This window comes from Kitasatospora purpeofusca (assembly GCF_036010405.1).
GTDB lineage: Bacteria > Actinomycetota > Actinomycetes > Streptomycetales > Streptomycetaceae > Kitasatospora > Kitasatospora purpeofusca.
Genome location: NZ_CP108561.1, coordinates 5485731 through 5542531, shown reverse-complemented (window position 1 = coordinate 5542531; position 56801 = coordinate 5485731). Strand labels below are relative to the sequence as shown.

At 74.9% G+C, this 56801-nt stretch carries 47 protein-coding genes (2 of these 47 cut by a window edge); 25 read left to right on the top strand and 22 right to left on the bottom strand.

Features of this window, described 5'->3' with window-relative positions:
• Positions 1-389: the 3' portion of a VOC family protein gene (locus OG715_RS24405; protein WP_266271812.1), read on the top strand. The gene continues 55 nt to the left of window position 1, outside the view; only the last 389 of its 444 coding nucleotides appear in the window; the start codon falls outside the window, past its left edge; it ends in the stop codon at positions 387-389.
• Positions 390-487: 98 nt separating this feature from the next.
• Here OG715_RS24405 and OG715_RS24400 read toward each other — a convergent pair whose 3' ends face one another.
• Entirely contained in the window at positions 488-1474 is a 987-nt protein-coding gene (locus tag OG715_RS24400; protein ID WP_266271023.1) for a LuxR C-terminal-related transcriptional regulator, read from the bottom strand.
• 162 nt (positions 1475-1636) lie between these two features.
• Here OG715_RS24400 and OG715_RS24395 point away from each other — a divergent pair, with 162 nt between their 5' ends.
• Positions 1637-2014, top strand: coding sequence for a hypothetical protein (locus OG715_RS24395; RefSeq protein WP_266271022.1), 378 nt, complete (start codon positions 1637-1639; stop codon positions 2012-2014).
• Between the two features lie 120 nt (positions 2015-2134).
• Positions 2135-2302 carry a hypothetical protein gene (locus OG715_RS24390; RefSeq protein ID WP_266271021.1) on the top strand — a complete coding sequence of 56 codons (168 nt, stop codon included), beginning with the start codon at positions 2135-2137 and terminating at the stop codon, positions 2300-2302.
• A gap of 261 nt (positions 2303-2563) precedes the next feature.
• Here the strand turns inward: OG715_RS24390 and OG715_RS24385 are convergent, their stop codons facing one another.
• A complete protein-coding gene (locus OG715_RS24385; RefSeq protein WP_266271019.1) occupies positions 2564-4027 on the bottom strand; it encodes an NCS2 family permease in 1464 nt (487 codons plus the stop codon).
• 243 nt (positions 4028-4270) lie between these two features.
• Between OG715_RS24385 and OG715_RS24380 the strand changes: the two genes are divergently transcribed.
• Genes OG715_RS24380 through OG715_RS24370 form a run of 3 tightly spaced genes read left to right on the top strand, consistent with a single transcriptional unit; the run spans position 4271 to position 7622 of the window.
• Positions 4271-4618 carry a DUF2530 domain-containing protein gene (locus tag OG715_RS24380; RefSeq protein ID WP_266271017.1) on the top strand — a complete coding sequence of 116 codons (348 nt, stop codon included), beginning with the start codon at positions 4271-4273 and terminating at the stop codon, positions 4616-4618.
• Positions 4619-4670: 52 nt separating this feature from the next.
• Positions 4671-7346, top strand: coding sequence for an HAD-IC family P-type ATPase (locus OG715_RS24375; RefSeq protein ID WP_266271016.1), 2676 nt, complete (start codon positions 4671-4673; stop codon positions 7344-7346).
• A 39-nt stretch (positions 7347-7385) separates the two neighbouring features.
• The gene (locus tag OG715_RS24370; protein WP_266271015.1) at positions 7386-7622 is read left to right on the top strand and encodes a hypothetical protein; all 237 of its coding nucleotides are present in this window, start codon (positions 7386-7388) and stop codon (positions 7620-7622) included.
• A gap of 98 nt (positions 7623-7720) precedes the next feature.
• On the opposite strand, the gene OG715_RS24365 is transcribed toward OG715_RS24370, so the two are convergent.
• Both OG715_RS24365 and OG715_RS24360 read right to left on the bottom strand, forming a co-directional pair.
• Entirely contained in the window at positions 7721-11065 is a 3345-nt protein-coding gene (locus tag OG715_RS24365) for a sacsin N-terminal ATP-binding-like domain-containing protein (protein ID WP_266271014.1), read from the bottom strand.
• Positions 11066-11242: 177 nt separating this feature from the next.
• Entirely contained in the window at positions 11243-12127 is an 885-nt protein-coding gene (locus OG715_RS24360) for a DUF3027 domain-containing protein (protein ID WP_266271811.1), read from the bottom strand.
• A 672-nt stretch (positions 12128-12799) separates the two neighbouring features.
• Here OG715_RS24360 and OG715_RS24355 point away from each other — a divergent pair.
• The 4 genes from OG715_RS24355 to OG715_RS24340 all read left to right on the top strand — a co-directional run bounded on the left by OG715_RS24355 (position 12800) and on the right by OG715_RS24340 (position 16581).
• A complete protein-coding gene (locus OG715_RS24355; RefSeq protein WP_407661127.1) occupies positions 12800-14194 on the top strand; it encodes an MFS transporter in 1395 nt (464 codons plus the stop codon).
• 114 nt (positions 14195-14308) lie between these two features.
• Positions 14309-14842 carry a hypothetical protein gene (locus OG715_RS24350; RefSeq protein ID WP_266271013.1) on the top strand — a complete coding sequence of 178 codons (534 nt, stop codon included), beginning with the start codon at positions 14309-14311 and terminating at the stop codon, positions 14840-14842.
• 10 nt (positions 14843-14852) lie between these two features.
• Positions 14853-15743, top strand: coding sequence for a futalosine hydrolase (locus OG715_RS24345; RefSeq protein WP_266271011.1), 891 nt, complete (start codon positions 14853-14855; stop codon positions 15741-15743).
• Positions 15736-16581: a 1,4-dihydroxy-6-naphthoate synthase gene (locus tag OG715_RS24340; protein ID WP_266271010.1), complete on the top strand. Its 846-nt coding sequence runs from the start codon at positions 15736-15738 to the stop codon at positions 16579-16581. The genes OG715_RS24345 and OG715_RS24340 overlap by 8 nt, the downstream gene beginning before the upstream one ends.
• A 39-nt stretch (positions 16582-16620) precedes the next feature.
• On the opposite strand, the gene OG715_RS24335 is transcribed toward OG715_RS24340, so the two are convergent.
• On the bottom strand, positions 16621-17004 hold the full coding sequence (locus OG715_RS24335; protein WP_030393600.1) for a cold-shock protein: 384 nt from the start codon (positions 17002-17004) through the stop codon (positions 16621-16623).
• Positions 17005-17507: 503 nt separating this feature from the next.
• On the opposite strand from OG715_RS24335, the gene OG715_RS24330 reads away from it, so the two are divergent.
• Positions 17508-17762 carry a hypothetical protein gene (locus tag OG715_RS24330; RefSeq protein WP_266271009.1) on the top strand — a complete coding sequence of 85 codons (255 nt, stop codon included), beginning with the start codon at positions 17508-17510 and terminating at the stop codon, positions 17760-17762.
• Between the two features lie 52 nt (positions 17763-17814).
• Here the strand turns inward: OG715_RS24330 and OG715_RS24325 are convergent, their stop codons facing one another.
• Positions 17815-18444, bottom strand: coding sequence for an HAD family hydrolase (locus OG715_RS24325; protein WP_266271007.1), 630 nt, complete (start codon positions 18442-18444; stop codon positions 17815-17817).
• 141 nt (positions 18445-18585) lie between these two features.
• Between OG715_RS24325 and OG715_RS24320 the strand changes: the two genes are divergently transcribed.
• The 4 genes from OG715_RS24320 to OG715_RS24305 all read left to right on the top strand — a co-directional run bounded on the left by OG715_RS24320 (position 18586) and on the right by OG715_RS24305 (position 22595).
• Positions 18586-19614, top strand: coding sequence for a FecCD family ABC transporter permease (locus OG715_RS24320; RefSeq protein WP_266271006.1), 1029 nt, complete (start codon positions 18586-18588; stop codon positions 19612-19614).
• Positions 19611-20657, top strand: coding sequence for a FecCD family ABC transporter permease (locus OG715_RS24315; RefSeq protein WP_266271005.1), 1047 nt, complete (start codon positions 19611-19613; stop codon positions 20655-20657). The genes OG715_RS24320 and OG715_RS24315 overlap by 4 nt, the downstream gene beginning before the upstream one ends.
• Positions 20658-20672: 15 nt before the next feature.
• On the top strand, positions 20673-21515 hold the full coding sequence (locus OG715_RS24310) for an ABC transporter ATP-binding protein (RefSeq protein WP_266271003.1): 843 nt from the start codon (positions 20673-20675) through the stop codon (positions 21513-21515).
• Between the two features lie 87 nt (positions 21516-21602).
• Positions 21603-22595 carry an ABC transporter substrate-binding protein gene (locus OG715_RS24305; protein WP_266271002.1) on the top strand — a complete coding sequence of 331 codons (993 nt, stop codon included), beginning with the start codon at positions 21603-21605 and terminating at the stop codon, positions 22593-22595.
• Positions 22596-22626: 31 nt separating this feature from the next.
• On the opposite strand, the gene OG715_RS24300 is transcribed toward OG715_RS24305, so the two are convergent.
• From OG715_RS24300 to OG715_RS24290, 3 genes are all read right to left on the bottom strand, one after another.
• Positions 22627-24156 carry a protein kinase domain-containing protein gene (locus tag OG715_RS24300; protein ID WP_266271000.1) on the bottom strand — a complete coding sequence of 510 codons (1530 nt, stop codon included), beginning with the start codon at positions 24154-24156 and terminating at the stop codon, positions 22627-22629.
• Positions 24157-24635: 479 nt separating this feature from the next.
• Positions 24636-25904, bottom strand: a complete 1269-nt coding sequence (locus tag OG715_RS24295) for a hypothetical protein (RefSeq protein WP_266270998.1) — start codon at positions 25902-25904, stop codon at positions 24636-24638.
• The gene (locus OG715_RS24290; protein ID WP_266271809.1) at positions 25901-26758 is read right to left on the bottom strand and encodes an RNA polymerase sigma factor; all 858 of its coding nucleotides are present in this window, start codon (positions 26756-26758) and stop codon (positions 25901-25903) included. The genes OG715_RS24295 and OG715_RS24290 overlap by 4 nt, the downstream gene beginning before the upstream one ends.
• 357 nt (positions 26759-27115) lie before the next feature.
• Here OG715_RS24290 and OG715_RS24285 point away from each other — a divergent pair, with 357 nt between their 5' ends.
• The 4 genes from OG715_RS24285 (at position 27116) to OG715_RS24270 (ending at position 30463) form a co-directional block, all read left to right on the top strand.
• On the top strand, positions 27116-27808 hold the full coding sequence (locus OG715_RS24285; RefSeq protein ID WP_266270996.1) for a hypothetical protein: 693 nt from the start codon (positions 27116-27118) through the stop codon (positions 27806-27808).
• A 210-nt stretch (positions 27809-28018) separates the two neighbouring features.
• Positions 28019-28762 (top strand): VC0807 family protein, encoded by a 744-nt coding sequence (locus tag OG715_RS24280; protein ID WP_266270994.1) that lies wholly within the window; start codon positions 28019-28021, stop codon positions 28760-28762.
• Between the two features lie 130 nt (positions 28763-28892).
• On the top strand, positions 28893-29633 hold the full coding sequence (locus OG715_RS24275; RefSeq protein ID WP_266270993.1) for a tyrosine-protein phosphatase: 741 nt from the start codon (positions 28893-28895) through the stop codon (positions 29631-29633).
• A gap of 68 nt (positions 29634-29701) precedes the next feature.
• On the top strand, positions 29702-30463 hold the full coding sequence (locus OG715_RS24270; protein ID WP_266270992.1) for a Clp protease N-terminal domain-containing protein: 762 nt from the start codon (positions 29702-29704) through the stop codon (positions 30461-30463).
• Positions 30464-30572: 109 nt separating this feature from the next.
• On the opposite strand, the gene OG715_RS24265 is transcribed toward OG715_RS24270, so the two are convergent.
• Together OG715_RS24265 and OG715_RS24260 are read right to left on the bottom strand one after the other, a co-directional pair.
• Positions 30573-31064, bottom strand: coding sequence for an NUDIX domain-containing protein (locus OG715_RS24265; RefSeq protein ID WP_266270991.1), 492 nt, complete (start codon positions 31062-31064; stop codon positions 30573-30575).
• A 64-nt stretch (positions 31065-31128) separates the two neighbouring features.
• On the bottom strand, positions 31129-31566 hold the full coding sequence (locus tag OG715_RS24260) for an SRPBCC family protein (RefSeq protein ID WP_266270990.1): 438 nt from the start codon (positions 31564-31566) through the stop codon (positions 31129-31131).
• 160 nt (positions 31567-31726) lie between these two features.
• On the opposite strand from OG715_RS24260, the gene OG715_RS24255 reads away from it, so the two are divergent.
• The gene (locus tag OG715_RS24255) at positions 31727-32062 is read left to right on the top strand and encodes an STAS domain-containing protein (RefSeq protein WP_266270989.1); all 336 of its coding nucleotides are present in this window, start codon (positions 31727-31729) and stop codon (positions 32060-32062) included.
• Here OG715_RS24255 and OG715_RS24250 read toward each other — a convergent pair.
• The 3 genes from OG715_RS24250 to OG715_RS24240 form a co-directional block, all read right to left on the bottom strand.
• Positions 31967-32947 (bottom strand): sigma-70 family RNA polymerase sigma factor, encoded by a 981-nt coding sequence (locus OG715_RS24250; protein WP_266270988.1) that lies wholly within the window; start codon positions 32945-32947, stop codon positions 31967-31969. The genes OG715_RS24255 and OG715_RS24250 overlap by 96 nt on opposite strands.
• Positions 32948-33160: 213 nt before the next feature.
• A complete protein-coding gene (locus OG715_RS24245) occupies positions 33161-33424 on the bottom strand; it encodes a hypothetical protein (RefSeq protein ID WP_266270986.1) in 264 nt (87 codons plus the stop codon).
• A 149-nt stretch (positions 33425-33573) separates the two neighbouring features.
• Positions 33574-33840, bottom strand: coding sequence for a UBP-type zinc finger domain-containing protein (locus OG715_RS24240; RefSeq protein ID WP_030393619.1), 267 nt, complete (start codon positions 33838-33840; stop codon positions 33574-33576).
• A 77-nt stretch (positions 33841-33917) separates the two neighbouring features.
• Between OG715_RS24240 and OG715_RS24235 the strand changes: the two genes are divergently transcribed.
• Entirely contained in the window at positions 33918-36551 is a 2634-nt protein-coding gene (locus tag OG715_RS24235; RefSeq protein ID WP_266270985.1) for a lysylphosphatidylglycerol synthase transmembrane domain-containing protein, read from the top strand.
• 37 nt (positions 36552-36588) lie between these two features.
• Here the strand turns inward: OG715_RS24235 and OG715_RS24230 are convergent, their stop codons facing one another.
• Positions 36589-36780 carry a hypothetical protein gene (locus OG715_RS24230; RefSeq protein ID WP_266270984.1) on the bottom strand — a complete coding sequence of 64 codons (192 nt, stop codon included), beginning with the start codon at positions 36778-36780 and terminating at the stop codon, positions 36589-36591.
• A 211-nt stretch (positions 36781-36991) separates the two neighbouring features.
• Here OG715_RS24230 and OG715_RS24225 point away from each other — a divergent pair, with 211 nt between their 5' ends.
• The 3 genes from OG715_RS24225 to OG715_RS24215 all read left to right on the top strand — a co-directional run bounded on the left by OG715_RS24225 (position 36992) and on the right by OG715_RS24215 (position 38806).
• On the top strand, positions 36992-37459 hold the full coding sequence (locus OG715_RS24225; RefSeq protein WP_266270983.1) for a carboxymuconolactone decarboxylase family protein: 468 nt from the start codon (positions 36992-36994) through the stop codon (positions 37457-37459).
• 118 nt (positions 37460-37577) lie between these two features.
• The gene (locus OG715_RS24220; RefSeq protein ID WP_266270981.1) at positions 37578-38222 is read left to right on the top strand and encodes a class I SAM-dependent methyltransferase; all 645 of its coding nucleotides are present in this window, start codon (positions 37578-37580) and stop codon (positions 38220-38222) included.
• Positions 38219-38806, top strand: coding sequence for a TrmH family RNA methyltransferase (locus OG715_RS24215; protein WP_266270980.1), 588 nt, complete (start codon positions 38219-38221; stop codon positions 38804-38806). The genes OG715_RS24220 and OG715_RS24215 overlap by 4 nt, the downstream gene beginning before the upstream one ends.
• Before the next feature lie 77 nt (positions 38807-38883).
• On the opposite strand, the gene OG715_RS24210 is transcribed toward OG715_RS24215, so the two are convergent.
• From OG715_RS24210 to OG715_RS24185, 6 genes are all read right to left on the bottom strand, one after another.
• Positions 38884-39942, bottom strand: coding sequence for an MDR family NADP-dependent oxidoreductase (locus OG715_RS24210; RefSeq protein ID WP_266270979.1), 1059 nt, complete (start codon positions 39940-39942; stop codon positions 38884-38886).
• A complete protein-coding gene (locus OG715_RS24205; protein ID WP_266270978.1) occupies positions 39939-41705 on the bottom strand; it encodes a phytoene desaturase family protein in 1767 nt (588 codons plus the stop codon). The genes OG715_RS24210 and OG715_RS24205 overlap by 4 nt, the downstream gene beginning before the upstream one ends.
• A 95-nt stretch (positions 41706-41800) precedes the next feature.
• Entirely contained in the window at positions 41801-42991 is a 1191-nt protein-coding gene (locus OG715_RS24200; protein WP_266270977.1) for a cytochrome P450, read from the bottom strand.
• A gap of 88 nt (positions 42992-43079) precedes the next feature.
• Positions 43080-52607, bottom strand: coding sequence for a non-ribosomal peptide synthetase/type I polyketide synthase (locus OG715_RS24195; protein WP_266270976.1), 9528 nt, complete (start codon positions 52605-52607; stop codon positions 43080-43082).
• A gap of 200 nt (positions 52608-52807) precedes the next feature.
• On the bottom strand, positions 52808-53686 hold the full coding sequence (locus tag OG715_RS24190) for a sterol desaturase family protein (protein WP_266270974.1): 879 nt from the start codon (positions 53684-53686) through the stop codon (positions 52808-52810).
• A 179-nt stretch (positions 53687-53865) separates the two neighbouring features.
• Positions 53866-54864: an Lrp/AsnC family transcriptional regulator gene (locus OG715_RS24185; protein ID WP_266270972.1), complete on the bottom strand. Its 999-nt coding sequence runs from the start codon at positions 54862-54864 to the stop codon at positions 53866-53868.
• Positions 54865-54992: 128 nt separating this feature from the next.
• Between OG715_RS24185 and OG715_RS24180 the strand changes: the two genes are divergently transcribed.
• Positions 54993-56531: an MFS transporter gene (locus tag OG715_RS24180; protein ID WP_266270971.1), complete on the top strand. Its 1539-nt coding sequence runs from the start codon at positions 54993-54995 to the stop codon at positions 56529-56531.
• Here OG715_RS24180 and OG715_RS24175 read toward each other — a convergent pair.
• Positions 56463-56801 carry the final stretch of a hypothetical protein gene (locus OG715_RS24175; RefSeq protein ID WP_266270970.1) on the bottom strand. The gene runs 456 nt beyond the window's last position, so 339 of the gene's 795 nt are visible here — the last part of the coding sequence; its start codon lies off the right edge, out of view; the stop codon is at positions 56463-56465. The two genes, OG715_RS24180 and OG715_RS24175, sit on opposite strands and share 69 nt — an antisense overlap.

The following is a 56801-nucleotide window of genomic DNA, read 5'->3' as shown; positions in this document are numbered from 1 at the left end:
GGGGCGCAGCCCTCGACTACACCGTCGAGGACCACAGCACCCTGATCGGCAACCTGCTGTCCGCCGGCGCGGTCACCACGGACCAGGTCACCGAGGTCGACGGCCGCCACGCCTGGCTCACCCTCGCCGCCGTCCGCCACCCGGAGGACCCGCACGACCCCGTCTCCGGCACCGGGCTCGGCCGCCGCATCCTCTTCCAGCGCGTCCCCGAGCCGAAGCAGGGCAAGAACCGCCTCCACCTCGACCTCCACCCCGGCCCCGACGCCCGCGCCACCACCGTCGCCCGCCTGGAGGCCCTCGGCGCCACCACCCAGCGCGAGGTCGCCGAACCGGGCGGCTCCTGGGTCGTCATGCAGGACCCGGAGGGCAACGAGTACTGCGTCCACTGACCCCCGGCCGGTCGTGGACCCGGCCGAACGACGGAGGGCGTGAACCCGACCGGTTCACGCCCTCCGCCCCGCACGCCGCAGCCGGCGCCCCGGCTCCGCTACGACAGCCAGCCCGCCTGGGCCGCGCGGGCGCCGGCCTGGAAGCGGCTGCGGGCCTCCAGCCGCTCCATCAGGTCGGTGGCGATCCGGCGGGCCGTGCGCGGGGAGACGCCCAGCCGCTTGGCGATGGCGTCGTCGGTGTGACCGTCCGCGAGCAGGGTGAGCGCGGTGCGCTCCTGGGCGGTGAGGCCGTCCTGGTCGAGCGGCGCGGTCGCTCCCAGCGGCTGCGCACCGGCCCAGACGCTCTCGAACAGCGCGCACAGCACGGTCAGCATCCCCTGACCGGTCAGCACGACGGCGCCGGCCGCCGTGTCGTCGCTGCGCACCGGGATGACGGCGGCCGCACGGTCGACAATGATCATGCGGGTCGGCAGCTCGGGCACGGTGCTCACCCGGCCGCCCAGGGCCGCCAGCCAGTTCACGTACTCGACGGTGTGCGGGCTGTTGCGGACGCTGTCCAGGTAGATGGTGCGCATTCGCACACCGCGCTCCAGCAGAGTGCGGTCGAGCGGCTTGGCGGCCTCGATGTGCTCGGGCTTCTGGCCGCCCTCCGGCGCGAAGGTCATGATCTCCTCGCGCGCCTCCCGGGAGAAGCGGGACAGCCGGTCCCGGATCCGGTCCAGGCCGACCAGCTGCTCGACATCGGGCGTGTTCACCTCCGGCCGCAGGTCCGCGTAGTCGGCGATGAGCTGCGCGGCCGCCGCACGGGACGCCTCGATCCTGGCCTGCGCGGCGGCCAGCTCGGCCTGCTGCCGCGCCATCAGGATCTCCATCCCGACGTCCGGGGAGACCGCGCGCAGGGAACCGGGCCGGTCCGCGGAGGGGCGCAGCAGGGCCAGCTCGCTCAGGTGGTCCAGGGCGTTCCTGACCTGCGGCTCGGCCAGGGACAGGCGAGCGGCCAGCGCGGCCACGCCGTCCCCCGGGTGGGCCAGCATGGCCCGGTAGACGGACTCCGCGACAGCGTCCAACCCCAGTGCGGTCAACATGTGTCCGTTCCCCCATGACGAAATCGTGTTCGCTGCGCACGCGATCCTTCCACACGCTCCGAGGCCCCGACCAGGGCACCTTGTGGACGCTTCCGGCCAGGGCCTGAAGTGTCCGTGTTGAACCACTCCACACCGATCGCCCGCTTCAGCACGCTTGACTCCATGTATCTCGTGCACGCTGTCCTGCGACACCCGGCACCGGGGGCCGCGCTCCCCCCGGACACTCGCGAGCTCCTGTCCGCCCTGGTGCGCCCGGGGGACCGGATCGAGCACCTCGTACTCCACCGCGACGCCGTACCGGACCCGGTGCTCGGCCTGTTCCTCCTCGCCGACTCGCTCGCCGAGGCCGAGAGTCGCGCGGCGGCGTTCTGCCGGACCGCGCTGGGATCGTTCCCGGAACTCCTGGGCTGGTGGGCCGACCGGGTCGGTGTCCCGCTCGTCACCCCGTTCTACGACCGGCTGCTGGCCGCTTCCGGCACTCCTGACCGGAACGGTCCAGGGCCGTTTCCGTCCACCGGCAGGCCCTTCCACCCGCGCTGAGCTGCGACGAAGCTGGTGTCAGCCGGAAGGGGCCAGGCCCCGGACGGCAACCGGAGGAGGCGCCACCGCGGGACGCGGCCTCCGGCAACCAGCCGCTTCGTACCCGAGAGGACCACCCTCATGTTCCACACCGTCGTCGCCAAGACCGCCGCGGTCGCCACCATCACCCTCCTCGCCGTGATCGGCCTGGGCGCCACCGTCTCGCAGACCCCCGCCGGGGCCGCCTCCGCCACCGTCAGCACGCCGACCCCCACCGCCACGCCGTCCGAGAACCTCATCTGGGGCTGACCCGCCCTGCGGTCGGGAGTGCGCCGAGCACATCCGCCGCCCCGTCGGGCGTGAGCCCCGACCCGATGCGGACCGGCCCCGCGCAGGCGCTGCGCGTGAACACCCCACCGGTCCGGGCCGTCGACATCCCCGACCTCGTCGAGCGCGCCGCCCGACCCCGCGGCATCCGCGTTCCCCGACCGCTCCACCGAGCGGGAGGACCACATGCCGAGGGCCCTCCCCGCAGTGCGGAGAGGGCCCGGGACCGACCGGCGTCCGGCCTCAGAGCAGGCCGAGGGCGGGCATCAGGTAGTAGAAGGCGAAGACCGCCGAGACCGCGTACATCGCGACCGGCACCTCGCGGCCCCGGCCGGCGGCGAGGCGCAGCACGCAGAAGGCGATGAAGCCGAAGCCGATGCCGTTGGTGATGCTGTAGGTGAACGGCATCATCACGATGGTCAGGAACGCCGGGATCGCGACCGTGTAGTCGGCCCAGTCGATCTCCTTGATCGAGTTGGCCAGGATCAGGAAGCCGACGGCGACCAGCGCGGGGGTCGCGGCCTGGGCCGGGACCATCTTGGCGAGCGGGGAGAAGAAGAGCGCCACCATGAAGAGGGCGCCGGTGACGATCGAGGCGAAGCCGGTCCGGGCGCCCTCGCCGACGCCCGCGGTGGACTCGACGAAGCAGGTGTTGGCGGAGGAGGAGGTCGCGCCGCCCGCGGCGGTGGCGATGCCGTCGATCATCAGCACCTTGTTGATGCCGGGCAGGTCGCCCTTCGCGTCCAGCAGGTGGGCCTCGTCGGCCACGCCGAGGATGGTGCCCATCGCGTCGAAGAAGCAGGACATCAGGACGGTGAAGACGAAGAGGACGCCGGTCAGGACGCCGACCTTCTCGAAGCCGCCGAACAGGCTGACCTCGCCGACCAGGCCGAAGTCGGGCTTGGCGACCGGGCTGCCGGGCCAGGCCGGGACGGTCAGGCCCCAGGCGCTGGCGGGCAGGTCGGCCAGCTTGTCGATGACGACGGCGACGACGGTCATCACGGCGATGGAGACCAGGATCGCGCCGGGCACCTTGCGCACGATCAGGACCAGGGTCAGCAGCAGCCCGAGCACGAAGACCAGGACCGGCCAGCCGAGCAGGTGGCCGCCGGTGCCGAGCTGGAGCGGCACGGTGGTGTGGGCGGCGTCGGGCATCCGGGTGACGAAGCCGGCGTCGACCAGGCCGACCAGGCTGATGAACAGACCGATGCCGATGGCGATGCCCTTGCGCAGGCCGAGCGGGACGGCGTTCATCACCCGCTCGCGCAGGCCGGTGGCGACCAGGATCATGATCGCGAAGCCGGCCAGCACCACCATGCCCATCGCGTCCGGCCAGGTCATCTTCGGCGCGAGCTGGAGGGCGACGATGGTGTTGACGCCGAGCCCGGCGGCCAGGCCGATCGGGACGTTGCCGACCACACCCATGAGCAGCGTGGTCAGGCCCGCGGTGAGCGCGGTGGCGGTGACCAGCTGGGTGTTGTCCAGGTGGGCGCCGGTCATGTCGGTCGCGCTGGCCAGGATGATCGGGTTCAGCACCAGGATGTAGGCCATGGTGAAGAAGGTGGCGATGCCGCCGCGGATCTCGCGCGGCAGGGTGGAGCCGCGCTCGCCGATCCGGAAGTAGCGGTCCAGGGCGCCGGTCGGGGGCTTCGGCGCGTCGGGCTGGGCGGGCTCGGGCGACTCGGTGGTCGGCTGGGCCACGGGCATGCTGCGTCCTCTGTGGGGGCGGAGGAGTGGGGGAGCCGCCCGAGCGACAGCGGCCGGGCGATCCGATCGGACGGGCACGAAGCACGATGTCCTGGGCATGCCCTGGCCAACCGGAATGACAAGTATGAGTTCCGCTGTCGCCCGTTCGCTATCTTCGCGCGTAGACCGGAGTGGACCGGAACGGTCCCGGACAGTCCGCACAGGAAATCGATCGAACGCCCGCCGCACCCGTACCCTGGGCCCATGCCCAAGACGCCCACGCACCCCTCTCCACCACCACTGGAGGCCAACGATGTCGCGATCGTCGGCGGCGGGACGGTGCTCTGGTTCGTGGCGTTCGTCGTCCTGCTCCCGTTCTGGGGGACCCTCTCCGACCACGGCCGCGGCAACTGGCCGTGGATCTGCCTGGCCGGCGGCGGCCTCGGCCTGATCGGCCTCTGGTACTGCCGGGCCCGCCGGGACGCCATCGCCCGGAGCCGGGCCGCCGAGGCGGGGGCGACGGCCCCGACGGACGCCGCCGGGACGGCGGACCGGGCGCCGCACACGGCCCCGGAGGGGAACGGCGGGGACCCGGCCACCCGGTCGGACTGAATAGTCCTTTAGTAGCACGCATCGGACATAAGGCACCCGTAGAGTCGGTGCCATGACGCAGCCTGCGCAGCCCGCCGAGGACCGGCCGACCTCGGCCCCGACCGCCGGGGAGGGGCCCGCCGGGGAGAGGCCCGACGGCGCCCACCCGCTCGGGCTGCTGCCCGGCCGGCGCGGCGGTCTCACCGCCGCCGAGGTGGCCGAACGGGTCGCCCGGGGCGACGTCAACGACGTACCGGTCCGCTCCAGCCGCTCCACCCGGGAGATCGTCCGGGCCAACGTCTTCACCCGCTTCAACGCGATCATCGGCGTGATGTTCGCGATCATCCTGGTCGTCGGCCCGATCCAGGACGGTCTCTTCGGTCTGGTCATCGTCGCCAACACGGCGATCGGCATCATCCAGGAGCTGCGCGCCAAGAAGACCCTGGACAGCCTCGCGCTGATCGGCGAGGCCCGGCCGCAGGTCCGCCGCGACGGCACGGTCGAGCAGATCGCCGTCGGCGGGATCGTGCTGGACGACACCGTGCTGCTGGGCATCGGCGACAAAGTGATCGTCGACGGCGAGGTCACCGAGGCGGACGGCCTGGAGATCGACGAGTCCCTGCTCACCGGCGAACCCGATCCGGTCCTCAAGCAGCCCGGCGACCAGGTGATGTCCGGCAGCTTCGTGGTGGCCGGCGCGGGCAGCTTCACCGCCACCAAGGTCGGCCGCGAGGCGTACGCGGCGCAGCTGGCCGAGGAGGCCAGCCGGTTCACGCTGGTGAAGTCGGAGCTGCGCAGCGGCATCGACAGCATCCTGCGGTTCATCACCTGGCTGCTGGTCCCGACCGCGGTCGGTCTGATCATCAGCCAGCTGGCGGTGGAGGGCCGCGACTGGCGCGAGGCGGTCCGCCGGATGATCGCCGGGATCGTGCCGATGGTGCCCGAGGGCCTGGTCCTGCTGACCTCGGTCGCCTTCGCGATCGGGGTGATCCGGCTGGGCCGCAAGCAGTGCCTGGTCCAGGAGCTGCCCGCGATCGAGGGCCTGGCCCGGGTGAACACCGTCTGCCTGGACAAGACCGGCACCCTCACCGAGGGCGGCATGGACCTGGTGGACCTGCGGGTCCTCGGCGCCGACGCGGACGGCGGGGACGCCGGGGCCACCGACGAGCGCGGCAGGCTGGACGACCGGGGCACCCTCAAGGAGACCGTCGAGCAGGCGCTCGCGGTGATGGCCGGGGCCGACGCCCGCCCCAACGCGTCCATGCAGGCCGTCATCGACGCGTACGGCGACGGCCGGGACGCCACCGGACGCGACGCCTCGGCCCGCGGCCCGCGGCACCCGGACGACCCGCAACCGGACAACTCGCACCCCGACGGCTCGCACCCCGACCGCCGGTACCCCGACGGCCGGTACCCCGGCAGCGACGGCCCGGAGGCCGGCCGGGGCGCCCCCGGGGCCCGGGGCGGCTGGCGGGTGATCGAGGCGATGCCGTTCTCCTCCGCCCGCAAGTGGAGCGGCGTCCAACTGCTGGAGCCGCGCGGCGGCGAGGCCAGCTGGCTGCTCGGCGCGCCCGACGTCCTGCTGCCGGCCGGCCACCCGGCGCTCGCCGAGGTCGACGAACTGGGCGCCCAGGGCCTGCGGGTCCTGCTGCTCGGCCGCACGCCCGTCCCGCTGGACGCCCCGGACCCGGCGGCCGGGCTGCGGCCGCTCGCCCTGGTGGTGCTCCAGCAGCGGCTGCGCGACGACGCCGCCGACACCCTGCGCTACTTCGAGAGCCAGCAGGTCGCGGCGAAGGTGATCTCCGGCGACGCGGCCGTCTCGGTCGGCGCCGTCGCCGCCCACCTCGGACTGCCCGGCGCCGACCACCCGGTGGACGCCCGCACCCTGCCCGCCGAGCCGGAGGCGCTGGCCGACCTCGCCGAGCGCACCACCGTCTTCGGCCGGGTCACCCCGCAGCAGAAGCGCGAACTGGTCGCCGCGCTGCAGTCGCGCGGGCACACCGTGGCGATGACCGGCGACGGTGTCAACGACGTACTGGCGCTCAAGGACGCGGACATCGGCGTGGCGATGGGCAGCGGCAGCGACGCGACCAAGGCGGTCGCCCAGATCGTGCTGCTGAACAACTCCTTCGCGGTGATGCCCTCGGTGGTCGCCGAGGGCCGCCGGGTGATCGGCAACATCGAGCGGGTGGCCGGGCTGTTCCTGGTCAAGACGGTCTACTCGGTGCTGCTGGCGCTGCTGGTGATCTTCACCCACTCGCCGTACCCGTTCCTGCCCCGGCACTCCACCGTGCTGTCCACCCTGACGATCGGTGTGCCGGCCTTCTTCCTGGCGCTCGCGCCCAACAACGAGCGCGCCCGCACCGGCTTCGTGCGCCGGGTGCTGCGGCTGGCGATCCCCGGCGGTGTCATCGCCGGCACGGCGACCTTCACCGCGTACGCGCTGGCCCGGGCCAACCACGCCACCGACCTCGAATCGGACACCAGCGTGGCTACCCTGACGCTGTTCCTGGTCGCCATCTGGGTGCTGGCGATCGTGGCCCGCCCGTACAACTGGTGGCGGGTGCTGCTGATCGCCACCATGTGCGGCTGCTTCGCGCTGGTGATGACCGTGCCGTGGCTCTCCGACTTCTTCCAGCTCTCGCTGTCCGGCACCCGGGACCCGTGGCTCGGGGTGGGCATCGCGGTGATCGCCGGACTGGTGCTGGAAGTGGTCTGGCGGATCATGCGGCGCCGGCTCGATGATTGAGCCACGAACCGAGGGGTCCGGACAACGGGGGGTACCGCGATGGGGCGCAGGGGCGGGGAACTGGAGGCCTTCGCGGCCTTCCTGGGCGGACTGCTGGCCACCGGGCTGCTGGCCGGGGTGATGGTGGGGGCCGGTGCGCTCGCGCACATCGAACCGGGCCCGCTGCTGACCAAGGCGGTGGCGGCGGTGCTCACCGCCACCTGGGTGCTGAGCACGCTCGCGCTCTACCTGCGGATGATCGCCCGCGGCCGGACCCGCCCCGGCTCCCGGTCCTGACCGACGCGACTACTGACCGACGCGACTACTGACCGACGGGGCAGGACGCGCCCGAGCCGGACACACCCGGGGAGGGCGGGTCCGGCTCCGTCGCCCCGTCAGCCCTCGAAGTCCCGGGCCGCGGACAGCTCGTAGGCCCGGTCCGGCTCGCTCAGCGCGGCCAGTACCTCGAACCGGCGGTGCCACTGCCCCACCGACCAGGCCAGGCCCGCCGCCAGGCCCTCCGGGGTGGCCGCGTGCAGCAGCCCGGGCACCGGCGGGAGGTCGAACTCGTCGTCCTCGTCGGCCTCCTCGGCCGACTCCGGGTCGTACGGCGCCTCCGGGGTGTCCGCAGCGCCGTCCCAACGCCAGTCGACGGCCGCCTCCTCCCCGCCCGGGCCGACCACCAGCAGCTCCTCGTGCTCCTCGTACGCCACCGGGCAGCCGGGCAGCAGCTCCCGCACCACCGCCGGCACCCGGTGCAGCGCGCCCTCGGAGAGCACCCGCCCGCCGGCCACCTCGCTGGCCAGCGAGACGTGCAACCGCTCGGCGAGGTCCGCGGCCAGCGCCGGGGCGACCGGCAGCAGCGGGTGGTCGTGCAGCAGCTCGACCAGGTCGGGGGCGTCCGCGACGACCGCCTCGGTGGCGTCCACCACCACGGTCCGGTCGGGCCGCCGCCCGGTGGCGCGGTCCAGCGGCGGGACGGCCCGCACCACGTCCAGCGCCTCGATCCGGTCCGCACCGACCCGGGCCAGCGCGCTGTGGATGCCGTGCAACTGGCGGTGCCCGATCTCGGCGTCCGGGTCGGTGAGCCGGTCCAGCACCTCGTCGGGGCCGTGCGGCTCGGCGAGCAGCGCGGTCAGCGTGGTGCGCACGCCCAGCGCGTGCAGGAACTGCTCGTCCAGGGTGGTGCGGGCCTCGTCGTAGAGGCCGCGCAGCAGCGGGTCAGCGCCGGCCGCGCGCAGCCCGGCGGGCTCGCGGCCGTCCAGCACCGGGTGGTCGCGCAGCCACCAGGCGGTGTACGGCGGCAGGTCGGTGTACGAGCCGTCCGGCAGCAGGGTGCGGACGGGGATGACCACGGCGTCCCGGTACGGCGGGCGGGCCAGCGTGGCCAGCGCCTGCGGCCAGGCGTCGTCGTCCACCAGGTCCAGGTCGCGGACGGCGAGCAGCTCGGCGGCGACCGGCGGGACGCCGATCGCGTCCCCTTCGTCGACGTGCAGCGCCTCCAGGGCGTCCTCGGCCCAGTCGGCCAGACCGTCCGGGGCCTCGTCGATCAGCCCGGTGGGCCGGCCGCCGGCCGCCCGGTCGGCGGGCGCGGTGGGGTCGAGCCGCTCCAGGTCGTCCGGGTCGAGCACCACGTCCTCGGCCCGGACCAGTACGAACTCGGCGAGCACACCGACCGAGGCGAGCACCTCGGGGCCCCAGCGCTCCAGCAGCTCGTCGTCCACCCAGGCGGCGTCGTCCTCGCGCGCCAGCGCGGCGAACGGGCTGTCGGGAAGCAGGAGTTCACCGGCCCGGGCGGGCTCGCCCTCGTCGTCGAGCAGGGCCAGCCGGGCCAGCCACGGGTGCTCGCCGGGGGCCGGGGCGGCCGCCCGGACGAGCGCCAGAACGGCCTCGGCGAGGTCGGCGGCGGCGTCCGGGTCGTCCTCGGCGAGGTCGTAGGAACGGAGGACGGCGGCCCGCACCTCGGGCGTGTCCAGCACCCCGGCGGGGGTGGCCGCGCCCGCGCCCAGCTTGGCCAGCAGCGGGTGGGCGGCCTCCGGGTGGGCGAGCCGCAGGTCGAGCACCGCGAGCGCGTCGGCCAGCGCCTCCGGGTAGCCGGGGAAGGCCGCCCAGTCGGCGTCGTCGGAGGGCAGCAGGACCCGGCGCGGCCCGGTCACCGTCCGCCCGTCGGCGAGCGGCACCGGCAGCGCGCCGAGCGCCTCCGGGTCGGCCCCGCCGAGCGCCGCGTACAGGTTGCGCCACCAGGCCGGCTCCCGGTCCAGGCCGCCCAGCTGGTCGACCACCTCGGCGAGCGGGACCCGGCGCACGTTCAGCACCCGCAGCTCGGTGCGGCGTTCCAGACCGGCGGGCAGCAGGCCGGGGAAGATCGGCGCCAGCGCCTCGACCACCGAGCCGTCCGCGCCCTCCAGCAGCGTGGCGTCCCGGGGCCGCAGCGCCGGGGTGCCCTCCTCGACCGGTGCCGGGTGCGGCAGGAACGGCGTCCCGGGCAGCCGGGAGAGCACGGCGGCGCGCAGCGCGTTGTCCAGCGCGCCCCGGCCGAGCGGCCCGGGCACCAGGCCGAGCGAGCCGAGGTCGCCGCCGCGGGCGCGCAGCAGCTCGGCGTAGGCGTCGGCGGCCCGCTCGGTGAGGAAGTCGGCGAGCGCGCCGGGGGCGACGTGCCGGCGGGTGGAGTCCAGCGGGTAGGAGGCGATCAGCAGCGCGGGCAGGTCGAGCGGCTCGTCGCTCGGGGTGGGCGCGTGCAGCACCGGGGCGATCGCCGGCCGCTGCGGGTCGCCCCCGTCGGAGACCGGCACCGCCCAGGTCACCGTCCAGTACGGGCGGGTGCGCTCCTCGGTGGGCCGGTCGACGAGCAGCCCGACGTCGAGCGGCCCGGCCGCCCCGACGGTCTGCCAGACGGTGCGCCGCAGCTGCCCGTCGGCGTCGTCGGTGATGGTGACCTCGCTGATCTCCGCCCCGGCGACCCCGCCGGCCGGCGCCGGGAGGGCCGGGTCCGGACGCGGCCCGGCGGCCGAGCGGGTCAGGGTACGGGTGCCGTCCGAGGTCTCCACCACGACCTCGGCCAGTCCGGGCAGGGTGAGCAGCAGCGCGTCGTCGATGCCGGCCAGCAGCCGGCGGGTGAGGTCCTCGGCGGCCGCGTCGCGCAGCGGCAGCACCACCACCGTGTCGTACCCGTCGGGCGCGGGGCCCTCGGCGGCGAACGGCAGCCGCAGCAGCGGCACATGGCCGTCCCGGCGGCGCAGCTCCTCGTCGAGGGCGGGCTGCGCCTCCGCCAGCGACCTGGCCTCGCCGAGGGACCAGCGCACACCGCCGGCCGCGCCGAGCACGGCGGGCTCGTCGGTGACCGCGAGGACGGCGGCGAAGCCGACCCCGAACCGGCCGACGGTGCTGTCCCGGTCGCCGCGCTTGGAGGAGGCGCGCAGGGTGGAGAGCGACTCGACGGCCGCCGCGTCCAGCGGCGCACCGGTGTTCGCTGCGGCCAGCACACCGTCGGCCAGGGTGAGCCGGAGCCGGCCCGGGCCGTGCCCGGCCCGGACGGCGGCGTCGGCGGCGTTCTGCGCGAGCTCGACCACCAGCCGGTCGCGGTAGCCGCCGAGGGCCAGCTCCTCCTCGGCGTTGGCGTCCTCCCGGAACCTCGCCGGGGAGGCGGCCCAGGCGTCCAGCACCCGGCGGCGCAGTTCGGCGCTGCCGAAGGAGTCCGCGAGGCGCTCGTCCGTGCCGCTGCCGAGAATCCGAGGTTCCACTGGACCTGCCGCCTTCCGCCGCCCTGTTGTGCCCTACGGGGGGCATTCTTCCCTGCCGCGGGGACAGCCCCGGACACCGCCCCGGAGCCGGCGGCGCGCCCGGCCGGCGGGCGGGGACGACGACGGCCCGCCCCACGGGGTGGGACGGGCCGTCGAAGGTGACGATCTCCAGGAGCTCTACGAGTGGCCGAGCTCCTCGGCCGGGGCGTCCGGCTCGACCGAGCCGGAGAGCCGGTCCGGGTGCAGCGTCAGCGGCTCGACCACCAGCTCGTCCAGGATCAGCGCGGCCGGTGCCGGCGGGGCCGGGATGACGGCGGCCTCGGAGTGCCCGCCGCAGCCGTAGGCGAAGGAGACGATCTGGCCGTCGGCCGGACCGAACTCGTTGCCGCAGACCCCGAAGGCCTGGCCCAGCGAGCCGCCGATGGGGATCAGGAAGCCGCAGCTGACGCAGCCGGCCGGGGCGGACTGCGCCATCGGCGTCTGCGCGCCGTGGGCCTTCTCCCAGCGGTCGGCGGCCAGGTGCAGACCGAGTCGGGACAGCACCCGGCTGCGGCCCATGCCCAGCTCGTCGGCGACGGCGCGGATCTGGGCCCGGACCGGGGCCGGCTGGACCTCCGGGTCGTCGCTGACCAGCACGTCCTCCTGGGCGGCCTGGGCCACCGCGGAGTTCGGCGCGGGCTCGTCCTCGCCGGTCCAGCCCGGCTCCAGCCGCTCGTCGTCGGCGTCGGTGGGGAGCAGATCGCCCGGGCCCATGTCGCCCGGGCGCAGCCGCTCGCTCCACGGCACCCACTGCGGGGCCAGGACGGCGTCGGGGCCGGGCAGCAGTACAACTTCGTCCAGCGTCACGTTCTTGGCCCTCGGGGCCCGCGCCACCGTGACCGCCCAGTGCCAGCCGCGGTAGGCCGCGTCCAGGCACTCGAAGGTGTGGGTCACGACACGGTCGGTCTCGGCCTGGACGCCCAGGTGCCCCCCGACAGTCTCGGCACCGACAGCGTCCTCGGCGGCCTGGCGGGCGAGTTCGACGGCCTCGGCACAGAGCCGATCAGGGGTACGGCTTCGCATCGCTGCACTCACGGCGTCGATTCTCTCCCATTTCTTCTGTCGCCCACGGCGAGTTGCCTTTTTCGTCGCGGCTCGGATTCCCTCGTCCATTCTGCGCGACTGCGGCCTGCCGCGGATACCGGCCGCGCCGCTGGTCCGGTCCGCCGGCGCCGGTCGGGCACTCGGGCGGACTCTGGGCAGGCTACCCGCCGGTCGGCCACCGGGCACAGTCCGGGGCGCTCCGGAGTGGATCCGGGGCGTCCGGGACGGGAACGGCGGCCCCCGCTCGCGCGGCGCGGAGCGGAATCCCGCGTCGTCCTCCCGAATCTGGGGCAGGATGGGCATGTGGCGGACGAGAAACCGTCGCAGCACGCACTGCACGCCTCGCAGGCCGGCAGCCCCGACGAAGCGAACGCCGTGCCGCGACAGCAGTCCCCGGTCCACACCGCGGGTGAACCTCGGTCGGTGGACCCCTCGTCACTGCCTGCGGCAGACCCGACCGGCACCCCCGCGGACGGCCCGGACGGGCACGTCCCGGCACCTTCGGGGACGGAGGCGGGCGGCGGCCAGGACCCGCCGGACGACCGGGGCGGGCACGACGGGCAGGACGGGCAGGACGGGCAGGACGGGCAGGACGGGCAGGACGGGCAGGACGACGGTGACGGTGACGGTGAGGAGCCGCGCCGGCACTTCCTGGTCCGCACCGCCTCCGCCGCCGGCTCCCGGACCGGCAAGGTGGTGCACGGCACCGGCCGCCGGATCCGCCGGGCCACCGCCGCCGAGGGCGCCGGCGAGTCCGGCCTGGCGAAGCTGATCGAGCTGCACGCCCTGAACGCGTTCGGGGACATGCTCATCACCGTGGCGCTCGCCTCCACGATCTTCTTCTCGGTGCCGACCGGCGAGGCCCGCGGCCGGGTGGCGCTCTACCTCCTCATCACCATGGCGCCGTTCGCCCTGCTCGCCCCGGTGATCGGCCCGCTGCTGGACCGGCTGCCGCACGGCCGCCGGGCCGCCATGGCGATGTCGATGCTGGCCCGCGCGGTGCTCGCCTGGACCATGGCCGGCGTGGTGACCGGCGGCGGGCTGGCGCTCTACCCGGAAGCACTCGGCGTCCTGGTCGCGTCCAAGGCGTACGGGGTGGTGCGCAGCGTCGTGGTGCCCCGGCTGCTGCCCAGCCGGCTGTCACTGGTGAAGGCGAACTCCCGGGTCACCCTGGCCGGGCTGCTGGCCACCATGGTCGCGGCCGGGGTGGGCGGGCTGCTGCACCTGATCGGTCCCGGCTGGCCGCTGCGCGGCGCCTTCCTGGTCTTCGTGGCCGGCACCCTGATGGCCTTCCACCTGCCGCACAAGGTGGACTCCGCCAAGGGCGAGCAGCGGGCCGTGCTGCACGCCGAGGAGCACCCTCCGGGCCACCACGGGGTCCTGCACGGCCGGACCGCCCCCGCACCGGAGCCCGCGCCGGAGCCCGCCGCGGAGCAGCGGCCCAAGGCCTCGCTGCGCACCGTGGGGCCCTCGGTGATCCTGGCGCTGCGGGCGATGGCGGCGATGCGCTGGCTGGTCGGCTTCCTGGTGATGTTCCTGGCGTTCCTGCTCCGCGAGGAGCCCATCGGCGGCCTGCAGCCGACCCTGGCGCTCGGGCTGGTGGCGCTGGCGGCGGGGACGGGCAACGCGATCGGTTCGGCGCTCGGCTCCTGGCTGCGCCCCCGCAGCCCGGAGATGACGGTCACCGCGATGCTGCTGCTGGCCGGCGGCGCCACCGCCGCCGCCGCGCTCTGGTACGGCACCGTCACCGTGGTCACGGTGGCCGCGGCGGCCGGGACGGCGGCCTCGCTGGGCAAGCTGTCACTGGACGCGCTGATCCAGCGGGACGTGCCCGAGGCGGTGCGGACCTCGGCCTTCGCCCGCTCCGAGACCCTGCTCCAGATGTCCTGGGTGGCGGGCGGCGCGGTCGGCATCCTGCTGCCGCTGAACGGCGCGCTGGGCCTGTCGGTGGCCGCCGCCGTACTCGGCGCGGTGCTGCTGTGGACGCTGCGCTCGCTCCTGCGGGTGGGGGTGCGCCACCGGCCCGCCGCGCCCCGGGTGGCCTGAGCGGCCGCCCCGCCGGCCCCCGCCCGGGGCGGCGTCCGGCCCGGGCCCGGAGCACAACACGCGGTTGCCGACCCCCGCGTAGCGTGATCGCGAAAGCCCGGTAGCCTCTGACGCATGAGCCTCAGCACCCGCGTCATCGCCGGCCTCGGCGCCGTCGTCGTCATCGCCGCCGGTACGGTCGGCGGGTCCATCGCCTTCGCGTCGAGCCAGCACGAGATCAGCGACCACCGCGTCACGCTGCTCGTCGGGACCTCCTCGACGGTCAAGGACCCCTTCTGCTTCAACGAGGGCAAGCCGCTGACCGACCAGCAGCAGGAGGAGTGCCAGGACAAGGCCGGCAAGGCTCTGGACGAGGGCACCCTCCCCAAGTCCGACGTCACCATGAGCGACCGGATCGGCATCGGCGTGAGCCCCGAGGTGGCCGACCGCGGCTGGTGGGCCAACACCAACGGCGGCCAGCAGGCGCAGGGCGGCCGGTTCATCCTGGCCACCGCGGCCAAGGACGCCACCTACTCGGGCTCGGTGCCGGCCAGCAAGGCGCTCAACTCCTCCGGCAAGACCCTGATCACGGTCGTCGAGAGCGACCCGAAGCAGCCGGACGCGATCTACGGCGTGTGGTACTTCCAGCTGAACACCCAGGACAGCTGACGGTCGACCGGTGACGGTACGACTCACCGACGAGCAGCCGGGCCCCGCGCGGGCCCGGCTGCTCGTCGTCGTCGCGGTACCGGCCGAGGCCGAGGCCGTACTGCGCGGCCTCGGCGGCACGGCCCGGCGGGTGCCGCTGCCCGGGGGCGCGCTGGACCGGGTCGCGCACCCCTCCGGTGCGACGGTGGACGTGCTGGCCGGCGGGGTCGGCCCGGGCGCCGCGGCGGCGGCCGCCGCCACCGCGCTCACGGCACTCTCCGCGTCCACCGGTGACCGGTACGACCTGGTGGTCTCCGCCGGGATCGCCGGGGGCTTCGCCCCGCGGGCGCCGATCGGCACCACCGTGGTCGCCGGCGCGATCGTCGCCGCCGACCTGGGCGCCGAGACCCCGGACGGCTTCGCCGACGTCACCGAGCTGGGCTTCGGGACCGTCCGGCACACCCCGGCACCGGCCACCGTCGCGCTGGTCGCCGAGGCCCTGCGGGCCGCCGGGGTGGACACCCTGGTCACCGGCGCCGTGCTGACCGTCTCCACCGTGACCGGCAGCGCCGGGCGCGCCGCCGCCCTGACCGCCCGCCACCCGGACGCGGTGGCGGAGGCGATGGAGGGCTTCGGGGTCGCCGAGGCCGCCGCCCGGCACGGGGTGCCGTCGTTCGAACTGCGCACCGTCTCCAACCCGGTGGGCCCGCGCGACCGGTCCGCCTGGCGGATCGGCGAGGCCCTCGGCGCGCTGGAGCGGGCCTTCGCCGCCCTGCCCTGCCCGGCCCTGGCCCTGCCGGCCCCGGCCCCGCAGACTCTCGCAGCCCCGGCGGCGGAGCCGCAGGCCGCCGGGCAACCTCCGTCCCACCGGGCCGACCCGCCCGGACCGCGCCGAGCGCCGAAGGAGGCCGGCCGTGGCTGAACGGCTGAGCATCGCCTACTCGCCCTGCCCCAACGACACCTTCGTCTTCCACGCCTGGTCGCACGGCCTGGTCCCGGGCGCCGACGCCCCCGAGGTCACCTTCGCGGACATCGACGTCACCAACGGCCTGGCCGAGCGCGGCGAGCTGGACGTCCTCAAGGTCAGCTACGCCGCCCTGCCCTGGGTGCTGGACGAGTACACCCTGCTGCCCTGCGGCGGGGCGCTCGGGCGCGGCTGCGGCCCGCTGGTGCTCACCCGCCCGGACAGCGGGGACGACCTGAGCGGGAAGACCGTCGCCGTCCCCTCCGAGCGGTCCACCGCCTACCTGCTGTTCCGGCTGTGGGCGGCGAAGGCGGTACCGGGCGGCCTGGGCCGGATCGTGGTGCTGCCGTTCCACGAGATCATGCCCGCCGTGCGGGACGGCCGGGTGGACGCCGGCCTGGTCATCCACGAGGCCCGCTTCACCTACCGGAACTACGGTCTGCGCAGCCTGGCCGACATGGGCGAGGCCTGGGAGCGGGAGACCGGCCTGCCGATCCCGCTCGGCGCCATCATCGCCCGGCGCTCGCTCGGCGCGGAGCGGCTGCGGGCGCTCGCCGAGGCGATCCGCGCCTCCGTCCGACAGGCCTGGGACGACCCGGAGGCCAGCCGCCGGTACGTGCTGGAGCACGCCCAGGAGATGGACCCGGACGTCGCCGACCAGCACATCGCCCTCTACGTCAACGAATTCACCGCGGAGCTCGGCGAGGAGGGGCACGCGGCCGTCCGCGCGCTGCTCACCCGGGCCGCCGCGGAGGGCCTGGTCCCCCCGCTCGGCCCGGGCGCACTGGACTTCTGAGCGACCGCCCGCCCGACCGTCGCCGGTCGGGCGGCGGACTCAGACGTCGAACTGCTCGGCGACCGCGCGCAGCAGGACGGCGAGCTTCTGCCCGGCCGGCTTGGCCGGGTAGCGGCCGTGCTGGAGCCCGGGCAGGACCGCGTCCATCATCGTGATGAGGTCCTGGACCAGCGCCGCCATGTCGTCCGGGCTCTTGCGCTGGGCGGCGGCCACCGAGGGCAGTGCCTCCAGCAGCTGGACCTGCATCGCCTGGTCGCCGCGGTGCCCTGCGACCACGCCGAACTCGACCCGCTGCCCCGGCTTCAGCGACGTGATTCCGGCGGGCAGCGCCTTGGTGTGGACGAAGACATCGCCGCCGTCGTCGCGCGACAGGAAGCCGAAGCCCTTCGTCTCGTTGAACCACTTGACCTGGCCGGTGGGCATCTCGAACAGTCCTCGATGTGGGTATGAGGGATCCCGGCCCTGGCCGGGGATCACTGGGTGGTGGGAGAGCGGGCCGACCCTGGGGGACGCGCCCTGCGGGGCGCGCACGATCAGCACACTGTAAGGAGCAGACTAACGGTCCGTCACTGTCTCATCCGCGTTCCGCGAAAGTTCCGTACGGAGCCCCGACGGTCACGCGCGACCCGGAATCGGCATGACCCGGGCGCGATTCGACGCTGTCCACTGGCTCACACCTCCGGTCGGAGAGAACGGGGCGCACTGATCGCACCCCTCGGCACAGCCTGCATACCCCCGCCCAGCAGGGATCAAAACTCCCAGCGCCCGGAAAACTGCGCAACGTGACGGGATCGCTCGCCCACGAAGCGGTTCCGGGGCCGCCCCGGCGGTACCGCGGCGGACCCCGGCCCGGCCGGCTCTGCGAGACTGGGTCGGCCGCCGGACCCGCCGCAGCGGCCGAACCCCGCCGCAGAGGAGCAAGCCCCGTGAGCAGCGCGAGCAGCGTCGGCAACCAGAGCGCCGACCGAGGCGAGACCTACGTCAAGGCCGGCACGATCGTCTTCGGACTCGGCGCGCTCGCCACCCTGGTGACCTTCGTCCCGCTGTTCCTGCACCTGACGCCGCTGCCGTCGGCCGCCTACTGGCTGAGCATGCTGATGCCGCTCGGCTTCCTGCTCGCCCTGACCGGTCTGCTGCTCTCCGCGCGCGCCCAGCGGCGCCGGGTCCGCGCCAACGCCTGACGGCGCCGCCGGGCGTCGGCGCGAGGTCTGGCACAGGGCCTCGGCGCGGACCTCAGCGGCCGGCCAGGTGCCCGTCGAGCCAGGCCGGGAAGGCGGTGAGGTCGGGCAGCACCACGTCCGCGCCGGCCGCCAGCAGGTCCTCGGCGCCGTACGGGCCGGTCGCCACACCCACCGCCACCGCGTCCGCGTGCTTGGCCCCCCGGATGTCGCCGAGGTGGTCGCCGACGTAGACGGTGGCGCCGTGCTCGCGCAGGGCCACACCCTTGGTCTCCGCCCACAGGTCGCCGACCAGCGCGTCCGCGCGCAGATCCGCGTGGTCCAGGTGGAGCCGGGCGTTCGGCTCGTACTTGCCGGTGATGACCGCGACCCGGCCGCCGTGCGCGCGGACCGCGTCCAGCGCGGCGTGCGCGCCCGGCAGGGCGACCGTCGGCGCGAAGGCGTGGTCCCGGTAGAGCGTGCGGTAGCGGTGGGCGACCGCGTCCAGCTCCTCCGCCGGGAACCAGTTGCGCAGCTCGTCGAGGAGCGGCGGCCCGAGCCGGGTGACCACCAGGTCGGCGTCGATGGCGGTACCGGTCTCGGCGGACAGCGCCAGATAGGTGGCCCGGATCCCGGGCCGGGTGTCGAGCAGCGTCATGTCGAGGTCGAAACCCACGGTCAGCGGGGCGTCCGAGGTCACAGGCATGCCGTCAGGCTATCCAACCGGCCCGGCCGGGCCGGTGCCGGGCGGGAGTCGGCCGGGAGTCGGCGGGGATACAGGCAGGGGGATTTGCCCCGGCTTCGACGCGGAACTTAGGTTTGCCTGAGCTATCTGCGAGAGAGAGCCATGACCGACACCACCGCACCTGGAAGAGCCCGGCTGCTGCGCCGCCGAATACTGTGGCTCGCCGCCGCGCTGGCCCTGCTGGCCGGTGCGGTGCTGCTGAGCCTGGCGGTCGGCAGCCGCACCGTCCCGTTCGGCGACACCGTCGACGCCCTGCTGCACGGCGGGGACACCGCCAACGCCGTGGTGATCCGCGAGCTGCGGCTGCCGCGCACGGTCGTCGGCCTCGCGGTGGGCGCGGCGCTCGGCCTCGCCGGCACCGTCATGCAGGGCATCACCCGCAACCCGATCGCCGACCCCGGCATCCTCGGCGTCAGCCAGGGCGCGGCGGCCGGCGTGGTGGTGGCGATCTCCGTGTTCGGGATCTCCACGCTCACCGGGTACGTCTGGTTCGGCTTCGCCGGCGCGGTGCTCGCCACCGTCCTGGTCTACGGGCTGGCCGGGCGCGGCCGGGGCGGGACGGCGCCGGTCAAGCTGGCGCTGGCCGGGGCCGCGATCTCCGCGTTCATCGCCTCCCTCAACACCCTGGTGCTCACCACCGACGCGGCCGCCATGGACCAGTTCCGGTTCTGGCACGTCGGCTCGCTCTCCGGGCGGGACGCGGACGTCGCCCGGCAGCTGCTGCCGTTCCTGGCCGTCGGCACGGTGCTGGTCCTGTCGGTGGCGCGCGGGCTCGACGCGCTGGCGCTCGGCGAGGACACCGCCAAGGGCCTCGGTGCCAGGACCGGTCCGGTCCGGGCGGTCGGCGCGCTCGGAGCCACCGTGCTGACCGGGTCGGCGGTCGCGGCGGCCGGGCCGGTCGCCTTCGTCGGCCTGGCCGTGCCGCACGCCGCGCGCGCGGCGGTCGGCGCCGACCACCGCTGGGTGCTGGCCCTGTCCGCCGTGCTCGGCCCCGCGCTGCTGCTGCTCGCCGACACGCTCGGCCGGGTGCTGTTCCCGCCCTCCGAGGTGCCGGCCGGGATGATGACCGCCCTGGTCGGCGTCCCGGTGCTGGTCGCGCTGGTCCGGCGGCGGAAGGTGGTGGCGGCATGAGCACCGTCGTCCTGCGCGGCTACACCGTGCTGCGGGCCGGACCGGCCTCCTTCCTGCTGCACCGGCGCTCGGCGCTCGCCGCGCTCGGCCTGCTGCTCGCGCTGGCCGCCACCGTCGTCGCCTCGCTCTGCCTGGGCGAGTCCACCGTGGCGCCCGGCGAGGTGCTGAAGGTGGTGTTCGGGCAGCCGAGCCCGCACGAGCTGGTGGTCGGGGAGTTCCGGCTGCCCCGGGTGGTGGTCGGCCTGCTGGCCGGCGCCGCGCTCGGGCTGGCCGGGGCGCTGATCCAGACCGTCGCCCGCAATCCGCTGGCCAGCCCGGACGTGGTGGGCGTCTCCTGGGGCGCCACCGCCACCGTGGTCGGCCTGCTGGCCTACGGCGTGGTCGACTCCACCGGCCAGGTGCCGTTCGCGGCCGTCGCGGGCGGGCTGGCGGCCGGGCTGCTGGTGTACCTGCTGGCCTGGCGGCGCGGGCTGCACGCCCAGCGCTTCGTCCTGATCGGCATCGGCGTCTCGGTCGCGCTCTCCTCGCTGACCTCGCTGTTCCTGACCAAGGGCGACGGCTTCCAGGCGCAGGCCGCCAAGGTGTGGATGACCGGCAGCCTGAACGGCTCCGGGTACGACCAGGCCGGCTGGCTGGCCCGGGTGCTGCTGGCCGCCGTGCCGGTGGCGCTGTGGGCGGCGCGGGCCCAGCGCTCGATCTCCTTCGACGACGCCACCGCCGTCGGCCTGGGGCTGCGGCTGGACCGGATCCGGCTCGGCATGGCCCTGCTCGGCGTGGTGCTCGCCTCCTGCGCGGCGGGCGCCGCCGGGCCGGTGGACTTCGTCGCGCTGATGGCCCCGCAGATCGCCGTGCGGCTGGCCCGGTCGGCGCAGATCCCGCTGTTCTGCTCGGCCCTCACCGGCGCGCTGGTCGTGGTGCTCGCCGACCTGCTGGCCCGCCGGCTGCTGTCGCCCGTCGAGCTGCCGGTCGGTGTGGTGACCGGACTGGTCGGCGCGCCGTACCTGATGTGGCTGCTGATCCGCTCCCGCCGTGGAGGTTCCTGAGTCGTGGAGGTCCCGATGCTGCCCGACACCGAGTCCGCCGACCCCGTGAAGGGGGTGTCCCACCGCCTGGAGGCGCGGGACCTCACCCTCGCCTACGAGGCCCGCACCGTCGCCGAAGGGCTCGACCTGCGGATTCCGGACGGCCGGGTGACGGTGATCGTCGGCCCGAACGCCTGCGGCAAGTCCACCCTGCTGCGCGCGCTGGGGCGGCTGCTGAAGCCGGTCTGCGGCGCGGTGCTGCTGGACGGCGAGGAGCTGGCCCGCGTCCCCACCAAGCGGATCGCCCGGCGGATCGGGCTGCTGCCGCAGTCGCCGTCCGCCCCCGAGGGCATCGCGGTCGCCGACCTGGTGTCGCGCGGCCGCCAGCCGCACCAGAGCTGGTGGCAGCAGTGGTCCGCGGAGGACGAGGCCGCCGTCGCCGAGGCGCTGGAGCGCACCTCGACCGCCGAGCTGGCCGAACGCGGCGTGGACGAGCTGTCCGGCGGGCAGCGGCAGCGGGTCTGGATCGCCATGGCGCTCGCCCAGGGCACGGACATCCTGCTGCTGGACGAGCCGACCACCTTCCTGGACATCGCGCACCAGGTGGAGGTGCTGGACCTGGTCCGCCGGCTGAACGTGGAACGCGGCCGGACGGTCGTCGCGGTGCTGCACGACCTCAACCAGGCGGCCCGGTACGCCGACCACCTGGTGGCGATGAAGGACGGGCGGATCGTCGCCCAGGGACCGCCGGCCGAGGTGGTCACGGCGGAGCTGGTGCGCGAGGTGTTCGGGCTGGAGTCGGTGGTGGTGCCGGACCCGGTGACCGGCACGCCGCTGGTGGTGCCGGGCGCGCCGTGGGCGGCCACCGTGGACGCATAGCAACGTTTTACGCACCAATTCGGACATAATCGACGCGCTGCCGTGTCCTTCCGCCCGTCTGCGCTGTCCGAGCCGCCCGAGGTGCCGATGTCCCCGACCACCCGCCGCACCCTGCTGACCGCGCTGCTGGGCGGGCTCGGGGGCAGTGCCCTCACCGGCTGCACCGACCGGCCCGCCGCGCCCCCGCCGATGGACCTCGGGGCCGTCGCCGCCGAGGCCGCCTCCCCCACCCCGCCGCCGAGCGTCGTCGTGGCCACCGCCAACGGCCCGGTCACCGTGCCCGGGGCACCCGCGCGGGTCGTCGTCCTGGACACCGCCGAGCTGGACTCCGCGCTCACCCTCGGCATCACCCCGGTCGGCGCGGCCCGGGCGGCGGCGGACCCGACCTTCCCCGACTACTGGCCCGCCTCCCGGCTCGCCCCGATCGCCTACGTCGGACCGATCGGCTCCCCGGACCTCGCCGCCGTCCGCGCGCTGCGGCCCGACCTCGTCCTGTCCAACCAGTCCCGGGACGGCGGCCGCTACGAGGAGCTGCGGGCGATCGCCCCGACCGTCCTGACCGCCACCACCGGCGCGCCCTGGAAGGCGAACCTGCAGACCCACGCCGAGGCGCTCGGCCGGCAGGACGCCGCGGCGGCGTTCATGGCCTCGTACCAGCGGCACGTCAACCAGGTGACGGCCGCCCTCGCGAACGCCAGGGCGGGCGGCCGCAGGGTCAGCCTGGTCCGCTTCGTCGAGGGCGGCGGGATCCGGCTCCACGGCCGGCAGACCTTCCCCGGCTCCGTCCTCGCCGACGTCGGCGTCCCCCGCCCGGACTCCCAGAACGTCGACCGGGCGGAGCTGGAGCTCCCGCCGGACCAGCTCGCCAGGGCCGACGGCGACCTGCTGCTCTACGCCGGTTACGGCGACCCGGAGCGCAACGGCCTCACCACCACCCTCGCGAGCCCCGGCTGGCAGGCCCTGGAGGCCGTCAGGGCCCACCGCGCCTTCCCCGTCGACGACCAGCTGTGGTTCCAGGGCATCGGCTGCACCGGCGCCAACTACCTGCTCGACGAACTCCAGCGCTTCCTCGGCGCCTGACCCGCCCGCCCGCCCTCCCGGGGCCGCCGGGTCAGTCCTCCTGGTCGGCGGTGGCGTTGAGGGAGGTGATGAGGGACGAGAGCCGGGAGTTCCAGTTCTGGTAGGTCTGGCCCTCGATGGCGTGCCGCTTGGCGAGGTCGCGGACGGTGCGCTGGGCGCTCTTCAGCTTGGCCGCGGCGTCGTCGGGCCGGCCCTCGTTGAGGCGGGCGGTGGCCTCGTCGAGGGTGCGGAGCAGCTCGATCTGACGGGCCCGGTCCTTCTCCACCTGGGTCTGCGCGATGCTCTGGCGCAGGGCGTTGATCTGCACCAGCGGGGCCTGGTTGTGCGGCGGCTGGGTGGCCGGGACGGCCGGGGGCGTCGGGGACGGCGTGGTGGCCGTCGGGGTCGGGGACGGGGCCTGCGTCGTCGCGGCCGCCGGGGTGACCGGCGCGGTCGTGGTGGGCCTGGCGGACGGCGCGGCAGCGGGCGTGGACGGGTCGTCGAAGGCGGTGATCGCGAGCATCGCCGCGCCGGCCACACCGGCCAGGCCCAGGGCCCCGAACACGATCGGCCGGCGGCGGCTCTCCCGCACCGGCCCGGCCTCCGGGAACGGCGCGGCGGCCGGGACCGGCGCCATCACCGAGGTGGCGGCCGGGGGCGCCGGCTGCGGCGGCAGGAGGGTGGTGTGCCGCTGGTCGCCCAGGGGCTGCACGGACTGCGGGAAGGCCCCCGCGAGCAGCTCGGTGGTCGGATCGGCGGGCACCAGCCCCGGGACGCAGGCCAGTAGTTCGGCCCGCGCGGCGGCCGCGTCGGCGGGGCGGTCGGCCGGGTGCTTGGCGAGCAGCCGCAGCACCGCCGCGTCCAGGGCGGGCGGCAGGCCGGGCCGTCGGACCGAGGGCGGCAGCGGCAGCTCGCCGACGTGCTTGTAGGCGATCGCCACCGGGGTCTCGGCCTCGAACGGCGGTGCGCCGGTGAGCATCTCGGTGAGCACGCAGCCGACCGCGTACAGGTCGGTGCGGCCGTCCAGCGGACTCGCGGTGGCCTGCTCGGGCGACAGGTAGGCGGCGGTGCCGAGCACCGAGGCGGTCTGGGTGAGGTTGTGCGAGGAGCCCGCGCGGGCGATGCCGAAGTCCACCACCTTCACCCCGCCGTCGTGGGTGATCATGATGTTGCCGGGCTTGACGTCCCGGTGCACCAGGCCCGCCGCGTGCGCGTGCGCCAGCCCCTCGCAGACCGCCGCCGCGATCCCGACCGCCTGCTCGACCGGCAGCCCCGGGCGCTGCGCCAGCAGCACGGCCAGCGACCGGCCCTGCACCAGCTCCATCACGATGTACGGCGAGCCCTGGTCCACCCCGGAGTCGAAGACCATCGCGATCCTCGGGTGGACCAGCATCGCGGCGTGCTGCGCCTCGCGGCCGAACCGCTCGGCGAACCGCGGGTCGTCGGCGAGCCCCCCGTTGAGGACCTTGACGGCCACCTGGCGGCCCAGCACGTGGTCCACCCCGCGCCAGACGGTGGCCATGCCGCCGACGCCGAGTATCTCGACGAGCTCGTAGCGCCCGTTCAGCGCGCGTCCGATCACCTGGCACCGCTCCCCTCAGAGGCCCTGCCCGGGGTCCCGGACCGCCTCGTGCACGTGTGCACGATAGCCCCCGGGGGTGACCGGCCCGTCCGCCGACGGCCCGCCCGGGAAAGGGTGGCGGCCGGGGAACCGGGCAGCGGATCCCCGACCGCCGGCTCGTGGTCGGGCCCGGTGGAGGGCCACGATCGGTGCGGTTCGGCGGGTCGAGCGGGTGCCGGCCCGCCCTGACTGCGGGCGGGCGGGCCGGCGGGGTCCGGCCCTTCCGGACCGGCGGCGCGTTCCGGGGTGCGCCGGCCGGTCCGGTCGGGCCGACCGGGCGGACGGTGGGCACGGGGGGGCCGACCGGCCACCCGGGGTCCGGGTGGAGCGGGTACTGCGGGTACTGCGGTGGTGCGGGTACGGCGGTGGTGCGGGGTGGAGCGGTCCGGATGAGCGACGGGCCCGGGGGGATTCGCCCGCCGCTCATCCGGAGTTCTGGGTCACCTCCGGTTGCCCGGGGTGCTGTCGGGTCGTGCCGTGCGGTCCGGCCCGGATCCTGCGGGCGGGTCCGCCGCGGGCGGGACGGTGGCGGTCCTCGGCGCGCGGCCGGAGCCGCCGTCGCCGTTCCCGCTACTGCCCGCGCTGCCCGGACCGACACCCGAACCGCTGCCGCCGGCCGCGGAGTCGCCGTCCTTGTTCCTGCCGCCCTGGCTGTCGCCGCCCTGACCGGTGCCGCCCTGGCTGTCACCGCCCGGCACGGAGCCGCCGCCGGACCTTCCCGAGCCCGAACCGGAGCCCGAGCCCGGCCGGGTGGCCCCGGAGCCGGAGCCGGAGCCCTGGCCGGGGGCGTCCTGGTGGTCGTCGTCGCCCGGGCCGCGGAGCGCCCGCGCACAGTAGTCCGCCACCTTGTCCGGTCCGCCGGCCTCCGCGACCAGCGCGCCGAACTGCGGATCGGCGACCAGCAGCCTCGGGCGCTCGCCCTTGCCCGCCCGGTCGGCGAACGCCTTGCACAGGGCCGCGTGGGCAACCGGATTCGACGTGCTCCGGCCGTCCCCCGGGATACGGGTGGGCGTCTCCTTGGGCCGCTTCTCCGGCCCGGACGGATCGGCGGCGGACGGATCCGCGGCCGCCGGGCCACCCGAGGCGGTACCGGGCCGGGACGGACCGCCGGACGACGCGTTGCCGCCGGCACCACCGCTCGCGCCACCGGTCGGACCGGGGGTGGACGGCGGGTTCGCCGACCGGGTGGCCGGTGCCTCGGACCGGGTCGCCGCGGTGGCCGACGGAGCGGAGGTGTCCGGGGCTGCCACGCCCCGGTGCGGCTGGTCCGAACCGCCGCCCAGGGGCACCGGCAGATTGCCCGTGCCGGCCGCGACCGCGACCCCGCCCAGCGCCGTGGCACCGAGCACGACGGCAGCGGCCTTCGTACTGAAGGCCCTGGTCAGCGTGGCGGCGGCCATCGAACGTCTCCGGACGGGTGCGGGTGCGGCGGGTACTGCTGCGGACGCGAGACGGGCCTCCCGGAACGCGGCCAGGGCCGCCTCCTCCCCGGCCAGTTCGCCACCCGTCGCCGGCGCCGCGGCGGCGGCGAGCACACGGGCGACCCGGTCTCCCGGCCCGGCTCCGGACCGGGGGGACCCCGTGCGCCCGGTGCTGCCGTCCGGGCCGGTGAGCGAGGCGCCCTGCCCGGCCGGCGGGCCGCCCACGGCACCGGCGAGCAGCTGCTCGGCGGTGTCACGGTCGATCCGACGGGGTCGGTTGGTGCTCATCTCATGTCCTTCAGCGTCGCGGCCCGGCGTTCTGTCACACCTTGGGGAGAACTTTTTCTCGCGGATCTTCCACGGCCCTGCCGCACGGTCCCGCTGCCCGCCGGACCGTTGTCGGGGACCGACCGCGAGGCCGGGATCCCGGCACCTGCCGCACCACCGCCCCCACCTGTCGGGAAGGACTGCTCCAGCAGTTCGGCGAGCCGCTTCAGCCCCCGGTGCGCGGCCATCCGGACGCTGCCGGAGCGCTTGCCGAGCACCTGGGCGGCGCTGTTCGCGTCCAGCTCCATCACCACCCGGAGCAGCACCGCCTCGGCCTGGTCCCTGGGCAGCCGGGAGATCAGCGCCAGCGCGTCCGAGGTCCCGACGGCGGCGAGGGCCGCCCCGGCCGTGTCGTCCCCGCCGGCCAGCTCGGCCAGGTACTCGAACGGCAGGTCGGCGACCGGTCGGCGGCGCCGGGCCCGCAGGTGGTCCAGGGCCCGGTTGCGGGCGACGGTCGCGGCCCAGCCGCGGAAGCCGTCGCCGTCCCCGGAGAAGGAGCCCAGGTCGCGGGCGATCTGGAGCCAGGCCTCGGAGGCGATGTCCTCGGCATCCTGGGCGTCCTCGGGCCGGCCGCCGACCAGGACCCGCAGGTAGCGGAGCAGACCCGGCTGCACGCTGCGGAAGAGCAGTCGGAAGGCCTCCTCGTCCCCGCTCCGGGCGGCCTTGACCGCCTCGGTCAGATCGACGGGGGCGGGGGCGGGGGCCTCGCGCGGGGGCGGGCCGGGGGGCGGGCCTGACGTCGTGACCGGTCCGGACCGGCCGACGGGGCTGTCGGTGCCCGCTCCGGGGCGTTCTGCACTCTGCACCCGCCACATCATGGGCCATCCGGGCGAACGCCCCGGTCCGGTGGGCCCGACCGTTACCCGGTCCGGCCCCGGCCCGGGCGGCAGGCGCCGCCGGGGCGGGGCGCGCGTCGCGTCGCCGGTGGGCGCACGTCGCCGGAGCCCGTCGGCGGGCGGTTCCGGGCCCGGCGGGCACGCCCCGCCGGGCCCTTGGGCGGCCCGCGCGCGGGGCGAAGGTCCCGCGACCTGCTGGCCTTCGCCCACGGCCGCGCGGACGCCGCCCTGCCTACGTTGTAGGTGAACGATCCGTTCCGGCCGCCGCCCGCGCCCTGCCCCTCCCGCGCCCCGGGTGCCGCCGAGCACTGCCTGCCCCGACCCCCAGGGACCGTCATGACCACCGCCCGCGAGTTCCACGAACGCGGCCTGCGCGAGCACCTCGCGCCCGCGCTCCGGCTCCTGGGCCTCACCGGCGGGCGGCGGACCTTCACCCTCCCCGACCCGACCCACTGGGCCATGGTCGGCGTGGTCGAGCGGCCCGCCGACGGACGGGTCCGCTACACCTTCGACCTGAGCCTGGTCAGCCGCGCCGACTGGTCCGCGGCGGCCTTCCCCGGTCCGCACCCGGATCCGTGCGCCGTCTACGGCATCGAGTCCTGGCGGTCCCGGATCGGCGAGCTGCTGCCGGTGCGGGAGGACGTCTGGTGGGAGGTGCTGCCCGGGCCGCGCTGGCAGGTCGCGCTGGACGACTCGGTGGCCGCCGTCCGCCACTACGGGCTGCCCGAGCTGCGCCGCCGGCTCGACCGGGAGCGCGACGGCGGCACCGGCGAGACCTATCTGTCCGCCGACGAGCTGGAGCAGGTCAACACCACGCTGCTGGCCGTCCCGGTGGCCCGGATCCAGCGCGCGGAGCTGGTCGGCACGGTGCTGGTGCTGACCGGCGCGTGGACCCGGGCGGACGCGGCCGCGCGCACGGTGCTGCGCGGCGTCGCCCGGGGATTCCTGTCGGCCGAGGACGAGCGCTTCGCGGCCGTGCACTGCGCGGACACCCTGGGCCGGCCGCTCTGGGACTTCGAAAGCCCCTGACCGGCGGTCGGGCCGACGCTCCGTCAACTCGCCCGTCCACTGGGTGTTTCGCAGCCCGCCGGCACCGTCACGGCGCGCACCGTGACAACTGTCATGCGGATCCCGCAACGGACGGCACTGCTGGGCGAGGGGTCCCGCTCGGAACACTGGAGGCACGGCGGAGCGGGCAACGGCCCGCCGGCCGAGCAGCCAGTCCGGGGAGGACCCACCATGAGCCAGATCGCCGCCACCAACGCCGCCACCAACGCCGTCACCAGCAACGTCGTCGCCAACGCCGTCACCACCGGCGCCGCCAACTCCGAGGCCGTCGCCGCCAAGGCCCCGCACCCGCTCGCCAAGGCCCTCCGCCCGCTCGCCGTCGACATCGCCGGCCCGCTCGCCGCCTTCTACCTCCTCCGCTCCGGCCTCGGGGCGAGCGAGTTCGCCGCCCTCGCCTGGAGCAGCGCGTTCCCGGTCGCCCGGACCGTCCTCGGCCTGGTCAAGGACCGGACACTGAACCGCTTCGCCGCCCTGATGCTCGGGGTGAACCTGGTCGGCCTGGCGCTCACCGCCGTCAGCGGCGACGCCCGGCTGATGCTCGCCAAGGAAGCCGTGCTCAGCGGCTTCATGGCGCTGGCGATCCTGGGCTCCGCGCTGACCGCGCGGCCGCTGATGTCCGCCGCGCTGCGGCCCTTCCTCACCAAGGGCGAGAGCGCCAGGGAGGCTGCCTGGGACCGGCTCGCCGCCGGTTCGCGGCCGTTCCGCCGCTACGAGCGGCTGTTCTCCGTGATCTGGGGCTCCGCGCTGCTCGCCGAGTGCGCGGCCCGGGTGGCCGGTGCCTTCACCCTGCCGGTGGCGACCATGGTGTGGCTGTCCACGGTGCTGCTGGTCGGCGCGATCGTCGCCGGTTCGGTGCTCGGCCAGGCCGCCGCGCAGCCGATGGAGAAGCTGGTCCGCACCGAGGCCGCCGCCTGAACGACGACACGGCGCTGCCGGATCGTCACACCCTGATCATCGGACGATCCGAGGAACCATCCCGCTCCACCGGTAGTCCACATCACGAGGGGGTAACGGGACCCCCTCGCCGAGGAAAACGGGGAACCTGATGAGCCGGGCAGAAGCGCGCACCACCGCCACCGAGGACCGCACGCTCGTCTGGGACGGCTGCCTCAACGTCCGCGACCTGGGCGGACTGCCCACCACCACCGGCGCCCGCACCACCCGCCGGGCGATCACCCGGGCCGACAACCTCGACCGCCTCACCGCCGAGGGCTGGGACGCCCTGCTCGACCACGGCGTGCGCACCGTCGTCGACCTGCGCAACATCGAGGAGTACAAACCGCTCCTCCCCCTCCCCGGCGACGTCGAACTGGTCCGCGTCCCGCTGGACGAACTCGCCGGCCCCGCCTGGTGGCGGACCTACGGCCACCTCGACGGCACCCCGCTCGCCCTGCGCCCCTACCTGGACCACTGCCCGCACGCCGCCGCCGAGTTGATCGCGACGATCGCCGGCGCCCGCCCCGGCGGACTGGTCGTGCACTGCGGCGCCGGGCGCGACCGGACCGGCCTCGCCGCACTGCTGCTGCTCGCCCTCGCCGAGGTCGAGCCCTCCGAGATCGTCGCCGACTACCTGCTGAGCGCCCCCAACGTCCGGCCCCTCTACGGCATGCTCGGCCTCCCGGACCAGTACCGGCGCATCGACGCCGTGCTCGCCGAGGCCGGCACCACCGCCGAGGCCGCCGTGCACGCCGCCCTCGCCGACCTCGACCCGGTCGCCCGGCTGACGGCCGCCGGCGTCGCCACCGCCGACCTCACGGCCGTCCGCGGCCGGCTGCTGGCCCCCTGAGACTCCAACTCGCCCTATCGTCAACCGATGGTTGACGATAGGGACGTCGACAACCTACGGTTGACGACATGGAGAATCCGATCGTTCCCAAGAGCACTCCGCTGCGCCTCGACGACCTGATCGACGCGATCAAGAAGCTCCACCCGGACGCGCTCGACCAGCTCTCGGACGCCGTCATCGCGGCCGACCACCTCGGCGAGCTCGCGGACCACCTGATCGGCCACTTCGTCGACCAGGCCCGCCGCTCCGGCGCCTCCTGGACCGACATCGGCCACAGTATGGGCGTCAGCAAGCAGGCCGCCCAGAAGCGCTTCGTGCCCAAGGACCCGGCCACGCCCAACGACCTAGACCCCAGTCAGGGCTTCGGCCGGTTCACCGACCGGGCCCGGCACGTGGTGATGGCCTCCCAGGAGGAGGCCCGCCGGGCCGGCAACGACGGGATCGGGGCCGAGCACCTGCTGCTCGGCCTGCTGGTCGAGCCCGACGGCCTGGCCGCGCGGGCGCTCGTCGACCAGGGCGTCACCCCGGAGGCGCTGCGCACCGCCGCGACGGCCGCGCTGCCCGCCCCGGCCGCCGAGGTGCCGGCGCTGATCCCGTACGACGCCCGGGGGAAGAAGGTGCTGGAACTGACCTTCCGGGAGGCGCTGAAGCTCGGTCACAACTACGTCGGCACCGAGCACATCCTGCTCGCCCTGCTGGAGCTGGAGAACGGCGCCGGCGTGCTGGACGACCTCGGCGTGCGGAAGGACGGCATCGAGCGGTTCGTCGTCGAGATCCTCGCCGCGTTCACCGCCCCGGGCACCGACGGCACCGGCGCCGAGCAGGCGTGACCGGACCGTTCCGGGGGCCGCGGGACGGGCGCGCCCCCGGGACACCGGCCCGGGACTGCGGAAGGGGACCGCGGACGGGCACGGCGGACGGCCGGGGCGCCGGTCGCGGTCAGAAGCCCGACACGAGCGTGGTGACGATCCGCACCCGGCCGTCGGCCTTCGCCTCCAGCGCCGCGCGCAGCCGCAACGAGCGTGCCGGACCCAGGAGTTCGAGTGCCTCGTCGTCCTCGACCCAGCGGTGGTCGTCGAGCTCGCCGGCCGGGACGGTCACGGGGGTGCCGTCCGGGACGCTGCCGAAGTCGAACAGGAAGTGCTCGGCCGGGTGGTCGAGTTCGCCCGAGGGGTGGGTCCAGGAGATGGCCAGCAGTTCGCCGGCCTCGCGGACGATACCGGTCTCCTCCAGCAGCTCCCTGGCCGCGCACTCGGCCGGCCCCTCCCCGAGGTCGATCGTCCCGCCCGGGAACTGCCAGTGCTCCCGGTACCCCGCCTTCACCAGCAGGATCCGCCCGGACGCGTCCCGCAGGACGCAGCCCGCGGCCGCGTAGATCCGCGGCAACGAGGCCAACCACTCTTCACGGGACTTCAACGGCTCGACCGGCACGGCGGGCCCTCCTCGGGCTCTGGGACGATGTGCGCCCCACTCTGCCAGCCGGACCCCGCCGGCCTCAGCGACGGGCCGCGAGGTGCTCGACCAGCCGGTCGAAGCTGGAGTTGTGGCCGGCCTCGGCCTCCGGGCCCAGGTACATCGCCGGGACGTTCTCCTGCTCCATCCGCACCTCGGTCCGGCCGTCGCCGAGGTCGGTCAGGGTGATCCGCCCGGTCAGGCCGACGCCCTCCTCCAGGAACTCCAGCAGCTCGCCCTCGCGGACCGCCGTGAACCGGCCGCGCACCGGGTAGCGGTCACCGGTGGCCTCCATCACCATCGTGCTGTCGAAGCGCCCGCCCACCTGCGGCTCGATGGTCACGGTGTCCAGCGGGACAGTGGTGCCGACCGGGCCCCAGAAACGCACGAACTGCTCCGGCTCGACGTAGGCCCGGAACACCTCGGCCGGGGTGGCGGGCAGCTCGCGGACGATGGACAGGGTGCCGAGGTTCTCGGTCATGGTGGTGGTTCCCTCTGTTCGGTGCGGGCGCGGCCAGGTGCCGCGCTTTCAGAGGGGTAGACCGGGGGCCGGGCGGAAACTCATCGCTCCCCGGCGAAGTTTTTCCGGAGAACTTTCCGGCGGGCCGATGAGCCCCGGGCGCCCGAGCGGTCTCCCCTGGGTGAAGACCGAGAGCCGGACCTCCGCCACCCCTCCGTTGATCTGTGATCTGGGCGCGCTGGCCGCCCCCGACCTGGCCGTGGTCGACGCCCTGGCCCGGCTGCGGCGCGCCGCGGCCCGGCACGGCGTGCGGCTCGTCCTGCGCAACGCCAACGGCCCGCTGCGCGAACTGCTCGCGTTCAGCGGGCTGGCCGCCGTCCTCCTCGTCGAACCGGACGAGGAGGACGGACGGGGCGGCGGGCTACTCCCCGGCCTCCAGCCGGGGCGGCAGGCCGAACAGCGGGAAGAGCACCTCGGTGTCGAGGAAGTTGGTGACCCCGGTGATCCGGCCCGCTGACACCTCCAGCACGATCAGCGACCACGGCTCGTGCCCGCCCGCCGGGCTCGGCCGGTACTGCCCGAAGGCCTGGCTGCCGTTGGCCACCACCGGCACCAGCCGGGAGCCCCGGCAGCCGTGCCCGGGGCCGAGCATCCACTCCCGGATGTCCGCGTGCCCGGTCAGCCAGAGCGCGAACGGCGGCATGTTGAGCGTGACGTCCTCGTGCAGCAGCGCCGCCAGACCGTCCATGTCGTACGCCTCGAAGGCGGCGACGTACCGGGCCAGCAGGGCCCGGTGGTCCTCGTCCAGGGTCGGGGCCGGGCGGGTCGCGGCGGGGTCGGCGGCGAGCGCGGCCCGGGCCCGCTGGAGCGCGCTGTTCACCGAGGCGACGGTGACGCCGAGCAGTTCGGCGACCTCGTTGGCCCGCCAGCCGAGCACCTCGCGCAGGATCAGCACCGCCCGCTGCCGGGGCGCCAGCCGCTGCAGCGCGGCGACGAAGGCGAGCCGCACCGATTCGCGCTGCGCGGCCACCTCGGCCGGGTCGGCCGTCTCGGGCAGCACCCGGCCGTCCGGCGCCGGGCCGAGCCAGGCGACCTCGGGCAGTCGGGCGTCGGTCGCGGTGGCCACGGTGGACGGGCCGGCCAGGTCCATCGGGCGGGCCCGGGCGTTGCGGCCGTTCAGTGCGTCCAGACAGACGTTGGTGGCGATCCGGTAGAGCCAGGAGCGCAGCGCGGCGCGGCCCTCGAAGCCGCGGTGGTGGCGCCAGGCCCGGACCATGGTGTCCTGGACGGCGTCCTCGGCCTCGAAGACCGAGCCGAGCATGCGGTAGCAGTACCCGGTCAACTCCGTCCGGTACCGCTCCAGCTGGAGCTCGACCGGCTCCTCCGTCATCAGCTCGGCCATCGCCTGTGCCCCCACTCGCCCGTCGCCGTCGATCGCCCCGAACGTACCGCAGGCCACCGACAGCGCCGACGCGCGCCCCGGACCGGCCCTGAACGCGCGTCAGGGCCGGTCCGGGGCGCACGGGCGGTTCAGTGCGCGCGGTGGCCCGGTGTGCGCGGTGGCCCGGTGTGCGCGGTGGCCCGGTGTGCGCGGTGGCCCGGTGTGCGCGGCTGCTCAGTGCGCGCTGTGCTTCTCGGCCCCGCGGTGGCGGTGGCCCTTGAGTTCGGCGTGGTGCGCGGGCGCGGAGTGCGGGACGGCGGTCGCGGCGTCCCGGCCGCCGTGCCGGAAGGCGGCGCTCGCGGATCCGGTGGCGGCCCGCGCGGTACCGGCCGGGCGGGGCGGGAGCGCGATCGGCATCGTGGCCATCCCCCGGCGCTCCAGCAGCTCCTGGGTGCCGCGGCGGAGCTTGTGCGGGCTCCCCGCTGTTTGCTTGGTCATCGTCGGCTCCCTTCGGCGGCCGCCGGCCGGACAGGCACCGACCGAGGGCCGTACGGGCGTTATGTCCAGATCTGTCGGGAGTTACACCTCAACCCACGGGCACCAGGACGTCAACCCGGACGGAACACCGGCCCGGCCCGGCCCGGCCGTCACCCCATGAGCTCGTGGACGTAGCACCAGCGCCAGTCCTCCCCCTGCTCGTAGGAGCGGATCACCGGATGGGAACTGTTGTGGAAGTGCGCGGTGGCATGCCGCTGCGGCGAGAAGTCGCAGCAGCCGATGCGGCCGCAGTCCAGGCAGAGCCGCAGATGCACCCAGTCCCGGCGCCCCTGCGCCAGGCAGTCGGCGCAGCCGTCCAGGGGTGGCAGGGGCGCGAGGTCCCGGGGTGCGGCGGCGAGGTCTTCGCAGGCGCTCATGGGACGCAGGGTAGTGACGGCGGGCCCGCCCCGCTCCCCGAGACACGCTGCCGGGGGCTCGTGGGAGCATGCCATCCGTGGCGGATGCGACGGGGAACGCGACAAGCGGCAGGACCGGCGGCACGGTCGAGGGCACGGACGACAGCACGGGGGGCGGCACTTCGGACGGCACGACGGGCGGCCCGTCCGGCGCCGTCCCGGCCCCGCCCGACCCCCCGGCCCCGCCCGACCGCCCGGGCATAGCCGCCACCGGCCGGCTCCGGCAGCCGGCCGCGCTGATCCGGCTGCTCGGGGGCCTCGTCGTGATCGCCCTGACGCTGCTGTCCGCCGACTACGCCCGCGCCACCACCAACGGCCTCGCCGAGGACGTCGGCGGCGCCGCCGCCCTGGTCCCGCACCCGCTGGGCGGCGTCGCCACCGGCCTCACCACCGCCGCCGTCCTGCTGCTGCCCGGCTGCTCGGCCGCCCGCAGGCTGCTCGCCCCCGGGACCGACCGGCGGCACGTGCTCCAGCAGCTCGCCGACGGCGTGCTGGCCGCCGTCCTGGCGTACGGCGCCACGCTCCTCTTCGCGCTGTGGATCGACGGCCCCGCGCCGTTCTCCCTGGTCTCCGCGCTGACCCGGCCGCTGCCCGGCCTCCCGCTCGCCCACACCGAGCCGGTCTACGGCTACCTGGCGCCCGTCCTGGCCTTCCTCACCGCCTCCGCGGCCCGCGACCGCCGGGTGCCGTGGACCGTCCTCACGCTGTCCGCACTGGCCGGGATCGCCTCCGGGGCGGCCACCCCGACCGCGCTGCTGCTCGGCGTGCTGATCGGCTGGACTGCCGCCCACGGCACCCGCTGGGCCGTCGGCACCCCGGACCTCAGGCCCCGGCCCGGACAACTGCTGCACAGCCTGCGCGAGGCCGGTCTGCACCCGGCCTCCGTCACCCCGGACGGCCCGGACCGCTACCTGGTCCGCCAGCGCGGCGACCGCCCCGACCTGGACGTCCAGCTGCTCGACCGGCAGGCGGTCACCGCCGCCCTGGTGCAGCGGGTCTGGCGCCGGCTGCGACTGCGCACCGCCCCGCACCCGCGCGCGCTGCGCTCCCTGCGCACCGGCCTGGAGCACGAGGCCCTGCTCTCCTACGCGGCCGTCGCCGCCGGGGTCCGGACCCGCCCGGTCGCCGCCACCGCCGAGCTCGGCCGGGACGCCGCACTGGTCGCCTACCTGCGGCTGCCCGGCCGCACCCTGGACGAGCTGGCCGACGAGGAGGTCACCGACGCGCTGCTCGCCGACGTCTGGGGCCAGCTGGCACTGCTCCAGCGGCGCGCCATCGCGCACCGCGCGCTGGTGCCCTCGGCGCTGCTGGTCGACCCGGCGGGGACGGTGCACCTGGTGGGCCTCGCGGACGGGGACATCGCGGCCGGGGAGCTGGTGCTGCTCAGCGACATCGCCCAGCTGCTCACCACGCTCGCGCTGCGCACCGGGGCCGAGCGCTCGGTCCGCGCGGCGGTGTCGGTGCTCGGCCCGGACGCGGTCGCCGCCGCCCTGCCGCTGCTCCAGCCCATCGCGCTGACCGCCGGCACCCGGGCGGCGCTCAAGCAGGCCGCCCGTCGCGACGCCGCGGCGGCCGCGCCCCGGGTGCCCCCGCAGCGCACCGGCCCGGAGACGCCCGCCGACACCGCGCACACCGACCCCGCGCCCGCCGCGGGCCCGGCCCCCGACCTGCTGGACGGGATCCGCGCCGAGGTGCTCCGCAGCCGCCCGCAGGCGCCCGTCCGGCCGGTCCGGCTGGAGCGGCTGCGCCCCCGCACCCTGCTCGCCGTCGTCGGCGGCCTGGCGGCCGGGTGGCTGCTGCTGCCGCAGCTGTTCGCCACCGAGCGGAACCCGATCGCGGCCGTCGCCGACGCCGACCCGTTCTGGCTCGCCCTCGCCGTACTGGCCGCGGCCGCCGGCCATGTCGCGGGGGCGATGGGCTTCGTCGGCTTCGTCCCCGAGCGGCTGGACTTCCGCAACGCCGTGCTCGCCCAGGTGGCCGGGTCCTTCGTCAAACTGGTCTCCCCCGGCGGGGTCGGCGGGGTCGCGCTGAACACCCGCTTCCTCCAGCGGGCCGGCATCCCGACCGCGCAGGCCCTGTCCAGCGTCGGCGCGGGCCAGCTGCTCGGTCTGGTCCTGCACCTGCTCCAGCTCGGCGCGTTCGTCTACCTGACCGGTGTCGGGCCCGGCAGCTCCGAACTGGACGCCCTGCCGGCCGTGGTCGGCGGCCTCGCGCTGGCGGGCGTCCTGCTGGCCTCCGTCTCCGCGGTGCCGCCGGCCCGGCGCTGGCTGGCCGCCCGGCTGCGCCCGCTGACCGCCGAGGTGCTGCCCCGGCTGGTGGAGCTGCTGCGCAACCCGGGGCGGCTGGCGGTCGGCTTCACCGGGCAGCTGCTGGTGTCGCTGACCCTGGTCGCCTGTCTGTACTGCTGCGCCCGGGCGGTCGGGCAGGAACCGTCCTTCGCCTCGGTCGGGGTGGTGTTCCTGGTCGGGAACGCGGCCGGGAACGCGGCCCCGACCCCCGGCGGGGCGGGCTTCGTGGACAGCGCGCTGGTGGGCCTGCTTGAACTGGCCCCCTCGATGGAGGCCGGCGGCGCGGCGGCCGCCGTCGTACTCTTCCGGCTGCTCACCTTCGTCCTGCCGGTGCTCCCCGGCTGGGCGGCGTTCACCTGGCTCCAGCGCCGCAAGGCGCTCTAGAGGCATCGGCGAGGTATCGGCGAGGAGTCCCGGCCGGCTACTCCCGGTACTCGTCCTCGTCCAGCGGGACGGTCCGGCTCTGCTCCGCGACGTCCGCGACCTCGGTGGCCGGGTCCGCGCCCAGGGCGCGGCGCTCGGCCAGCTCGTCGTACTCGTCCTCCGCCACCTCGTTCTCGGACTCCACGGCCTCGTCGACCTCGTCCAGGTAGTCCTCGTGGTTCTGCGGCATGGTGTCCGTCCTCGTTCCTCGAAGGTTCCTCGGAGGCTTCCCCGGGCCCGTGGGTCCCGCTCGCCGGGGTACTCGCAGTATCCGTCGGCCACCGGCCCGGCGCGACGCGCCGACGGCCCCCCGGCGTGTTGGCCGACCGGGGAATTGACCCGGGGAAACGGGCCCGGAATGCACCATGTCCGGGGTGCATCCCGTTCCTAGGCTCGTACCCATGACGAACACCGCCACCCCCCGGCCCACCGCCCGCCTCGACTTCGCCCGCACCGCCCCCAAGGTGTTCCGGGCGATGATCGCCCTGGACGCCGCCGCCCGCGAGGGCCTCGACCCGGCGCTGGTCGAGCTGGTGCAGGTCCGCTCCTCGCAGCTCAACGGCTGCGCCTACTGCCTGGACATGCACGTCAAGGACGCCCGCAAGGCCGGCGAGAGCGACGAGCGGATCTATCTGCTCCCGGTCTGCCGCGAGGCCCCCGAGGGCGTCTACAGCGAGCGCGAACGGGCCGCCCTCGCGCTGGCCGAGCAGATCACCCGCATCGGCGACGGCGTCTCCGACGCGGTGTACGGGCGCGCCGCCGAGCTCTTCCCCGAGCCGGAGCTGGCCCGGCTGATCTCGCTCTGCTTCACCATCAACGCCTGGAACCGGATCAACGTCGCCACCCGCAAGACCCCCGGGACGCCCTGACCCCCGCCTCGCGGGACACGGGCCCCGCCGGGCACCGGGGTACGATCGGAGCCGTACCAGCAGGGCTTACCCACACCTCCCGGTGGCCCCGAGGCCCTTACGAACGACGGGGAAACGCATGTCCGGCTCGCACTACTTCTCCGGTGCACCCGAGGTCGCCAGCGAGCGCCGGCCGATCACGGTCACCCTGCCGGACCTCACCCTGGAGCTCAGCACCGACGCGGGCGTCTTCTCCCGCAGCCGCTTGGACCCGGGCACCCGGATCCTGCTGGAGCAGGCGCCGCCGCCCCGGGTGCGCGGCCCGATCCTGGACATCGGCTGCGGCTACGGCCCGATCGCGCTGACCTGGGCGAGCCGCCGCAAGCGGCTCCCGGTCTGGGCGGTGGACGTCAACGGCCGCGCCCTGGACCTGGTCCGGGACAACGCCGGGTCGCTGGGCCTGGGCAATGTGCACGCCGCGCTGCCGGAGGAGGTCCCGGCCGAACTGCGGTTCGCGGCGATCTACTCCAACCCGCCGATCCGGATCGGCAAGGCGGCGCTGCGGCGGCTGCTGGAGCAGTGGCTGGACCGGCTCACCCCGGACGGCTCGGCCTTCCTGGTGGTGCAGAAGCACCTCGGCTCGGACTCGCTGCAGAAGTGGCTGGACGAGCACGGCTGGCCGACCACCCGGCTGACCTCGGTCAACGGGTTCCGGATTCTGGAAGCGCGGCCCCGCCCGACGGCGGGCGAGGGCCCCGAGAGTGGACGAGGGACGACGTCGTGAAGCAGCTCCGCGGGACCGAACTGAAGCGGCTGCACCGCTCCTGGCGTCGTGGCAACGAGTTCCGGCTCGCGATGATCCTGGAGAACCTCCAGTCGCCGTTCAACGTCGGCTCGGTGGTCCGGACCGGTGCCGCGATGGGCGCGGAGAAGCTCTACCTCACCGGTGACACCCCGTCGGTGCGCTCCTCCGGCGCGCAGAAGGCCGCGATGGGCACCGACAAGTACCTGAAGGTGGAGCACTTCCCCACCGTCGCCGAGGCGGTGGCCGCGGCGAAGGCCGACGGCTTCAAGGTGGTCGGCCTCGAACTCGCCGACGAGGCGGTGCCGATGTTCGCCGCCGAGCTGACCCCGGCCGTCGCCTTCGTGCTGGGCCACGAGGACCGGGGGATCACGGCGGACGCGCTCGCCCTCTGCGACCAGGTGGTGTTCGTGCCCCAGCTGGGCCGGGTCGGCTCGCTGAACGTCTCCGCCGCCGCCACGGTGGCCTGCTACGAGGCGCGCCGCCAGGGGTACGCCATCGCCGGCACCCCGGACGGCTCGGACGCCGGCGCGTTCGACCTCGACCTCGACCTCGACGACGAGTGATCCGCCGCCGGCGGGAGGGCACCCCCTCCCGCCGGCGGACCGGGTCGGAGCTCGGCGGGGGCCGGCTCCCGAGCCGGTCAGACCTCGACCAGCACCTTGCCCCGGTTGTGCTCGCGGTCCAGATAGAGGCTGCGGTAGGCCGCCGGGATCCCGTCGAAGCCCTTGTGCACGGTCTGGTGGAAGCGGATCTCCCCGTCCCGGACCAGCCCGCCCAGCTCCTGGTGCATCCGCGTCAACAGCGGCTCGGTGAACCACTCCTGGGCGAAGATGCCGCGGATCGTGGTGCGCGGGAACATGATGTACGGCAGCAGCCTCGGCCCGTTCAGCTCACCGTTCACCGTGGTCGCCCACTGCCAGCAGACCGCCACCCTGCTGTCCACGTTCAGCATCGTGAACACCGCGTCGGTGACCGTGCCGCCCAGGTTGTCGAAGTACCGGTCGACGCCGTCCGGTGCGGCGAGCAGCAGCGCCTGCCGGGCCTTCTCCGCGTCGTCGCCCTGGGTGTAGAGCACCACCTCGTCGAAGCCCAGCTCGCGCAGGTACTCGGCCTTGCCCGGCGAGCCGGTGGTGCCGACCACCCGGCCGGCGCCGGCCCGCTTCGCCAACTGGGCCACCAGGGTGCCGATCGAGCCCGAGGCGCCGCTGACCACCACGGTGTCGCCGGGCCGGACCTCCAGGAAGCGGGTGAGCGTGCCCCAGGCCGTCATCCCGGGAGCGCCCATGATGCCGAGCGCGGTGGAGACCGGCAGCCGCTCGTCGTACCAGGACGGGTCGAGCCGGCGGTAGGCCGGGAACACCATCGGGAAGATGCCGGTCGTCCACAGCTCCTCGGCACCGTTGTGGACGACGTGGGTGCGCCAGCCGCCGAAGCCCTGCACGAGGTCCCCGACCGCGAACGCCGCCGCCGGGCCGGCCTCGACCACCTCCATGATCGAGTCGGCGCCCATGTGGTGGCCGATCGGCGTCTCCAGTGCCAGGCCGTTCTGGTACGGGTCCACCGAGACGTACCTGGTGCGGAACAGCATCTCGTCCGGCCGCAGGTCGATCCGGACGTCCTCCACCACCTTCTCGTAGACGCGGTTGACGTCGGGCACACCGTCCAGGTGCTCCCGGACCACCCACTTCTCGATCCTCATGCCAGGGCTCCCGTCTGCACGTTCTCGCTGTCCTCACTGGTGGCGGCCTTGCTCGCGGGCGGCACCGTCCGCCGCTCCGGCTCCGCGGGCCGGCCCACCGGGATCACCAGGTGGGTCGGCATCGGGGCGCTCCGGTCGATCTCGGCGGTGAACTCCACCCCGTCGTCCCGGCAGACGAACTGCATGACGTGCCGTCCGGCGGCGGCCGCCCGGATCAGCCCGCCGATGGTCGCCCAGACCCCGGAGAGGTAGAAGTTCGACAGCCCGGGCAGCACCGGACCGCTCTTCTTGATCTCCTCCTCCACCGTCTCGGCCCCCTCCACGAAGGGGTTCCAGCCGGGAAAGGTGCCGTCGTAGACGCCCGTGTAGCGGACCTGGGTCAGCGGGGTGGACACGTCGGCGACGGCCACCGCGTCCTTGAAGCCCGGGTAGCGCTCGTCCAGGAAGCCGACGATGCCGTTGCGGACCTTCCGCTTGGCCGCCATGTACTCCCGGCCGTGCTTGACCGGCAGGGTGTGCAGCTCCTCGCCGCGCCGCACCCGGGAGGACTGCTCGGGGCCCTCGTGCAGCGCCCGCCAGGGGGCGATGTCGGAGAAGTACGTCGCGAACACCACGGTGGAGTTCTCCGGTGCCAGCTCCGGGTAGTGCCGGGTGCGGAACTGCACGTTCACCGAGGGGCAGCGGATCCCGGTCAGCTCGGCCGTCTCCCGCTCGCCCAGCAGGTGGGTGGTGCACGGGTCGCCCTCGGGGAAGGGCTTGCGCAGCCCCAGGAAGAGCGACACGTACCCGGGCGACAGCTGGCCCGGCTCGTCGATCAACGAGGTGTAGAGCCGCCGGTAGGTGTCGTTGAGGTACTGGCCCTTGAGCAGCTTCATCACGGTGGTGTGGCCGTCGGCGGCGGACACCACGATGTCGGCGCGGAACTCCCGGCCGTCGCTGAGCCGCACACCCACCGCGCGGTCCCGCTCGACCAGGATCTCCTCGACCTTGGCGTTGTAGGTGATCTCGCCGCCGAGACCGAGGTAGCGCTCCTCGATCGACCGGGCCAGCGCCAGCGAACCGCCCTCCGGCACCCCGGCGGCGTGGTTGGCGTGCGAGGCGAGCTGGAAGTAGAACGGCAGCACCGGGAAGGCCGGGTGCTTCTCGTAGAGGATGAAGTTGAACGCCTCGCGCAGCAGCGGGTCGCGGAACCGCTGCGAGAAGTCCGTCATCAGCAGCGTGATCGACTTGCGGATGGTGTTGAAGTGGGGGGCGAAGGAGGCCAGCATCCGCCAGCGCTCCAGCCGGCCCATCAGCCCGACCGGCTTGAGGAACGGATAGGCCGAGAGCGCCCTGCGGAAGGTGCGGATCCCGGCGCAGAACTCGCGGATCGGGGCGGCGTCGGCCGGCGAGAGGCCGAGCAGGTGCGCCTCCAGCCGGTCCGGGTCGGAGTAGAAGCGGACCGCCCGGCCGTCCCGGCCCCGGACGATGTTGAAGACGTCGAAGTGCCGCATCTCCTTGCCCTGGAGCGCGCCCAGTTCGAGCCAGATCTGGTACATCTCGTTGCCCGGCCCGTTGCCGAGCAGCCAGCTGATGCACCAGTCGAAGGTGAAGTCGCTGCGGTCCCAGCCGGTGCAGGAGCCGCCGGGGATCTCGTGCATCTCGAAGATCCTGGTGCGGTAGCCGTTCATCCGGGCGTAGCACCCGGTGGACAGGCCGCCGAGACCGCCGCCGATGACGATCATCGACTCCCGCCGGGGTGCGGTGTCTTTCTGCCGTGCCATTTCTGGCCTTCCTCGTGGTCCTTGCCTTGCCTGGTGGTGCCTGGTGGTGCCCGGTGGCGACTGGGCGGGCCTGGTCGGGCCGCCCGCGGCGGCGGTCACCAGGCGATCGGGAGCGCCTGCAGACCGTTCACCATCGAGGCCTCCTTCCAGCGCAGTTCGCGCTCGGGAACGGCCAGCCGCAGGCCGGGCAGCCGGGTCAGCACCCGCTCGATCGCCACCTGCAGCTCCAGCCGGGCGAGGTGCGCGCCGATGCAGTAGTGCACGCCGTGGCCGAAGCCGATGTGCGGGTTGCCCGGCCGGTCGAGGAGCAGCCGCTCCGGCTCCTCGAACACCTCCGGGTCCCGGTTGGCGGCGGCGGTCGCGATCATCACCGCCTCGCCGGCCCGGATCACCACCCCGCCCAGCTCGACGTCCGCGGTGGCGTACCGGGGCAGGCTGAAGCCGGTGAGCAGCGGCACGTAGCGCATCAGCTCCTCGACCGCCCTGGGGATCAGCTCGGGCCGCTCCCGCAGTCGCGCCAGGTCCTCGGGATTGACCAGCAGCTGGTGGAAGAAGTTGCCGATCTGGTTGGTGGTGGAGACGAAGCCGGCGATCAGCAGGTCGCAGGCGATGGAGAGGAGTTCCTCCTCGCCGATCAGCCGCTGCTCGCGGCAGGCCCGGACCAGGGTGGTGAGGAGGTCCTCGCCGGGCTCGCGGCCGCGCAGCTCCAGCACCCCGGCCATGTAGTCCATGAACGCCTGACCATCGACCGCGAGCACCTCGCCCGGGGTGACGGCGGAGAGCACCGTCTCGGCCCACTGCCAGAGCATCCGGTGGTCCTCGGCGGGGATGCCGAGCACCTCGCAGATGATGGTGGTCGGCATCGGGATCGCGAAGTCCTCGACCAGGTCGGCCGGGGCGCCCGCGGCGAGGATGCCGTCGAGCAGCTCGTCGGCCAGCTCCTCGGCCCGGATCCGCAGCCGCTCCACCCGGCGGGCGCTGAACTCCTTGGCCACCAGCGAGCGCAGCCGGGTGTGCTCGGGCGGTTCGGTGGAGAACAGGCCGGCGCCGGTGCGGGAGACCGGGCGCATCCGGGGCTGGTCCTCGCCCATGGCGGCGGCCAGGCTGAACCTCGGGTCGCCGAGCACCGCCCGGACGTCCTCGTACCGGGTGGCGAGCCAGGCTCCGTCGCCGTACGGCATCCGGATCCGGACCAGCGGCCGGTCGCGCAACTCGGCGTAGCGGGGGTCGAGTTCGAGGCCGTTGGGCTCGAACGGATAGGTCAGCGGCGGGTGCTGCCGGAGCATGGTCGGTTCCGTCTCTCGTGCGGGGGCCGGCTCTCGGGCGGGCTCTCGGGCGGGGGCGGGCAGGCTCGGGGCCCGCCCGGGGGCCGTCTCAGGACGCATGGGTGGCGGCTCCGGTGAGGATCGACCGGGCGAGCCCGGCGTTGTGGGCGATGAACTCGCGGTCGAGCATCTCGGCGTGGGTGCCGAAGCCCTTGAAAACCGCCGTCCGGGTGGCCGAGCTGCCGTGCCAGGCGCCGTCCCGGCCGGCCTCGTAGAGCGCCACCTTCTCGTCGTCGGAGATCACGCTGAGCGCGGCGGCGACCACCCCGTGGTTGGGGGTGCGGCTGCAGAACCGCAGGTAGTCCCGGGCCTGTTCGCGGGTCTCCCGGGCGACGGCGGCGGAGCCGGTGTGCCGGTGGAGGTGCTCGGCGAGCTCGGTCTCGAAGGCCTGGAGGTGCTCGTCGGCGAGGTCGAAGGACTCCGGGATCCGGTGCGAGTCCATGATCACCACATTGGGCACCGCGCGGCCGCGCCGCTCCAGCTCCTTGGCGACCTCGAAGGCGAGGTTGCCGCCGAGCGAGTAGCCCAGCAGCGCGCACGGGCCCTCCGGCTGGAGCGCCTCGACCAGGTCGGCGTACTGGTCGACCTTGTCGTCCCCGGACACGTAGTTGAAGGCGATCGTGCGGTACTCCGGCAGGTGCGCCGCGAACTGCCGGTACACCAGCCCGTGGCCGCCGGCCGGCGGGAAGCAGAACAGCGTCTGCCGCTGCTCCTGGTTGAAGCCCAGGTAGGGCTGGGCGCCCTCGATCCGGCCGGTGATGATGTGCTCCACGGTCTTCGCCATCCCGTGCAGGGTGGTGACCTTGAACAGCTGGCTGACCGGGATGCTGATGTTGAACTCGGCCTGGAGCCCGTGGATCAGCTCGATCAGTCGGATCGAGGAGCCGCCCGACTCGAAGAAGTCGTGCTGGAGGCCCGGCTCCTCGATGCCGAGCAGCGTGCGCCAGTGCTCGGCCATCCGCACCTCGTAGAGGGTGACCGGTGGCTCGGCGGCCTCGGCGGCGTCCGTCCGGGGCTCGGGCAGCGCCGCCACGTCCACCTTGCCGTTGGCGGTGAGCGGCAGCGCGGGCAGTTCGGTGAAGTGGGTCGGGATCATGAAGGTCGGCAGCTGCCCGGCCAGGTGGCGGCGCAGCGCCCGGTGGTCGAAGGTCCGGCCGGGTGCCGGCACGCAGTACGCGCAGAGCACGTGCTCGCCGCCCCGGTCCGCCCTGACGGTGACCACCGCCCGGGCCAGCTCGGGCCATTCGGCCAGCCTGGTCTCGATCTCGCCCAGCTCGATCCGGTGGCCGCGCACCTTGATCTGGGAATCGGCCCGGCCGAGCAGGTGCACCCCGCCGTCGGCGTCCCAGCGGGCGAGGTCCCCGGTGCGGTAGAGCCGGACCGGCTCGGTGCCGTCGGCGCCGCCGAGCGGCAGGGTGGCGAAGCGGCGCGCCGTCTGCTCCTCGTCGCCGAGGTAGCCGAGCGACACCCCGGAGCCGCCGATCCACAGCTCCCCGGTCACCCCGGGCGGGACCGGCCGGCCCCGGTCGTCGAGCAGGTGGAAGGCGCTGTTCGGGAACGGCCGCCCGATCGGGACCATCCGGCTGGGCTCCAGCCCGTCCGTCGGCCCCTCGAAGTACGCGCTGTCGATGGTGGTCTCGGTGAGCCCGTAGGAGTTGACCAGCCTGGTCAGCGGGCCGCACAGGGCGCCCAGCCGCCGGTACTCCTCGACCTTCCAGACGTCCGAGCCGACCACCAGCAGCCGCATGAACGCCAAGTCCCGGCCGGTGCGTTCGCAGTGGTCCAGCACGGTGCGGACCACCGCCGGGACGAACTCTGCGGCGTCCACCCGCTCGGTGCGCATCACCTCGTACAGCCGGGCGGTGTTGAACAGCAGCTCCCGGCCGACCAGCACCAGGGTGCCGCCGGAGCACAGCGCGCGGACCACGTCGCCGGTGAAGACGTCGAAGGCGGGGCCGGCCATCTGGAGGTGCGTCCGGGCGTCGGTGTCCAGGCGGTACTCGGCCTGCCAGGCCCGGTACGCCGAGGCGAGGTTGCCGTGGGAGACCCGTACCGCCTTCGGCCGGCCGGTGGAGCCGGAGGTGTGGATGACGTAGGCCGGATCGTCGAGGCCCACCGGTACGTCGGCGAAGCCGTCGTCATCGGCGTCGTCGGCGCCGGCGGACCCGTCGGCGCCGAGTTCGGCGGTGGTGACCAGCCGGGCCGGGAGCCCGCCGAGCCGCTCGCGGTCGTCGCCGACCAGCAGCCCGGCGCCGGTGTGGCCGACCAGGTACGCCAGCCGCTCCACCGGGTGGCCCGGGTCCAGCGGCAGGTAGGCCGCGCCGGTGCGGAGCACCGCGAGCAGCGCCACGATCAGCTCCGGCGACTTCTCCAGGCAGAGCGCGACCACCGTGCCCGGGCCGGCGCCCAGTGCCCGCAGCCGGACGGCGGCCCGCCGGGAGCGCGCGGCCAGCTCGCCGTAGGTCAGCCGGGCCGTCGGGCCCGACTCGGCCGGCACCGCCACCGCGGGCGCCGCCGGGTCGGCCGCCGCCGCGCGCAGCACCAGCTCGTGGACCGGCTCGGCGAACGGCACCCGCCGGTCGGCGCCGCTCCACTGCCGCAGCACCACGGCCCGCTCCCGCTCGCCGAGCAGCTCCAGACCGGTCGCCGCCCGCTCCGGCCCCGCCGTGGTCAGCGCGTCGAGCAGATTGACGTAGTGGCGCGCCATCCGCGCCGTCGTCGCGGGCAGGAAGAGGTCGGTGTTGTACTTGAAGACGCAGTGGAAGCGGCGCTCCGCCTCGTCCTCGTAGGCGGACAGGGTGAGGTCGAACTGCCCCTCCTCCTCGGGGAGTTCGATGTACTCCAGGTGGTAGCCGTACTTCTCGGTGGCCACCTTGTGGTGCAGCAGGATGAACATCGCCTGGAAGACCGCCGAGCGGCTCGGGTCGTGCTGCAGCCCGAGCTGCTCCACCAGCAGCACGAACGGGTACTCCTGCTGGTCCAGCCCGCCGAGCACGGTGGTCCGCACCCGCTCCAGCAGCTCGGCCACGGTCGGCCCGCCGGCCAGCGAGACGTGCAGCGGCAGCGGGTTGACGAAGTAGCCGTAGACGCCGGCGAACTCCTCGTCGGTGCGGCCCGTCACCGGGCTGCCGACGATGATGTCCTCCTGGCCGGCGTAGGCGTGCAGCAGCAGGTAGTAGGCGCTGAGCAGCACCATGAAGACGGTGACGTTGTGCGCGCGCGCGAGCGCGTGGACCCGGGCGCTGAGCTCCTCGTCCAGGACGAAGAACTCGGAGGCGCCGTTGTGGGTCTGCACCGCCGGGCGGGGCTTGTCCGTCGGCAGGCTGAGCAGCGGCACCTCGGCCGGCAGGTGCGAACGCCAGTACTCCAGCATCCTCGGCGCCTCGCGGCCGGCCAGGAAGGCGTTCTGCTGGTTGAGGAAGTCCAGGTAGCGGGCGGCGACCGGGGGCAGCTCGGGCGACCGGCCCCGGCGCAGCCCCTCGTAGACGGCCAGCAGCTCCTCGATGAAGGTGAAGGTGGAGATCGCGTCCGAGATGATGTGGTGGACGGCCTTCATGATCACCCAGCGGGCCGGGCCGCGCCGGAACAGCCGGAACCGCACGAGAGGGTCCCGCTCCAGGTCGTACGGTCTGCGGTACTCGCGGACGATCATCGCGTGGATGTCGTCCCAGGCCAGGTGCTCGACGTCGAAGACGTCGAAGTCCGGCTCCACCTCGGCGGAGATCCGCTGCACCGCCCGGCCGGCGTCGAGCGTGAAGTTCGCCCGCAGGCTCGGGTGGCGCTCGACCATCGCCCGGAAGGCCGTCGCCATCAGCTCGGGCTCCAGCTCCGCCCGCACCTCGACCGCGCCGCCGATGTTGTAGGCGAAGCCGTCCGGGTTGAGCTGCTTGAGGAACCAGAGCGCCTTCTGGTTGTGGGTCAGCGGGTGGGCCGACTCGTCCTCGTAGCGCTCCACCCCGGCCGCCCCCGGACCGGTCGGCTCCTCGTCCAGCAGCTCGGTCAGCGACTCGTGCAGCCGGGCGACCAGCTCGGCCACCGGCGCGTTCCCGAGCAGCGCCACCACCGGGAGGGTGACCCCGAGTTCGCCGCTCAGCCGGGCCCGCAGCTCCATCGCCAGCAGCGAGTCCAGGCCGAGGCCGCCGAGGCCGGCGGCCGGGTCGATCCGGTCGGCCGGCACCCGCAGCACGGTGGCGGCCAGCTCGGCGAACAGCCCGGTGAGCAGCGACCGCCGCTCCTCCTCGCCGGCCGTCCGCAGGGTGTCCAGCAGCCCGGTCCGCTCGACGGCCGGCGCGGACTCCCGGGCGGCCGCGGCGAGTTCGGTCACCAGCGGCGGCGGGGCCGGGTACCAGGAGAGGAAGACCGGCCAGTCGACCACGGTGGCGACCAGCAGCTGGGCGCGGTCCTGGCCGAGCACCCGCTCCAGCACGGCCATACCGGTCTCCGGGGCGAGCGAGCTCATGCCCCGGCTGTGCCGGTAGTGGTCGACCAGGCCGAGCTCCTCGATCATCCCGGTGGCCCAGGGGCCCCAGTCCAGGCTCAGCGCGGGCAGGCCGAGCGCCCGGCGGTGATGGGCGAGCGCGTCCAGGAAGGCGTTGCCGGCGGCGTAGTTGGTCTGGCCGGCGGTGGTCAGCAGGGAGGCGATCGAGGCGAACAGCACGAAGTGGTCGAGCGGCTCCCCGGCCAGCTGCCGGTGCAGGGCGAAGGCGCCGAGCACCTTGGGGCCGTACACCGTGTCGAAGTCCGACCGGTCCAGCTCGCCGACCAGGGTGTCCTTGACCTGCCCGGCGAGGTGGAAGACGCCCCGGACCGGCGGCCGTTCCAGCCGGCGGTACCCGGCCAGCCAGGCGGCCAGCGCGGCCTCGTCGGTGACGTCCAGCGCGGCCGGGACGACCTCGGCCCCGAGCTCCTCCAGTTCGCGCAGGAAGGCCGCCCGCTGCCCGTCCCGGCTCTCCGGGTCGAGCGTGCGCCACAGCTCGCGCGGCGGCGGCGTGCTGCGGCCGACCAGGATCAGCCGCCGGGCGCCGCGCTTCACCAGCGTGCGGCAGAGCAGCTGCCCGAGCGCCCCGAACGCCCCGGTCACCAGGTAGGCGCCGTCCGCCCGCAGCCTCGGCGCCAGCGGGCGGCTGAGCCCCTCGGCGGTCCGGAGCCGGCTGGTCAGCCGCCGGCCGCCGCGCAGCGCGATCTCGTCCTCGTCGGCCAGCGCGAACTCGCGCAGCAGTGCCTCGGCCTCGGCGTCCGCGTCGGCGCCCGGGGCGGGGAGGTCGACGAGTTTGCCCTGATGGGTGGGGAGCTCCTGGTGCCGCAGCACCCGGGTGATGCCCCAGGCCGGGGCGGCCAGGGGCTCGACGGGTTCGCCGGGGGCGACGGCCTGCGCGGCACGGGTGACCACATGGAGGCGGCAGTCCGGGAGTTCGGCCTCCAGCAGGGCGGCGAGCGTGACCAGGCTGTAGGCGCCGGGGGCGGTGTGGTCGGCCACGGTGGCGCGGTCGGCGGTGGCGAGCGCCGGGCGGTCGAGGTTCCACAGGTGGACCGCGGCGGCCGGGTCGGGGGCGCCCTCGGCCCGCCGGTCGGCGAGCAGCCGGGCGAGGTCCCCGGCCGAGCCCGGCTCGACGGTGGCCGGGCGGCCGTCGGCGGCGGCCCGGTAGCCGGGGCCGGGTCGGACCCGCAGGCAGCTGCCGCCGCGCGCGGCGATCCGCTCGGCCAGGGCGTCCGCGACCCCGCCGCCGTCGGCGAACAGCAGCCAGTGGTCGGGGTGTTCGGCCAGCAGGTCCGGGGTGTCGCCGGCGGCCGGCAGCTCCGCCCAGGCCGGTTCGGCGAGCCAGCCGTCGATGGTGCCGAGGCCGACCGAGGTGGCGGCCCGCTCGACGTCGGCGGCCCGGAAGCCGGTGACCCCGCCGAGCGGGGCGCCCTGCTCCTCGTACACCGCGAGGTCGCCGAGGAGTTCGGCGCCGGCGTCCCGGGTGACGGTGGCGTGCACCCAGAGCGGGCGGTCGCCGACCGCGTCCAGCCGGACCTCCCCGATCGCCACCGGCAGCCGGATCCCCCGGCCCTCCGACGGCCGGTCGGCCAGCAGCTGGGGCGTCAGCAGGGTCTGGAAGAAGGCGTCCATCACCACCGGGTGCACCTGGTGCTGCCCGCCCTGCCCGGCGACCGGGGCGGGCGGACGGACCCGGGCCAGGGCCTCGCCGGGGCCGATCCAGACCTCCTCGATGCCCTGGAAGGCGGGGCCGTAGTGGTAGCCGAGCGCGGCGAGTCCGGCGTAGCAGTCCGGCCCGGCGAGCCGGCGCAGCGCCCGCCCGCGGACCGCTTCCGCGTCCAGCGGCCGACCGGGCCGGCGGCGCTGGCCGGGGCGGACGGTGCCGACGGCGTGCACGGTGCACTCGCCGCCCTCGCCGGTGGCGACGGTGAAGGCGCCCTGCTCGGCGCAGAGGGTGAGCCGGACGGCGCGGCTCCCGTCGTCCGGCAGCAGCAGCGCCTTGCGCAGCTCGATGTCGGCCAGGGCGGCGTCCGTCCCGCCGGTGAGGGCGCGGACCGCCTGGACGGCCATCTCCAGATAGCCCGCGGCCGGGAACACCACGTCGCCCTGGATCCGGTGGTCCTCCAGGTAGGGCAGGGCCTCGGCGTCCAGCCGGGCCTCCCAGGCCGGTTCGGCACCGGGCAGCCGGCGGCCGAGCAGCGGGTGGTCGACCAGCCCCTGCCGGACCTCGGCGACCGCTTTCGGCTCGACCCAGTGCCGGTCGCGCCGGAACGGGTAGCGGGGCAGCGGGACGATCCGCCCGGCGGGCTGGAGCACCGACCAGTCGACCTCGACGCCGAGGTTGTGGAGCGCGGCCAGCGAGGCGGTGAAGGTGGCCTGTTCGTCCTCCTGGCGGCGGATCGAGGGCAGGGTCCTCGGCTCGGGCCGGTCGGCCGTGCCCGGGTGGGCCTCGACGGTCTCCTGGATCGAGCGGCCGAGCACCGGGTGCGGGCCGATCTCCAGGAAGAGGCCGTAGCCGTCGTCGGCGAGCCGCTCCACGGCCTGCCGGAAGCGCACGCTGTCGCGGACGTTGTGCCACCAGTACCCGGCGTCCAGCTCGGTGCCGCGAGCGGTGCCCTCGCGGCCGGTGAGGTAGAGCGGGGTCTGCGCCGGGCGGGCCTTGATGTCGGCGAGCGACTCCAGCAGCTCGTCCTTGATCAGCTCCATCCGGGCGCTGTGGTACGGGACTTCGACGGTCAGCGGCCGGGCGAAGACCTGCTCGGCGGTGAGCGCGGCGGCCAGTTCGGCGAGGGCGGGGGCGTCCCCCGCGAGGGTGAGCGCGGTGGGGCTGTTCACGGCGGCGACCGAGACCCCGCCCCCGTACGGGCGGATCCGGCGCAGCGCCTCGGCCTCGGTGAGCGAGACCGCGAGCATGCCGCCGGTGCCGGCCAGCTCCTGCTGGAGGCGGCTGCGGTGGAACACCACCTTGACCGCGTCGGCGAGGTCGTAGACCCCGGCCTCGTAGAAGGCCGCGACCTCGCCGGTGGAGTGGCCGACGATCGCGTCCGGCCGCACGCCCCGGCTGCGCCAGAGCGCGGCCAGGCCGGTCTGGACGGCGAAGTTGGCGGGCTGGGCGAGCCAGGTCTCGGCCATCCGGGACGCCGCCTCGTCGGCGGTGAGCTCGTCGATCAGCGACCAGCCGGCCAGCTCGGCGAGGTGCTCGGCGCACGCCTCGACGGCCTCCCGGTAGACCGGTTCGGTGGCGAGCAGCCGGCGGCCCATCGCCCACCACTGCGGGCCCATCCCGGTGAAGACCCAGGCCAGTCGGCGGTGCCGGGCCTCGCGCCGCTGGCCGGTGAGGACCCGGGGGTGCGGTTCGCCGCGCAGATGCGCGGTGAGGGCCTCGTCGAGCGAGGCGCGGGCGGCGTGCTCGCGGGCGTCGTAGACGACCGAGAGCCGGGCGTCGTGGTGCTGGCGGCGGTGGGCGAGGGTGTGGCCGAGGTCGGCCGGGCGGGCCGGGCTGCCGCCTCGGACACCGGCCAGTTCGGCCTGGACCCCGGCGGCCAGTTCGGGCAGGGCGGCGGCCTCCCTGGCGGTCAGCGGCAGCACCGTCCAGAGCGGGCGGCCGGCGGCCGGTCCTCCCGCGACCGGTCCGTGGGCGGTGGTGTCGGCATCGGCAGCGGCGGTGACGGCCTCGTCGACGGGAGCGGGCACCGGCTCCGGCGCGGCCTCCAGCAGGACATGGGCGTTGGTCCCGCCGAAGCCGAAGGAGTTGACCCCGGCCCGGGCCGGGCCCTCGTGCTCCGGCCAGGGGGTGACCTCGGTGGGGATCTCGTACGGCAGGGCGGCCCGGTCGATCGCCGGGTTGAGCCGCTCCAGGTTGATGTGCGGCGGCACCGTCCGGTGCTTGAGGGCGAGTGCGGACTTGATCAGCCCGGCCAGGCCGGAGGCCGACTCGGTGTGCCCGATGTTGGTCTTGACCGAGCCGACGTAGCACTTGTCGCCCGGGCGGCGCCCGACGGCGAGGGCCCGGGCCAGGGCGCCCGCCTCGATCGGGTCGCCGACCGGAGTGGAGGTGCCGTGCGCCTCGACGTACTGGAGGCTGCCGGGGACGATCCCGGCCTCGGCGCAGACCCTCTCGATCAGGGTGACCTGGGCGTCCGGGTTGGGCACGGTGATGCCGTTGGTGCGGCCGTCCTGGTTGACGCCGCTGCCGATGACCACGGCGTGGACCGGGTCGCCGTCGCGCAGCGCGTCGGAGAGCCGTTTGAGCGCGACCACGGCGACGCCCTCGGCCCGGACGTAGCCGTCGGCCGCCGCGTCGAAGGTGCGGGAGCGGCCCTGCGGGGAGAGGAAGCCGCCCTTGGTCTCCGCGATCGTGTACTGCGGGGCGATGTGCAGCAGGGTGCCGCCGGCCAGGGCGAGGTCGGTCTCGCCGCGCTGCAGGCTCTGCACGGCGAGGTGGACGGCGACCAGGGAGGAGGAGCAGGCGGTGTCGAGGGAGACGCTGGGGCCGCGGAAGTCGAAGCAGTGCGAGATGCGGTTCGACACCATCGTCATCATGGTGCCGGTGGCGGTGTGCGCGGCGAGGGTCTCGAAGGAGAGGTCCGAGAACTGGACGATCTTGTAGTCCAGGGTGAACGCGCCGACGTAGACGCCGACCTCACGGCCCGCCAGTTCGGCCGGCTTCTGTCCGCCGTCCTCCAGTGCCTCCCAGGCCACCTCCAGCAGCTTCCGCTGCTGCGGGTCCATGTGGTCGGCCTCGCGGCCGCTGATGCCGAAGAACGCCGGGTCGAACTCGTCGAAGCCGTCGATGTAGCCGCCCCGGCCGCCGACCAGCCGGCCGGGCTTGGCCTTGTCCCGGCTGCCGAGGGTGGCGACGTCGTAGCGGCTGCGCGGGGTCGGGGTGATGCAGTCCTTGCCGTCGAGGAGGTTCTGCCAGTAGGTGCGGTGGTCGCTGGCCCCGCCGGGCAGGCGGCAGCCGATCCCGATGATCGCGATCTTCTCCCGACCGGCGCCCGGCGCGGCGGACGGGCCGCTTGGGACAGGGTGTTCGGAGCGTTCGGAGGATTCGGGACGTTCGGGGAGGTCCGGGGAGCTGACGAAGCGGGAATCCGTCATAGGAGTCGAGTCCTTGGGTCGCTGCGTTCGCGCGCGCGGGCGGGCGGGCTGCGGGAGCGCCGCGCGGGCCGGGGGACAGCGGCCGCGCGCCGGCTTCCGGGCAGGCCGGAATCCGGGTCGGCCGAAGGGGCGAGCCGGTCGGGAGGAGCAGAGGAACCGGGGCGGGCAGGGCGGGGCAGGGCTGGGACGGACGGGGCGGCTCAGGTGGTACCGGTCGGGGACCCCTCGGCCCGGGCGGGGCGGCGCCAGGCCTGGAGATGGCTGGCGACCACCCGGCCGGTGGCGGGGAAGTCGGCCGGATCCGCCAGCCCCACCGCGAGCGGCCGGCGACCGGGCCGCCAGGTGAAGCTGCCGAACGCGTGGTCCCAGACCGACAGGTCGGAGCCGTAGTGCCCGGCCTCCGCCAGATCGGTGCTGTGGTGCAGGCGGTGCTGCTCGGGACCGGCGAGCACGTGGTTGAGCGGGCCGATCCGGACGTCGATGTTGGCGTGCACGAAGTAGCCCTGGGCGACGACGAACAGGCCGACCACGAACACCGTCGGCACCGAGAACCCGGCCGCGGCCAGCGCGAGCTGGACGGCGCCCTGGGTGAGCAGCACGTCCAGCAGGTGGTTGACCCCGTTGTTGCCGACGTTCACCTTGTCGGGGACGTGGTGGACGCCGTGCAGCCGCCAGAGCCGCGGACTGGTGTGGCACCAGCGGTGGACCAGGTAGTTGGCCAGCGATCCGAGCAGCAGCGCGGCCGGGATCTCCACCCAGGGCGGAAGCGCCGACCGGGGCGGGGCCAACCAGCCGACGAGGGCCGCCACGGGCACCTGGGACAGTGCCCCGCCGATCATCGTCAGCAGGAAGTAGACGCCGTACCAGCCCCACTCGCGCACGCTCGGAGACCATTCCGGTTCGTACGGAATCAACCGTTCGAGCAGGGCCATGAAAGCGATCACGCCGATCAGGAAGAGCTGGTTCACCCGGTCGAGATCCCAGCGCAGGCGCAGGGCCGCGACGGCTATCCCGACCAGGGTGACCAGCAGGAACGGGTAGGCGGCATGGCGCAGCACGGTTCGAAGCTGTTCGCCCATGACACCCCCCTTCGCCGCGCGCGGCCGAACGGTCACCAGAAGTGTTCGTTCAGATACTAAGGGTGCCCCGAAGTCATGGCGAGGTATTTTCGAGGGGAATCATGGAATTCTCGATTTGTCTTATGATCTGTAGACAAATAATTGGCCAGAATCAGCGATGATCCGGCCAGGGGCAGGCTTTATGGATTATTCGATGACGGAATCATCATCCCGGCACGTTTGACGCTCCGGAGCAGCGGAGCCGTCTCCACCGCGACCACCTCCTCCAGTTCGCCCAGCCCCTGCGTCAGGTAGTCGTAGAACGCCCCGGTGTCCCGGCAGACCAGCCCCGCCACCAGGTTGCTCGGCCCGGTGGTCGCCGCCACGAAGCCGACCTCCGGGTGCTCCGCCATCGCCCGTCCGACCGCCGCCAGCCGCCCCGGCGCCACCGTCAGCCAGCAGAACGCCTCCACCTCGAAGCCGAGCGGGCGGGGGTCGACGTCCACGTCGAAGAAGAGCAGTCCGCCGTCGACCAGCGCGGCCAGCCGTCGGCGCACCGTCGTCTCCGGGCTCCCGGCGCCGGCCGCCAGCGCGGCCAGCGGGGCCCGCCCGTCCAGCGCGAGCGCCGCCAGCAGCGACCGGTCCAGCCCGTCCGGAACAGCTGGTCCGCCCGTTTCCGCCGCCCCCGCCCCAGCCGTCGCCGCGGCGCGGAGCCGGCCGATCTGCCCCTCGGTCAGCGCCGAGGTCCGCCCGCTCCACGCCACCTGCCCGCCGACGTAGGTGCGCAGCAGGTAGTGCGCGGAGACCGACAGCACCCGCGGGCTCCGGGGCAGGGCGCCGAGCAGGAGTTCCTCGCGCTCCGGCCGCAGCCGCCCGCGGGCGTTGCAGACGATCTCGCCGCCGGACAGCAGGCTCACCCAGGAGGTGTCCGGCCGCCGGGCCAGCGCCTCCGCGAGCGGGGCGGCCGCGTCGGGCACGCACCGGATCCGGGTCAGCCAGTCGACCTGGCCGAGCGAGCGGGCGTCGGTCCGCCCCACCACCCGCACCACCCCGGCGGCGCGCAGCCGCTGGTAGCGGCGGGCGACCGTCTGGTCGGACACCCCCAGCACCTCGGCGATCCGCCGGAACGGCGCCCGGCCGTCCACGTGCAGGGCGTGCAGCAGCGCCCGGTCCAGCCCGTCCAGCGTCACGGTTTCCACCAGCCGGATGGTAGGCGGTGTCGAGATCCACCGGAACCACCCCCGCGGGCGGCGCGGGAGCGGCCGCCGGGCCGAGAGTGACGGGGCGTCCGGCCACAACGGCCGGGCCTGGGCGAGGGGCGACGGGGATGCGCAAATGGGGACCGCTGGTGGCGGTCTGCCTCGGGGTGTTCATGCTGCTGACCGATGTCAGCATCGTGATCGTGGCCCTGCCGGACATCGGTACCGGGCTGGACATGGACTTCGACGGCCTGCAGTGGGTGCTCGACGGCTACGCGCTGGCGCTGGCCGCGCTGCTGCTCGGCCTCGGCGCCCTCGCCGACCGGGTGGGCCGCCGACGGGTGTACACGGTGGGCCTGGCGGTGTTCGCGCTCGCCTCGCCGGCCTGCGGCCTCGCCCCGGACGGCGCCACCCTGGTGGGGGCGCGGATCGTCCAGGCGGGTGGCGGCGCGGCGATGTTCGCCACCGCGATGGCGCTGCTCAACCTCTCCTACCGGGGCCGCGACCGGGCGGTGGCCTTCGGCGTCTGGGGCTCCGTCAGCGGCGCGGCGGCGGCCGTCGGGCCGGTGGCCGGCGGCCTGCTCACCGAGTACCTGGGCTGGCGGTCGATCTTCCTGGTGAACCTGCCGCTCGCGCTCGCCGCCGTGGTGCTGGCCCGGCGGACACTGCCGGAGTCCCGCGACCCCGCTGCCCGCCGGCTCGACCTGCCCGGCGCCGCGGCCTTCACCGTCGCGGCCGGGGCGGCCGTACTGGCGCTGATCCGCGGCGGGGCGGACGGCTGGACCTCACCCGCCGTCCTGGGCGCGGGCACCGCCTCGGTCGTGGCGCTCACCGTGTTCGTGCTGGTCGAACGGCGCAGCCCGGACCCGCTGCTGGCGCCCGCGCTGCTGCGCCGGCCGGCCTTCACCGGGGTCCTGCTGTGCGGCGCCGTCTACTCGGCCACCGCCTTCTCCGGTATGCCGTACATCTCGCTGTGGCTGCAGTCGGCACTCGGCCTCGGCCCGATGGCCGCCGGGCTCACCCTGCTGCCGATGAGCGTCGTCGCCTTCGCCGTACCGGCGCTGGCGGGTCGCCGGCTCGCCGCGCTGCCGGTCGCGGTGCCGCTGGCCGGCGGACTGGCCGTGATCGGTCTCGGCACGCTGCTGCAGGGCGTCCTGGACGGCTCCTCGGGCTGGGCCGCCCTGCTGCCCGGCCTCGCCCTGACCGGCCTCGGGGTCGGTGCGGTCAGCCCGGTCCTGGCGTCCGCCGCGATGGCGGCCGTCCCGCCCGAGCGCGGCGGCATGGCCGGCGGCGCCCTCAACACCTTCCGGCAGCTCGGCCAGGCACTCGGCATCGCCGTCCTCGGCCTCGTCCTGCACGGCGGCCTGCGCGACGCCCTGGCCGGGCACCCGGCGGCCGGACCCGACCCGGAGGCCACCGCCGGCGCGCTGGCCTCCGGCCGGCCCCCGGCCGGGCTGCCCGGGGAACTGCTCCGGACCGCCTTCGCCACCGGCCTCGACCGCACCCTGCTGGCCGCCGGCCTCACCGCCCTGGCGGGCGCCGCGCTGGTCGCGGTGCTGCTGCGGCGCCGCCCGGAGCGGGCGGGTCCGGCGGACGGTTCATCGGACGGCCAGGCGCCAGCCCGAGTGGAAACCGTCCTCGACCGCCACCAGGCAGCCCGGCCGTAGCCGAGCGGGCTCGTCCGGCGACCGGTCGAACCGGCTCCCGTGTCCGACGGTACGGCCGAGCCGGTTCAACCGGTCGTCCAGTACGACCGCCGAGACCGACTGCTTCCCTGCGGGCCGGACAGTCAGCCGGCCTTCACCCCCGGTCCAGCGGACCCCCGCGCAGCCCACCCCGGACGCCGCACGGTCGAAGGCGGGCACCCCTGCCGGCGGCACCGTCTCCAGCCGCCAACGTCCGGAGGACTGCACCTCGATCAACTCGGGACGGTCCGC

Coding starts and splice junctions, on each gene's coding strand:
- OG715_RS24400 (WP_266271023.1), bottom strand. CDS start 1,474: ATGTTGACCGCACTGGGGTTGGACGCTGTCGCGGAGTCCGTCTACCGG.
- OG715_RS24395 (WP_266271022.1), top strand. CDS start 1,637: ATGTATCTCGTGCACGCTGTCCTGCGACACCCGGCACCGGGGGCCGCG.
- OG715_RS24390 (WP_266271021.1), top strand. CDS start 2,135: ATGTTCCACACCGTCGTCGCCAAGACCGCCGCGGTCGCCACCATCACC.
- OG715_RS24385 (WP_266271019.1), bottom strand. CDS start 4,027: ATGCCCGTGGCCCAGCCGACCACCGAGTCGCCCGAGCCCGCCCAGCCC.
- OG715_RS24380 (WP_266271017.1), top strand. CDS start 4,271: ATGCCCAAGACGCCCACGCACCCCTCTCCACCACCACTGGAGGCCAAC.
- OG715_RS24375 (WP_266271016.1), top strand. CDS start 4,671: ATGACGCAGCCTGCGCAGCCCGCCGAGGACCGGCCGACCTCGGCCCCG.
- OG715_RS24370 (WP_266271015.1), top strand. CDS start 7,386: ATGGGGCGCAGGGGCGGGGAACTGGAGGCCTTCGCGGCCTTCCTGGGC.
- OG715_RS24360 (WP_266271811.1), bottom strand. CDS start 12,127: ATGCGAAGCCGTACCCCTGATCGGCTCTGTGCCGAGGCCGTCGAACTC.
- OG715_RS24350 (WP_266271013.1), top strand. CDS start 14,309: ATGAGCCTCAGCACCCGCGTCATCGCCGGCCTCGGCGCCGTCGTCGTC.
- OG715_RS24335 (WP_030393600.1), bottom strand. CDS start 17,004: ATGCCCACCGGCCAGGTCAAGTGGTTCAACGAGACGAAGGGCTTCGGC.
- OG715_RS24325 (WP_266271007.1), bottom strand. CDS start 18,444: ATGCCTGTGACCTCGGACGCCCCGCTGACCGTGGGTTTCGACCTCGAC.
- OG715_RS24320 (WP_266271006.1), top strand. CDS start 18,586: ATGACCGACACCACCGCACCTGGAAGAGCCCGGCTGCTGCGCCGCCGA.
- OG715_RS24315 (WP_266271005.1), top strand. CDS start 19,611: ATGAGCACCGTCGTCCTGCGCGGCTACACCGTGCTGCGGGCCGGACCG.
- OG715_RS24310 (WP_266271003.1), top strand. CDS start 20,673: ATGCTGCCCGACACCGAGTCCGCCGACCCCGTGAAGGGGGTGTCCCAC.
- OG715_RS24305 (WP_266271002.1), top strand. CDS start 21,603: ATGTCCCCGACCACCCGCCGCACCCTGCTGACCGCGCTGCTGGGCGGG.
- OG715_RS24295 (WP_266270998.1), bottom strand. CDS start 25,904: ATGAGCACCAACCGACCCCGTCGGATCGACCGTGACACCGCCGAGCAG.
- OG715_RS24290 (WP_266271809.1), bottom strand. CDS start 26,758: ATGTGGCGGGTGCAGAGTGCAGAACGCCCCGGAGCGGGCACCGACAGC.
- OG715_RS24285 (WP_266270996.1), top strand. CDS start 27,116: ATGACCACCGCCCGCGAGTTCCACGAACGCGGCCTGCGCGAGCACCTC.
- OG715_RS24280 (WP_266270994.1), top strand. CDS start 28,019: ATGAGCCAGATCGCCGCCACCAACGCCGCCACCAACGCCGTCACCAGC.
- OG715_RS24275 (WP_266270993.1), top strand. CDS start 28,893: ATGAGCCGGGCAGAAGCGCGCACCACCGCCACCGAGGACCGCACGCTC.
- OG715_RS24270 (WP_266270992.1), top strand. CDS start 29,702: ATGGAGAATCCGATCGTTCCCAAGAGCACTCCGCTGCGCCTCGACGAC.
- OG715_RS24260 (WP_266270990.1), bottom strand. CDS start 31,566: ATGACCGAGAACCTCGGCACCCTGTCCATCGTCCGCGAGCTGCCCGCC.
- OG715_RS24250 (WP_266270988.1), bottom strand. CDS start 32,947: ATGGCCGAGCTGATGACGGAGGAGCCGGTCGAGCTCCAGCTGGAGCGG.
- OG715_RS24245 (WP_266270986.1), bottom strand. CDS start 33,424: ATGACCAAGCAAACAGCGGGGAGCCCGCACAAGCTCCGCCGCGGCACC.
- OG715_RS24240 (WP_030393619.1), bottom strand. CDS start 33,840: ATGAGCGCCTGCGAAGACCTCGCCGCCGCACCCCGGGACCTCGCGCCC.
- OG715_RS24230 (WP_266270984.1), bottom strand. CDS start 36,780: ATGCCGCAGAACCACGAGGACTACCTGGACGAGGTCGACGAGGCCGTG.
- OG715_RS24225 (WP_266270983.1), top strand. CDS start 36,992: ATGACGAACACCGCCACCCCCCGGCCCACCGCCCGCCTCGACTTCGCC.
- OG715_RS24220 (WP_266270981.1), top strand. CDS start 37,578: ATGTCCGGCTCGCACTACTTCTCCGGTGCACCCGAGGTCGCCAGCGAG.
- OG715_RS24210 (WP_266270979.1), bottom strand. CDS start 39,942: ATGAGGATCGAGAAGTGGGTGGTCCGGGAGCACCTGGACGGTGTGCCC.
- OG715_RS24205 (WP_266270978.1), bottom strand. CDS start 41,705: ATGGCACGGCAGAAAGACACCGCACCCCGGCGGGAGTCGATGATCGTC.
- OG715_RS24200 (WP_266270977.1), bottom strand. CDS start 42,991: ATGCTCCGGCAGCACCCGCCGCTGACCTATCCGTTCGAGCCCAACGGC.
- OG715_RS24195 (WP_266270976.1), bottom strand. CDS start 52,607: ATGACGGATTCCCGCTTCGTCAGCTCCCCGGACCTCCCCGAACGTCCC.
- OG715_RS24190 (WP_266270974.1), bottom strand. CDS start 53,686: ATGGGCGAACAGCTTCGAACCGTGCTGCGCCATGCCGCCTACCCGTTC.
- OG715_RS24180 (WP_266270971.1), top strand. CDS start 54,993: ATGCGCAAATGGGGACCGCTGGTGGCGGTCTGCCTCGGGGTGTTCATG.